This window comes from Aquirufa salirivi (assembly GCF_045310485.1).
GTDB classification, from domain to species: domain Bacteria; phylum Bacteroidota; class Bacteroidia; order Cytophagales; family Spirosomataceae; genus Aquirufa; species Aquirufa salirivi.
Map to the genome: position 1 here is coordinate 230,686 of NZ_JBEWZH010000005.1, position 42,807 is coordinate 273,492.

At 40.6% G+C, this 42,807-nt stretch carries 31 protein-coding genes (1 of these 31 only partly in view); 23 read left to right on the top strand and 8 right to left on the bottom strand.

What is annotated here, in order from left to right:
* Positions 1-848, top strand: partial view of a hypothetical protein gene (locus tag U0R11_RS08800; RefSeq protein ID WP_406751332.1) — the end only. 1,390 nt of this gene lie to the left of the window's left edge; the window shows 848 of its 2,238 coding nt (coding positions 1,391-2,238); the start codon falls outside the window, past its left edge; the stop codon is at positions 846-848.
* A 54-nt stretch (positions 849-902) separates the two neighbouring features.
* On the opposite strand, the gene U0R11_RS08805 is transcribed toward U0R11_RS08800, so the two are convergent.
* Positions 903-1,739: a glycerophosphodiester phosphodiesterase gene (locus tag U0R11_RS08805; protein WP_406751333.1), complete on the bottom strand. Its 837-nt coding sequence runs from the start codon at positions 1,737-1,739 to the stop codon at positions 903-905.
* A gap of 306 nt (positions 1,740-2,045) precedes the next feature.
* On the opposite strand from U0R11_RS08805, the gene U0R11_RS08810 reads away from it, so the two are divergent.
* A complete protein-coding gene (locus U0R11_RS08810; RefSeq protein ID WP_406751334.1) occupies positions 2,046-3,164 on the top strand; it encodes a DUF6786 family protein in 1,119 nt (372 codons plus the stop codon).
* A 179-nt stretch (positions 3,165-3,343) separates the two neighbouring features.
* Positions 3,344-3,712 (top strand): hypothetical protein, encoded by a 369-nt coding sequence (locus U0R11_RS08815; protein ID WP_406751335.1) that lies wholly within the window; start codon positions 3,344-3,346, stop codon positions 3,710-3,712.
* A gap of 30 nt (positions 3,713-3,742) precedes the next feature.
* Here U0R11_RS08815 and U0R11_RS08820 read toward each other — a convergent pair whose 3' ends face one another.
* On the bottom strand, positions 3,743-6,172 hold the full coding sequence (locus U0R11_RS08820) for a TonB-dependent receptor domain-containing protein (protein ID WP_406751336.1): 2,430 nt from the start codon (positions 6,170-6,172) through the stop codon (positions 3,743-3,745).
* Between the two features lie 244 nt (positions 6,173-6,416).
* Between U0R11_RS08820 and U0R11_RS08825 the strand changes: the two genes are divergently transcribed.
* The 3 genes from U0R11_RS08825 (at position 6,417) to U0R11_RS08835 (ending at position 9,512) form a co-directional block, all read left to right on the top strand.
* A complete protein-coding gene (locus tag U0R11_RS08825; RefSeq protein WP_406751337.1) occupies positions 6,417-7,916 on the top strand; it encodes a DUF2271 domain-containing protein in 1,500 nt (499 codons plus the stop codon).
* A 59-nt stretch (positions 7,917-7,975) separates the two neighbouring features.
* Entirely contained in the window at positions 7,976-8,602 is a 627-nt protein-coding gene (locus tag U0R11_RS08830) for a PepSY-associated TM helix domain-containing protein (protein ID WP_406751338.1), read from the top strand.
* Positions 8,603-8,690: 88 nt separating this feature from the next.
* A complete protein-coding gene (locus U0R11_RS08835; protein WP_406751339.1) occupies positions 8,691-9,512 on the top strand; it encodes a sterol desaturase family protein in 822 nt (273 codons plus the stop codon).
* Here U0R11_RS08835 and U0R11_RS08840 read toward each other — a convergent pair.
* Positions 9,509-11,068, bottom strand: coding sequence for an Atu1372/SO_1960 family protein (locus tag U0R11_RS08840; RefSeq protein WP_406751340.1), 1,560 nt, complete (start codon positions 11,066-11,068; stop codon positions 9,509-9,511). The genes U0R11_RS08835 and U0R11_RS08840 overlap by 4 nt on opposite strands.
* Before the next feature lie 92 nt (positions 11,069-11,160).
* On the opposite strand from U0R11_RS08840, the gene U0R11_RS08845 reads away from it, so the two are divergent.
* From U0R11_RS08845 to U0R11_RS08915, 15 genes are all read left to right on the top strand, one after another.
* Positions 11,161-12,009: a polysaccharide deacetylase family protein gene (locus tag U0R11_RS08845; protein WP_406751341.1), complete on the top strand. Its 849-nt coding sequence runs from the start codon at positions 11,161-11,163 to the stop codon at positions 12,007-12,009.
* Between the two features lie 126 nt (positions 12,010-12,135).
* Positions 12,136-12,918, top strand: coding sequence for a TauD/TfdA family dioxygenase (locus U0R11_RS08850; RefSeq protein ID WP_406751342.1), 783 nt, complete (start codon positions 12,136-12,138; stop codon positions 12,916-12,918).
* Positions 12,919-12,921: 3 nt separating this feature from the next.
* Complete coding sequence (locus U0R11_RS08855) at positions 12,922-13,911, top strand: aldo/keto reductase (protein WP_406751343.1); 990 nt, start codon at positions 12,922-12,924, stop codon at positions 13,909-13,911.
* A 326-nt stretch (positions 13,912-14,237) separates the two neighbouring features.
* A complete protein-coding gene (locus tag U0R11_RS08860) occupies positions 14,238-15,896 on the top strand; it encodes an amidase (protein WP_406751344.1) in 1,659 nt (552 codons plus the stop codon).
* Positions 15,897-16,017: 121 nt separating this feature from the next.
* Positions 16,018-16,833 carry a phytanoyl-CoA dioxygenase family protein gene (locus U0R11_RS08865; protein ID WP_166373444.1) on the top strand — a complete coding sequence of 272 codons (816 nt, stop codon included), beginning with the start codon at positions 16,018-16,020 and terminating at the stop codon, positions 16,831-16,833.
* 1 nt (position 16,834) lies between these two features.
* Positions 16,835-18,031 (top strand): Gfo/Idh/MocA family protein, encoded by a 1,197-nt coding sequence (locus U0R11_RS08870; RefSeq protein ID WP_406751345.1) that lies wholly within the window; start codon positions 16,835-16,837, stop codon positions 18,029-18,031.
* A 2-nt stretch (positions 18,032-18,033) separates the two neighbouring features.
* On the top strand, positions 18,034-18,930 hold the full coding sequence (gene rbsK / locus U0R11_RS08875; protein ID WP_406751346.1) for a ribokinase: 897 nt from the start codon (positions 18,034-18,036) through the stop codon (positions 18,928-18,930).
* Entirely contained in the window at positions 18,927-19,874 is a 948-nt protein-coding gene (locus U0R11_RS08880; RefSeq protein ID WP_406751347.1) for a nucleoside hydrolase, read from the top strand. Before rbsK ends, U0R11_RS08880 begins: the two co-directional genes overlap by 4 nt.
* A 4-nt stretch (positions 19,875-19,878) precedes the next feature.
* Positions 19,879-21,423, top strand: a complete 1,545-nt coding sequence (locus tag U0R11_RS08885) for an ADP-ribosylglycohydrolase family protein (protein ID WP_406751348.1) — start codon at positions 19,879-19,881, stop codon at positions 21,421-21,423.
* A gap of 18 nt (positions 21,424-21,441) precedes the next feature.
* Positions 21,442-22,440 (top strand): GRP family sugar transporter, encoded by a 999-nt coding sequence (locus U0R11_RS08890; RefSeq protein ID WP_406751349.1) that lies wholly within the window; start codon positions 21,442-21,444, stop codon positions 22,438-22,440.
* A gap of 231 nt (positions 22,441-22,671) precedes the next feature.
* Complete coding sequence (locus tag U0R11_RS08895) at positions 22,672-23,454, top strand: hypothetical protein (protein ID WP_406751350.1); 783 nt, start codon at positions 22,672-22,674, stop codon at positions 23,452-23,454.
* Positions 23,444-23,923, top strand: coding sequence for a hypothetical protein (locus U0R11_RS08900; protein ID WP_406751351.1), 480 nt, complete (start codon positions 23,444-23,446; stop codon positions 23,921-23,923). Before U0R11_RS08895 ends, U0R11_RS08900 begins: the two co-directional genes overlap by 11 nt.
* A gap of 71 nt (positions 23,924-23,994) precedes the next feature.
* On the top strand, positions 23,995-24,444 hold the full coding sequence (locus tag U0R11_RS08905) for a hypothetical protein (RefSeq protein ID WP_406751352.1): 450 nt from the start codon (positions 23,995-23,997) through the stop codon (positions 24,442-24,444).
* A 58-nt stretch (positions 24,445-24,502) separates the two neighbouring features.
* Positions 24,503-25,969 (top strand): sulfatase family protein, encoded by a 1,467-nt coding sequence (locus U0R11_RS08910; RefSeq protein WP_406751353.1) that lies wholly within the window; start codon positions 24,503-24,505, stop codon positions 25,967-25,969.
* A 2-nt stretch (positions 25,970-25,971) separates the two neighbouring features.
* Positions 25,972-27,351 carry a sulfatase family protein gene (locus U0R11_RS08915; protein WP_406751354.1) on the top strand — a complete coding sequence of 460 codons (1,380 nt, stop codon included), beginning with the start codon at positions 25,972-25,974 and terminating at the stop codon, positions 27,349-27,351.
* Between the two features lie 54 nt (positions 27,352-27,405).
* Here U0R11_RS08915 and U0R11_RS08920 read toward each other — a convergent pair whose 3' ends face one another.
* The 3 genes from U0R11_RS08920 to U0R11_RS08930 form a co-directional block, all read right to left on the bottom strand.
* The gene (locus U0R11_RS08920) at positions 27,406-29,115 is read right to left on the bottom strand and encodes a hypothetical protein (RefSeq protein ID WP_406751355.1); all 1,710 of its coding nucleotides are present in this window, start codon (positions 29,113-29,115) and stop codon (positions 27,406-27,408) included.
* A 6-nt stretch (positions 29,116-29,121) separates the two neighbouring features.
* A complete protein-coding gene (locus tag U0R11_RS08925; protein WP_406751356.1) occupies positions 29,122-30,264 on the bottom strand; it encodes a glycoside hydrolase family 88/105 protein in 1,143 nt (380 codons plus the stop codon).
* Positions 30,265-30,405: 141 nt separating this feature from the next.
* The gene (locus U0R11_RS08930; protein WP_406751357.1) at positions 30,406-30,906 is read right to left on the bottom strand and encodes a heme-binding domain-containing protein; all 501 of its coding nucleotides are present in this window, start codon (positions 30,904-30,906) and stop codon (positions 30,406-30,408) included.
* Positions 30,907-31,284: 378 nt separating this feature from the next.
* Here U0R11_RS08930 and U0R11_RS08935 point away from each other — a divergent pair, with 378 nt between their 5' ends.
* The gene (locus U0R11_RS08935) at positions 31,285-32,169 is read left to right on the top strand and encodes a YitT family protein (RefSeq protein WP_406751358.1); all 885 of its coding nucleotides are present in this window, start codon (positions 31,285-31,287) and stop codon (positions 32,167-32,169) included.
* A 305-nt stretch (positions 32,170-32,474) separates the two neighbouring features.
* On the opposite strand, the gene U0R11_RS08940 is transcribed toward U0R11_RS08935, so the two are convergent.
* Positions 32,475-32,981 carry a Crp/Fnr family transcriptional regulator gene (locus U0R11_RS08940; protein WP_406751359.1) on the bottom strand — a complete coding sequence of 169 codons (507 nt, stop codon included), beginning with the start codon at positions 32,979-32,981 and terminating at the stop codon, positions 32,475-32,477.
* Between U0R11_RS08940 and U0R11_RS08945 the strand changes: the two genes are divergently transcribed.
* Positions 32,980-33,120 (top strand): hypothetical protein, encoded by a 141-nt coding sequence (locus U0R11_RS08945; RefSeq protein WP_406751360.1) that lies wholly within the window; start codon positions 32,980-32,982, stop codon positions 33,118-33,120. The two genes, U0R11_RS08940 and U0R11_RS08945, sit on opposite strands and share 2 nt — an antisense overlap.
* A gap of 133 nt (positions 33,121-33,253) precedes the next feature.
* Here U0R11_RS08945 and U0R11_RS08950 read toward each other — a convergent pair whose 3' ends face one another.
* Positions 33,254-42,796: an invasin domain 3-containing protein gene (locus U0R11_RS08950; RefSeq protein WP_406751361.1), complete on the bottom strand. Its 9,543-nt coding sequence runs from the start codon at positions 42,794-42,796 to the stop codon at positions 33,254-33,256.
* Between the last annotated feature and the right edge of the window lie 11 nt (positions 42,797-42,807).

Here is a 42,807-nt window from a genome sequence, read left to right on the forward strand (position 1 = left end):
CTATGGCTGAATTGGTGGATGATGCAGATTTAAAGAAGCGTTCTATCGTATTAATTGACACATTGATGTCACATATCTTGAAAAACGATATGTACTTGATCGACTTTGACGGAAAGCCTACTATGTGGGGAAAATGGAATCCTAAATATGTCAATTCCTTTCCTACCAATGTGGGAGATCGTAAATTGAATTCTTCCAATATTACTTCGATGCTTCAAACGGCATATTATTTTACCAAAAAAGAGAAGTATAAGCAAAAGGCCTTGGAGTTATTGACTAAATACGGCTATTATGAAAATTTAATGCGTCCATTTAGTGTGCTAGGAAGAGCAGGAAAGGATGCAGATGCACATGCTCAAAACATGTCTGATGGTTGGAATCACTCGGATGATGAAATGTATTATGTAGGTTATTGGGGATTGTATCGCTATGCGTTTAATGATACCTTAAAAGCTAATTTCAAGAAATCCATTTTAGACCATTGGCAAATGGAGCGACCAGAGAAAGAGGGAGCTTGGAATATTTTTACGGCTTTGACGGGAACCAAACAATTTGATTTAAATGAAGCCGCTTGGTATTTGCGTGAGCATCCTATGGATATGATTGACTGGGCTATTCAAAATAGTCATCGTAAGGATATGATCAAAGTTGCTGAAAACTTCCGTCGTCAAACGACACAGGAAGTGTTGCCACCAGATGAAAAACCCATCATGCGCCATAATGCCAATCAGTTTAATATGGACCGCAATGGGGGCAATGGTTTATCGGAGCACAGTGCTGGAGATATCTGGCTTTTGCCTTATTGGATGGGCCGTTATTTAGGGGTTATATCAGAGCCTAAAAAGTAAATTTTTCTTAACGTTGTCAAGGTTTTAAACCTTGACAACGTTGAATTTTTGAATTTAGTTTCCGAGAAAATATCGATAAACTGATTTTACGTGATCCGTTTGAATTAGATCTACTCCCAGTTCTTTTGCCTTTTTATAATTCGACGGTTGGTCTAATGGACCCAAAACATCAGTATAAACTCGAATGTTTTTTTCATGAATGTCTTTCACTAACTGTGCATTCATCCGAAGCCAATTTACATCAAATGCATAAGGGGCCAAACGTTTTATTTTAGTCTCCATTTCATCTGCTTTGTTTAAGCTCGGCATTCTTTTGCTTAAGGGATCTTCGATCTTTAATTTTTCTAAAAAATCATCATTTCCATAGTAAACGGATTCCTTATCAAGATGATATTGTTTCATTAATTTCAACAAAGGATTGGGCGCCACTTGCTTGCAGTCCACATAAATATAGGTCTTGGTATTTTTCTGTTTATTCCAATTAGCCACCAATTGTAATGTTTCTTCCAAGGTTGGGATTTGTTCATTGGGGAATTGTGCTTCCCAGCCTTTATTGGCCTTTAGTTGCTTAATTTCTGCTAAAGTCAAGTTGGAAATGGGGCCAGTGCCATTCGTAGTTCGGTTTAGCGTTCCGTCGTGTAAAATAACTAATTGATTGTCTTTGGAAGTTCGAACGTCTATCTCAATAAAATCGACCCCCATATCCAATGTTTTTTGAAAGGTGGCAAGAGTGTTTTCAGGAGCTATACCTGAATTTCCACGGTGTGCAGAAATTTTAAGTTTATGTTGGGATTTATAGTTCCAAGCTTCTGTTTGATCGGGGTTATTGGACCGTTGGCAAGACATGATACTAGCTATGGACAAGACCATAAGCCAAATGTTTTTTTTCATAGTAAATAGGTTGTTATTGTGTTAAAAAGGAACTCCTTTTTCCTCTCCAAAATTACGGATCTATTGGCATTAATAAATGGATATATTGTCTATTGGGGTAATATCTACTGAAATTTTTAGAATATTATTTTATTGAATTTTTCTGCCTTTTTTAGGTTAGAAATAGTTGTTAATTGATTATCAATTTATTGGACAATATGAGTGAAAAATTATTCGTTACAACAACGCTGTCAAGGTTTTGAACCTTGACAGCGTTAAGAATTTTAAGTATCTTCATTTCCTATTTACAAGCCCTAAAATACACGTATGAACTCAGAAAATAGCTTTGGATATGATTATGATTTATTAAAAAATGATCCCACAACTGTCTTATTAAAACAAGGAAACCAACAGGTTTTGGTCGTAGGTAAATACCAAGCTAGGGTGATGACCAGTAGCTCCCAAGGAGATGAAGGTTTTAGCTATGGTTGGATTAATCATGAGCTCATTAAGTCGGGGAAATTAGGCCCTCATATGAATGCCTTTGGAGGAGAAGAACGCTTTTGGTTGGGTCCAGAAGGAGGGCAATTTTCGGTATATTTTAAACAAGGAGACCCCTTTATTTTTGAACATTGGCAAACACCTGAAATCATCGATACAGAGACCTATCCTTTAGTAAAATCGGATAAACAAAAAGCCTTATTCCACAAGGATTTTGAAATTACGAATTATTCAGGGACAAAATTTAAGGTCTCTTTGGACCGAGAAGTTGCCTTACTAAATCAAGCTGAAGCTGAAAACCTCCTACAGGTTTCTCTGGATGGAATATCTTGGGTGGGTTATCAAACCGATAATGTATTGAAAAATACTGGAGACGATTGGTCTAAATCCACCGGTGTTTTATCCATCTGGTTGTTGGGGATGATGAAGGCCTCTGACCAAAACACGATTTTAATCCCCTATCAAAAAGGACAAGAGGCGGCCATTAATGCAGCCTATTTTGGTCAAATTCCTGCTGAACGTTTGATCAAGAAGGACGGAATGCTTTATTTTAAAGCGGATGCCAACTCGAGAGGGAAATTAGGTATTCCCCCTAAAGCACTGATTCCTTTGGCGGCAAGTTATGATGCAGCTAATCACATATTGACTATCCTTCAATTTGATTATCAAGGGGAACAAGAATATGTCAATTCCATGTGGGAAATTCAGGAAAATCCTTACCAAGGAGATGCCCTAAATGCCTATAATGATGGCAAAAATGATACAGGAACTCAGATGGGAAAGTTTTATGAATTGGAAAGTTCCTCTCCTGCTATTGCCTTAGCCCATGGGCAGTCGCTGCGTCATGTTCAAAGAACATTTCACTTAGAGGGTTCGGAAGAGCAATTGGATCAGGTTTGTCAAAAACTATTGGGAATCAAATTGGCGGATTTACCTTGGAAATAATGGGGAAAGTAGAGCATTTTATCCCTTGAATAGGCCTAAAATCTTGATAAAACGCAAGAAATTTTCGGGTTTTTGAAAATGAATAATTCATTGGTTTAATTTGCCTTAATTCTTTTGGAAATCATGACGCATTTCGCGTCATAATGAAGGTTTTTTAGGAGGGCAATTATTAAATCAAAATGAATTCGATCGTCTTTAGTTGGCGTGCAAGTGCTTCCGTATTATACATGCACATTTTGTATGTTGCACATTTGATATTAGATGAATATTCATTTTACCATGACCTTGTAAATTACAATCAGATTCTTTTTACTACCTTTTTTGTGATTTTACCCATCTTGATTTACATCAAATGGGTTTTTGGAAAGGAGAATTTTGTTTCAAATCAATGGTCCCTGATTTATGCCATACTACTTTTAATTACATTATTTTCCTTTAAAATATTTATCCCTGAATACTATTTATTTCAGCTAGGATTCAGTTTTGTTAATCTGTTGATTTTAGGGATTTTCAAAAAGTCATTAAATCAATCTAAAATTGAGAATTAAAGAAGCATGTTATGGTGGATGAACGAGATTTTATTCCTCATCCATCATACTTCTACGCTGCTTAGCTGCTTGCTTTGTGGTTTTGATTCGGTAGTTGAAAGTTAAGTTGAATTGCGTCAAACGACCTTGAAATTCGGATTTGGTATAGAATCCTGTACCTCTCGTCTCAGAGCGCATGATTCTAGAACTGAAAACATCTAGGATATTTAAGGTCAAAGTACCATTACCTTTCATGATGTCTTTACTAGCTGATAGGTCCATCCAAGCAATATAACCTCTTGAACCTTGAGGGGTATTTTGCGGAGCCTCATAATTGGCTCTTAATTGAGCATCCACGCCTCCTCCTAGCTTAAAACGGGACGTATGACGTGCAAACCAAGAATAGGTATCACTCACATAATTGGGATCAATGTTGCTGGCATCTGCTTTAGCTCGGAAAATATTGATGCTCAAATCCGCTTTCCAAACTTTACTAAGATTGGAAGATCCAGTAAATTCGGCACCCATGGAAACCTCATTTTTGAAATTTTGTGGCAATGTAATCGAAAAGCCATTGGCATCTACCTGACGGATTCGATCAATTTTTCCATCGGTATTTCGGTAGTAAATGGATGAACTGATACTTCCATTTTCATAGTATTTCACATGTCCCAAATCAAATACATCTGTAAATTGAGGGTTTAGATTAGGGTTTCCCGAGAAAAAATTTCGGTTGTCGGAATAAGTAACAAATGGACTTAATTCATTGTAAGTAGGTCTACGTACTCGTCTAGAATAGCCTAGTTGGAATGAATTGTCTGCCGATAAGGAATAAGTAAAATGGGCACTAGGGAACAAGTTGGCATAGTTCCTTGGATTTTTTTCTTGCGTTTGTAAGAGCTCCGTACGAATGTCCGTCATCTCGCCACGAATACCCACTTGATAGGAAAATTTCTTGATTTTGGTACCCCAAATGGCATAAGCGGCAGTGATATTTTCATGGTAAACAAAATTGTTTTGTAAACCGGGCACCACGGTGAATTCGCCCGTTTCTTGCTTTTGGGTTACGACATAATCGTTGGTCATATCACGAAAGCTCGTACGTAAACCTGTTTCGATTTTACCATCTTTACCCACAGGATTTACATAATCTGCCTGTAAAATCCATTGATGCTCTGCTTCATCATTCAGGGATTTTTGGATTCTAGAATTTTCAGGAAAAGCACTTCCATCGCCCCTTTTCCCCACTTGTGTAAACAATTGATCAGAGCTTTCCCAATAATCTAAATAGCGCAAATCGGCCGTAAATTCTTTACCTTTTCTGGCAAACGACTTTTTGAAGGTCAAGGCATATTCTGAATTTGGTTCTGCTTCTTTTTCGTCTTGTTGACGGTCCGTGATGCTATACAAATTGCTCAAGCTTTTTTGGTAGTCCAAATAATGAAAATCAGAAATACGGCGAACATCCGTTCTTCGGAAAATGTAGGAACCCGTTAACACCGTTTTTTCATTGAAAAAATAATCAGCTCCACCACGGATATTATTTACCATTCCTCGCACATTATTTTGAGAAGTTTGTTGCAAATAATTGGTTTGCCCTGGGGTATAAACTTCCTGGTAAATATTTCCTCTACCAGGGGTTCTGCGGTAAAATAAACCGTAGTTCAAAAAGAAGTTTAGCTTGTCTTTACGGTAATTCACAATGGCCGTAGCGCCAAAATTCTCAGGATAACCTGTCGTGGTTTCTATGGCGCCATTGAAGCCTTGATTCTGATTTTTCTTTAAGACAATGTTGATGATTCCAGCCATACCCTCTGCCTCATAACGCGCTGAAGGATTGGTAATAACTTCAACCTTTTCAATTAGATTTCCCTGCAAAGACTGTAGTCCACCCGCACCACTGATACCCACCAAAGTAGACGGTTTTCCATCGATTAAAATACGGACATTGTCGCTTCCTCGTAGCTTTACTCCACCTTCGCCATCTACTTGAATGGACGGAAGATTACCTAAAATTTCAGAGGCTGTTGCGCCACGATTGGCTAAATCAGTGCCCACATTAAAAATACGTTTATCTAAAGCCAATTCCATGGAAGCTTTTTGGCCTTTAACAGTAACCTCGTCTAAGGTTTTAGAAGAAGATTTGGCTTCCAAAATCCCCAGGTTGATGGTTTGATTCTCTTTATTGATGCTGATTCCTTTTTGTTGGATCGTTTCAAATCCTACACTTTCTATCAACACATCGTATATTCCATACACGACATCGGTAGAAAATTGTCCTTTATCATCCCCTATTCCTCCTGTAATTAATTTTTGAGCTCCTGCTTGAAATATGCGAATGCTGGAAAATGGGACAGGTGCTTTGGATTCTTTTTCAATGATTTGACCTTTGATCTTACCTTTTGGACCCGCTTGGGCCATACTTTGAACACTTAGGATAGAAAGTAAAATGGGTAAGCTAAGGAGGTGTTTAAATTTCATAGTAATTTTATTGACAAGCCAAATATGGGCCTTAGAGGTATTTATTTTAGTAAAAATCGACAAAATGGAGATTAATTACAACGTAAATCCTGTTAGCCGCTTAATAATCAGGGCAGAGCCGCGTTTTAGAAAAGGAATTATTTTTGCTTTGGGTAGACAAAAAAGAGTAGTTTATCTATATTTTGAAAGGCTATCAAAGGAATAAATTTAAATTTCGACCTATAAAACCCTAATGAAATAGCATATGTTAAAATCCCTTGGCCTTGCGGCCCTTTCTGTTACCTCTCCCCAACTCCTTGCCACACAATCTTCTGGTATTTATGTTTCCCAAATGGATCATTTGTTGGGAACATCCTTAGACCTTAAAATAGCTGCATCCCATTTTGGAGCTGCCAAAAAGGCTGAAGCAAGCTTACTAGCAGAAGTAAAGCGTTTAAGTCAAATTTTGGGGACTTATCATCCAAGTACAGAGTTTAATCAATGGATGGCTAGTCAAGGAGAATTTAAGCCTGTATCTCATGATTTATTTCAGGTTCTTCAACAATTTGATACTTGGCAAGAAAAAACAGGTGGTTTGATTAATGCCTCCGCCGAGGAAATTGCTCAAGTTTGGAGAACAGCCAGTGCCCAAAATCAATTACCTAAAGATGAAAATATTCAAGCGGCGGTAAATGTAGCCCAACAAAAGCATTGGGAAATCAATGAGGCAGAACAAAGCATTGCTAGAACCAGTCAAGCGGCCTTACGATTACACTCTTTTGCCAAATCGTATGTGATGCAAAAAGCTGCCGATGTTGCTTTAGCCACCGAAGGGGTTCATGGAATTGTTTTAAATGTAGGTGGAGATATCATCGTTCAAGGCAATGGAATGGATCAAATATCCATTAAAGATCCTAGAAACTTCGCTGAAAATGCCGCTCCACATGCTCAGATATTAGTAGAAAATAAAGCTGTAGCTACCTCAGGTGATTATCAAAGAGGATTTGAAATCAATAAACAATGGTTTTCTCATGTGATGAACCCTTTGACAGGTCAGCCAGCTTCGGAAATTATCAGTGCTACCGTTGTACATCCAGATGCGGTAACAGCTGGGGCTCTTTCTACGGCATTTCAGGTGATGAGTCTAGAACAAAGTCAACAATTAGCGTCTACTATTCCTGATACGGATTATTTGATTTTAACGAAGTCTGGAGAAGAATATACGAGTCCCAATTGGAATAATTTATTAGCCTCCAATGCGCCAAACGTTCGTCCTTCAAGTTTAAGTACCAACATCTTGATGGTCAATCAAAAGGAAAAAATGTGGACAGATAAACAAGAGTTGCAAATCAAATTTGAGCTAGCAAGTTTTGAAGGTCGTTTCCGCCGCCCCTTTGTCGCTGTTTGGGTAGAAGATGAAAATCACAAGCCAGTGAGACGTATCGCTTTATGGTTTAATAAGCCAAGATGGTTACCAGATTTGCGCTCTTGGTATGCAGCCCAAAGAGAGAGCGCCATTGATATTGCTTCCTTAGCGAGTGCTACACGTTCACCTGGAGAATATACCTTGGTTTGGGATGGGAAAGACGATGTAGGCCAATTTGTGAAACAAGGAAAATATACGGTGTACATCGAGGCCGCACGGGAGCATGGTACTTACCAATTGATGAAACAAGAAATGAATTTCAATGGTAAAGACCAAAAGCAAACGCTTTCAGGCAATGAAGAAGTGACAGGTGCTTCTTTAAGTTATGTAGCAAAATAATACATTCTTTTATTCTTAAGAGCCCATGAGCTGTTCATGGGCTTCTTTTAACCAAGCCTATGAGTAACCCTAATTCTAAATTAAAACCTAAGCAAAGTAAACTTCGTCGTTCCACTGCGGAAATCTCTCGTTGGCTGCACATTTATTTGTCTATGTTCAGTTTTGCGATTGTCCTATTCTTTTCTGTGACAGGTTTAACCTTGAATCACCAAGAATGGCTTCCAGAGAAATCGGATGTTCAAGAGCAAAAAGCGAAGCTGAATGTGGCTTGGGTGAACCCAACAGATACAGTTAAAATAGCCAAATTGGAAGTTGTCGAACATTTACGAAACGCTCATGGTATAAAAGGGCAATTGAATGATTTTAGAATCGATGACGCGGAAATTTCGGTTTCTTTTCAAGGCCCAGGCTATACAGCCGATGTGTTTATTGACCGTGAGACGGGAGCCTATGATGTAACTGAAACTCGCATGGGTTGGATGGCCGTCATCAATGATTTGCATAAAGGCAGGGATACGGGCAAATCTTGGGCATGGGTGATTGATATTTCTGCCATATTCATGATTTTCATTTCGGCCACAGGTTTAATCCTGCTGTTGTTTTTGAAGAAAAGAAAATCCACAGGTTTAATTTGGGCCTTAATTGGTCTATTACTTTCTTATGGAATCTACCATTTTCTAACCTAGAAAATTACCTAATTGCGTTTGTAGAGGTATTGGAAATGAGGTGCTTTTTACCATTATTTGTCATTGATTTGAGCAAACCCCCATCCCTATGTTAGAGAGCCTTATTTCCTATTTTGATCATATTCCGAGTAGTCACCGTGCACTTATTTTAGCCGGGGGTATCAGTTTTTTTTGGTTGCTGGAATATGCGATCCCTTTGGTATCCTTTCGCTATAATAAGTGGAAGCATGCGGGTATAAACCTCTTATTTACCTTCACCACCATTGTTGTCAATTTCGGTTTTGCGCTTTGGATTGTTCAACTGAGCGACTGGGCCATAGCAAATCAAATAGGTTTTTTGCAATGGTTCCCAATGGGAAATTGGGGACAATTGATTGCGGGATTATTGTTATTGGATTTAGTGGGGGCCTATTTTGTGCATTGGGTAGAACATAAAGTAAAGGTCATGTGGAAGTTTCACATGGTACATCATGCAGATACCATGGTGGATACTACAACTGCGAATCGACATCATCCAGGAGAAAGTGTTTTTAGAGCCTTATTCACCATGTTGGGCTTGCTGGTTTGTGGTGCTCCTATGTGGTTGGTTATGATTTATCAAAGTATCTCGGTAGTGCTTTCTCAGTTCAACCATGCCAATATCCGTTTACCTTTATGGTTAGATACTGCTATCAGTTACCTAATTGTTTCTCCAAACATGCATAAGGTACACCATCACCTTAGTCGCCCACAAACGGATTCCAATTATGGAAATATTTTCTCCATTTGGGATCGCATATTTGGGACCTTCAATAGCACCCCTGTGAGCCAATTACAATATGGATTGGACGTTTTGGATAATCAACGAGACGGGGATTTGGGCTACCAAATAAAAGCCCCATTCGATACCAATATCAAAACAGATTATTAGTAAAGCTCTACGACCATTTCTACCTCAATAGCCGCGTTATTTGGCAAGACATTGACGCCTATTGCCGAGCGAGCATGCTTTCCCTTATCGCCAAATACCGCCACCATCAGATCAGAAAAGCCATTCATGACCTGAGGCTGTTGAGTAAAGCTAGGATCCGAGTTAACAAAACCTGTTACTTTTAAAATTCTTTTGATTCTTCTTAGATCACCCAATTGGCCTTTTAATGTAGAAATTAAAGCAATTCCTGCCAATTTGGCTGCTGCTTGACCCTCTTCCACACTCAGTTTATTGCCTACTTTTCCAAGCACAAAGCCACCCTCTGCCTTTTCTGGTAAATGCCCCGACAAGTAGGCAATATTTCCTGCTCGAGTAAACTTGACATAATTGGCTAAAGGAGTGCTAGGTTTGAGTAAAGTGATTCCTAAAGCCTGTAGGCGCTCTTCTGGGCTATTGGGTTTTTTGATAAACAATAGGCAAACAGGAGCCGCTACAGAGATATCTTGATTACTGTCGGTCAATAAACCTGTTTGTTGATTGACCGAGAAAACTTGAATTCTATTCTCGGTTTGGCTCGCCACAAATAACCATTTACCGCTGGGATCATAGCTGAAATTTCTGGGCATTTTGGCTACAGCTTGGTAACCTATTGACTTTAAGGTACCATCAGCTTGAATAGCAAAAAGAGCAAGGTTGTCACTAGTAATTCGATTGGAACTAATGAGCCATTTCCCATTCGGAGAAATATGAATATCGGCACTGGCTTTTACTGCGACTTTGGTACTCGTGTCGGAAACGATGTTTTGAATTTTGTCCAATCCTTGAGAAGTAATCTTAAAGACATCCACGGTTCCATTCAATTCATTGATGACATAGGCCAAATTTCCATTGGGATGAAAAATCATATGACGAGGACCGTTACCTGGACTCACGGATATGGATTGATAATTTTCAGCTAAGGTTCCATCCGCTAATATGGGATGCCAATGGATTTTATCAGCACCTAAATCGGGCACATATAAGCTTTTTTGATCGGGAGCTATGGCCACCATGTGAGCATGTGGGGCATCTTGTCGACCGGTCACCACACTAGAGCCTTTATAAATAAAGGATTGGGAAGCAGGAAGCAGTCGACCATTCTCTTCTGTTTTAAATACATTGAGAGAGCCACTTCCATAATTAGCCACATATACGGTTTTACTGGCTTCATGATATCTGACAAAACAGGGTCCATCACCTAGAGTAGGGCTGGAATTTAATTTGGTATAAGTGCCATTTGCATTTCGGGCATAGGCACTTATGGCAGATTTACCCCCTCCTTCTTCCGATACAGAATAAAGTAAATTTCCATCTGCTGAAAGTGCTTGATAGGATGCATTCGGGTTTTCTCTATGGTAGTTGGGCTTGCTTTTGGCAGTAGCTAAATCTAGGTCAAACACTTCGATACCCGGGTTTTTGGCTTTGGTATAGGAACCTACCATTAATTGATATTGTGTAGAATCGGCGTTAGCAAAAGTGAATATGGTACTAACCAATAAGAAGATGGAACTTAACATAGGGAATAGGTTTTCGTGCAACAAGATACGAATGTCCGTAAATTTTGGGTATTTTTCCCGGAACAATTTTCCTATATCTAATTTCAAACACGATGAAGAAGGTTTTGCTGATGCTCTTATGTACGTTTCAGGTTTGGGCTCAAAACCTCCCTGCTCCTCGACTCATCGTTCGTGGAGATGATATGGGTTATAGTCATTCGGGAAATTTGGCCTTGATGCAGTCCTCTTTGAACGGGATCCAGTCGTCCATTGAGGTCATTGTTCCTTCCCCTTGGTTTCCAGAGGCTGTTCAGATGCTTCAAGCGCATCCCAATATAGACGTGGGAATACATTTAGCATTAACCAGTGAGTGGGATAAACTGAAATGGAGACCATTAACGGAGGCAAAAAGTTTACGTGATCCCGATGGTTATTTTTTCCCTATGGTGTATGCCAATAAGAATTATCCAGACATGTCCATCGTAGAAAATAAATTTACGCTGGCCGATATTGAAGCAGAATTTAGAGCTCAGATAGAATTGGCCATCAAAAAAATACCAAGGATTAGTCACGTTTCGTCACACATGGGTTGTTCTAGAATAAATGAACAAGTGATCGAGCTGACTAAGAAATTGGCCAAGGAATATCATTTGATCTATGATAATACAACATATCCTTTTGAACGAGCCACTTATGCTGGTCCAAGTCAAACATCAGCCCAAAAGATTACTAGTTTTATCCAAATGCTGCGAAACCTTCAAGCAGGCAAAACCTACTGTTTCGTAGATCATCCAGGATTAGATGATGCAGAATTGAAAGCTGTTTCACACATTGGTTATGAGGGTGTGGCAGCGGACCGACAAGGCGTTACGGATGTATTTACTAGTCAGCAAGTAAAAGAGGCTATTCGAGTATTGGGAATACAAGTGATTGCCTACCGAGACTTAGGGCCTAATCCTTAAGCGCTTCCTTTTGACCGATTAATAATTTATTCATAGTTACAAGAAAAGTCACTTAACAAATTTTTGTACCTTTGAAATTGGAATAATTAAAATGTTCTGATTGTATCAAATTTGAAAAATGTACGTATGGAATTCTTTAAGAAAATTTATTTTACGACCGAACAAGAAACCATTGCTGAATTAACAGAAGCGGTTAAACAATATAAAGTTATCCATTTGGCAGGCTATAATTTGCCTATTCCTTTGGAGCAGTTTTACATCAATTTTGCAGATTCTATCGGTACTCCTTTCAATGAGGATGAAGATTTGATTACAGGAGAAAGAAAAGAAAATCGTTGGATTGACATCAGTTATGATCCAGCTATACCGGATCGTTATAGAAGTAGTAATACCCGTCAACCATTGCATACGGATGATTCTTATGTGGAATTAGGGGACGAAAAATCCTTGCAGTTTTTTTATTGTACTTCTCGTGCTGCTCGAGGTGGGGCTACTACATTTTTTGATTTACCAGATTTGGTAGACTGCTTAAAAATAGATGGTCAAGATGCTTTATTGGAGCGTTTGATGACTATTACAGTGAATTTTGATAAGGCAGGTCATAAGAAAGTTCGTAAGATTTTAGACCAAGATGAATTGGGTTGGTTGGCCAACTGGAATTATTTCTGTGTTGATAAAGACAATACAGCTGAGGCCCTTCAATTAGTAGAAGATTTCCATCAATTTTTAGAGACTCGTGTTATCAATGCGGGCTTGGTTTTACCGATACAATTAGAACGAGGAGAGGCTGCATTTTTTCACGATGATCGTATTTTACATGGAAGAAACGCCTATTTTGCGACAAAGAAAGGCGAACGTTGCTTGATCAAAGGTAAGATTATTTTAGAGTCAGATTTTCAATTGTCCTAGGACATGACGAAAGCTAGCATTCCTCGTTTTTCAGGCCGATTACATCAGAAATTAGGTCTCGGTACTTGGCAATTGGGAGGTCCAAATATCGTTCAAGGAAAGGCCATGGGATGGGGTGAAATCAGCGAAGATGAATCCTTAGCCATTTTGACTGAAGCTTTAAAATCGGGGATTCAATTCATTGATACCGCGGATTCTTATGGCAAAGGCTTGTCCGAAAAAATAGTTGGCAAAGCCCTTCTGGCAGCTACTTATTCTCAAGATATTATTGTTTGTACCAAATTTGGGAACGTTTATCTAGCAGATGGTTCCACTGGGCAGGATTTTTCTTCTACTCATATTCATGCCAGTGTAAAAGCCAGTTTGCAGCGCTTACAGCGTGAGCATATCGATGTCTTGTTGATGCATTCTCCTCCTGATAATTTTGATTGGGAGAACTACGATCGTGCTCCATTGGAAGATTTGATAAGTCAAGGGCTTATTCGTCAGTATGGGGTAAGTTCTAAAAGTGTGTATGGGGCAAAGCGGGTGATGGACGCAGGATTTGGATCCGTGATTGAGGTGATTTATAATGCGCTAGACAGAAGAGTAGATGAAATTTTAGTCCAACATCCTAATGGATTGCAGTATGATATCATTGGTCGGGTACCCTTAGGTTCTGGATTTCTGAGTGATCGATTATTGACTGAAAACCCGCATTTTGGTGAGGGTGATTACCGTTCTCACATGGCAGATCGAGATAAAAATTGGATGCTGGAACATGCCAGGAAGCTGGCCTTTTTAGCGGACTTGAAGGGTGGATTATCTGCTAATGCATTGCGTTTTACACTTCAAAATCCCCATATTTCTGTCGTGATTCCTGGTGCTAGATCAGTGGTTCAGGTTCAGTCGAACGTCATGGCTGCCAACTTGCCATTACTAAGTGATGAGCAAATCCATCGTATAGAACAATCCGTTCCTTCCGTTCCTGATTGGTGGAAGCCTAGCAATTAGATTTATCTATTGGCCGAGTCACTTGGACTTATCGCTTAATTGTCACCTTAGATTTGTCACCTTAGATTTGTCAACTTTTTGAAAGTTGACAAATCTTAACTGCCAACTAACCACCAACTAACCACCAACTACCAATTAACTGTCAATTTCCTACCCATCCACCAACCAATATCTTTTACCTACCCTAATTCCCAAGCTACTCTCAAAGCTACAAGGGAAACTTCAACTATTCCAAGCACAGTTCAATCAGCTTTCTGATAATTTTTATTTCAATAAATGAGCTTATTCGCTTATTTTGATTTATTTCATGGTAAAAAATTTGAACTATGAGAAAATGTATACTTTGGCTCAACTTGTTTTTACTTGTTTCTAACAGCTTTGCCCAATCTTCTAAAATACAAAAGAAGGATGTAGAAGGTGCCGCTAAGATTTTTGATCTCAATTTTACCAGTACAGAAATAGACACACTTTTGTCAGATGTTCAAGATAACCTTTCGGTGTATCAAAAACAGCATCAAGTTCATTTGCCTAATTCCGTTCCATTAAGTCTATGGCAAACTGTACTTATTCCAGGAGTAAGCCTCAATAAAAATCAACATCCCATCGCTTGGACCAAAGTTCCAGGTACGGAATTGCCCAGTAAAAAATCATCATTGGCTTTTTATTCTATTCCTCAATTAGCCGAATTAATCAAAACCAAAAAGATCAGTTCCGTCCAATTGACCCAATTTTATATTGACCGTATTAAGAAATATGGAGATACTTTACAATGTCTCATTTCTTTGACTGAATCCATCGCATTAGAGCAAGCCAAACAGGCCGACGAAGAGATTGCTCACGGAAAATACCGAGGTATGTTGCACGGAATCCCCTACGGACTTAAAGATCTTTTTGCCGTCAAAGGAACTAAAACCACCTGGGGTGCTGCTCCCTATAAAGAACAGGTGATCGAGGAAGATGCCTTTGTCTATCAACAATTGCGTCAAGCAGGTGCCGTATTAGTGGCAAAATTTACCTTGGGGGCCTTGGCTATGGGCGACTATTGGTATGGTGGAAGGACAAAAAATCCGTGGAACCTAGCCTTAGGTTCATCCGGGTCTTCAGCTGGATCAGCTTCCGCTACAGTTGCGGGATTAGTGCCTTTTGCTATTGGTACTGAAACCTGGGGAAGCATTGTTTCTCCTTCCACTACCTGCGGTGCTCTGGGGCTTCGCCCCACCTTTGGAAGGGTTAGCCGTACAGGTGCTATGGCGCTAAGTTATAGTCTGGATAAAATCGGACCGATTTGTCGGAATGCCGAAGATGCCGCTATCGTTTTTAATGCTATTCGAGGAACGGATGGGCTCGACTTATCGGCCCATGAAGCCGCATTCAACTATAGCAATCAGGTGGATGTTAAAAAGTTGAGAATTGGATATGCCAAAAATTATTTTGATAAATTGAAAGATACCACAGCCAACGAATGGCAGGTGCTGAAGGTGCTCCAACAAGCGGGAGCTAAAATTGTTCCTTTGGAATTCTCGGAAAATCAGTTTTATCCTTTTCAAATGATGGATGTAATCATTAGTGCAGAGTGTGCCGCCCAATTTGATGAATTAACCCGATTCAATGTGGATGATGAGTTGACCATGCAAAGAAAGGGCGACTGGCCTAATCAGTTTAGAACAGCTAGATTTATCCCAGCTGTGGAATACATCAATGCCCAGCGTCATCGTTATTTATTGATGCAACAAGTCAATTACCTTTTCAAAGATTTTGATGTCATCATTTGCCCAAGCCTATATTCTGGGAACCAGCTGGCTATTACCAATTTAACAGGCCATCCCGTGGTTTGCATTCCGAATGGATTTGATAAAAAAACGAATAAACCAACGAGCATAAGTTTTTTGGGGAACCTGTTCGACGAAGCTACTATTTTAGCTCTAGCCAAAATTTACCAAGATGCCACACCTTGGGATGAAATGCATCCAGAGTTGTTTAAATAAGTAAATTCATATAAACCTGTTTTTGACCTTCAAATAAAATCCATCTGTTTTCTAGTAATCAGGGTAGATAAAATAAGATTTTTTTAAGAAATACTTATATTAGCTTTATCTATTCTAAACTATGATAAATACTACACAAAAAGAGGCATACCATCGAGACGGTTACTTGATTATGCCCCAACTTTTCTCCCAAGAAGAGATTGATTTACTTTATTCGGTGGCGACGGACCAGTCGGTGGTCAACCAAGCCTTTGATTTAAATGACCAGTCAGGTAAAAAAACGAAATTAACCTTATGGTTTACCGCAGGAGATGATTCCTTTGGATTGATGTCGCGGAGTAAGCGACTAGTAGAAGGCGTACAAACCTTATTAGGCGAAGGGGAAGTGTGTCATTTTCATTCCAAAGTCATGCAAAAAGAACCTCGAGTAGGCGGTTCTTGGGAATGGCATCAAGATTATGGTTATTGGTATAAAAATGGTTTTCTATTTCCAGAAGCCATGATTTCTGTCATGGTAGCTTTGACGGATGCCACCATAGAAAATGGCTGTTTGCAAGTTCTGAAAGGAACGCACAAAATGCAGCGATTCGAACATCTATTCGCAGGAGAGCAGCAAGGTGCCGATATGGATTTTGTGACCGAAGCAGAAAAGGTTTCAGAGCTGGTTTATTGCGAGCTAAAGGCGGGGGATGTGCTATTTTTTCATAGCAATATTTTACATCGATCCGAGGCCAATTTGTCCGAATATGCACGTTGGTCAGTGATTTCGGCCTATAACCTGTCCTATAATAAACCTTTTAGAGAAAAACATACTTCCTGCATTGAGCCGGTTCAAGTGGTAGATGATCAAGCACTATTGGCCAGTGGTCAGCGAGTGGTGAATCAAGCGGATTTTTTAAGTAAAGACAAAGAAATAACCTTACAAGATTTAAAATAAGATGGCACAAGTTTGTATACTGGGTGGGGGATTCATTGGACGATTTTATGCGGATTCATTAACAGGCCGTAGGGGCAAAGATCAGGTCAGTGTGGTTTATGCACGCAAGGAAGAAACCGCGATTCGGTTTGCCAAAGATTATCAAGTAACACATTATACCACCAATATGGAGGAGGCTATTGCCCATTCGGCTACGGAGTTTGTTGTGATTGCTTTACCCAATTTCCTACACGAAGAAGCCGTGATGCTCTGTGTGAAACATAAAAAAGCGGTTTTATGTACCAAGCCCTTAGGTAGAACAGCCGAAGAAGCATGGCGCATGACTCAGGCCTGCGAAAATGCTGGCATATTTGCGGGATACCTAGAAGACCTTTGTTACACACCAAAATTTTTGAAGTCTTTAAAATCGATTCAATCGGGTGCTTTAGGACGTATTTTATGGGCCAAATCCCGAGAAACACATCCTGGGCCTCATGCCGATTGGTTCTGGGATATTCAAAAAGCAGGAGGAGGCGCTGTGCTTGATTTAGGCTGTCATTGCATCGAAATAGCCCGAAATTTCATTGGAAAAGATGTTAGGCCTGTGGAAGTGATGTGTTGGGCGGATACCCAAGTGAAACCCATTGATGCCGAAGATCATGCCATTGGATTAGTGAAATATCAAAACGGAGCTATAGGACAGTTTGAGGTTTCTTGGACCTTTCGCGGTGGTATGGATTTACGCGATGAGGTGATGGGGACCGAGGGAACTATTTGGATCAATTCATTTTTGAGAACAGGTTTTGAAATGTTTACCTCAGGTGCGGGTAAATCCTATGTGGCAGAAAAGGCAGAAAGCGATTCAGGTTGGCAGTTTCCCGTTGGAGATGAGGCGCATGAATTGGGATATACAAATATGTTTACCGATATGTTTGATGCCTATGAAAAAGGCGAAAAACCCATGGAAACTTTCTATGATGGCTATGTGGTAAACGCCATCATTGATGCGGCTTATCGTTCTGCTAAAACGAAATTGTGGGAACCTGTTCAGCTTCCCGAATGGCGAGGCCAAGAGGGCCTCAGCAAACCTTCCGTGTACCAAGAGTTTGATGCCGATCATTGGTTTATCAAAGAAGAAATATTGCCCAATGGTGATAAGAAAGTCATCTTAAAAGTGAAAGCCACTGGGGAGATCATTGAAAAAGAAACCTGGGTGTAATCATGGCAAAAATCATCGTCATAGGCAGTTCCAATACCGACATGGTCATCCAGTCGGATAGACTCCCTGCACCTGGAGAAACTGTTTTAGGAGGAACGTTTTTTATGAATCCTGGTGGTAAAGGGGCTAATCAAGCAGTGGCCGCTGCCCGTTTGGGAGGAGAGACTTATTTTATTGCCAAAGTGGGAAAAGATGTGTTTGGAGAAAGTGCTCTTCAGCAATTTGCCTTGGAAGGGATACATGGTCAATACATTTGCCAAGACGATAAACAACCCTCTGGTATTGCATTAATCAATGTAGATGCCCATGGAGAAAATTGCATTACGGTGGCCTCTGGGGCAAATGCCCACTTAATGCCTCCAGATATTGAAGTGGCCAATTCGCTTTTTCAACAAGGGAATTGGCTTTTGTTGCAGCTCGAAATTCCAATAGAAACGGTTATTTTTTCGCTTGAAAAAGCACATCATGCTGGCTTATCCGTGGTGTTGAATCCTGCACCAGCCTGTGCTTTACCCGAATCTATTTATGCCCATATTGATATCATCAGTCCAAATGAAACGGAAACGGAATTTTTGACGGGTATCCGACCCGTGGATGAAGCTAGTTTATCGCTGGCTTGCGACTATTTTCTTTCACTTGGTGTAAAAAGCGTGGTGATTACTAGAGGAGCGAAAGGGGCTTATTGGAAAACTCATGAGGCTTTTGGCCATGTTCCTGCTCAGCAGGTAGTAGCGGTGGATAGTACCGCCGCTGGAGATTGTTTCAATGGGGCTTTGGTCGTGGCTCTGTCTGAAGGAATGGCTTTCCAACAAGCTATCGCTTTTGCTTGTAAGGCTGCTGCCTTATCTGTCACACAATTAGGGGCTCAATCCTCTATGCCAAGACGTAAACAACTATGAAAAAACTACTAGTTCTATTTTTGCTTATCCCACTTTTTCTTACTGCGCAAAGCAAGAAACAAAAGGTCATTTTCGATTGTGATTTAGGAGATGATATTGATGATGCCTACGCTTTGGCCTATTTACTAACCCAACAAGATAAGTTGGATATATTGGGAATCACTACCTGTTATGGAAGGACAGACGATAGAGCCCGCTTAGCCTTAAAGATGTTGCATGAAACGGGTCAAGGACATATACCTGTTTTTATGGGGAGAAATACCTCCCATGTAGACAAAAGGGCCAATTGGTATGCCGACCAATTTTCTTGGGCCAAAGGATTTGACAAAATAAAACCTCAGTCAAAACCAGCCGCTGATTTTATCATGGAGCAAATCAAAAAATACCCCAATGAAGTGGTCATATTTTCCGTAGGGCCAGTCACTAATATCTCGGACATTATCCAAAAAGACCCGCAGATTTTAAAAAAAGCGAAACATATTTATGCCATGTTCGGCTCTTTTGAAGTAGGCTATAATCAAAAGAAACCCATCAATGCAGAATGGAATGTGAAGGTGGATGTTCCTGCTTCACAGAAATTCGTACAATCAGGGGCAAAGATTACCTATGCAGGGACCGATGTGACCTCCCAAGTGAAACTTTCTGCTGAAAACCGTCGGATATTGAAGGAGAAAAATACGCCATTAACCAATGCCCTAACAGACTTGTATCAACTTTGGGGGCAAGAAACGCCAACCCTTTTTGATCCTGTGGCCATTACCATGTTACTACATCCTGATTTATTTCAAACAGAAAAGCGGCATATATCGGTAGATCAACAAGGATTTACTAGAACTTCAGAAGGAAAACCCAATGCCATCATTGGGCTTAAAATCCAGGAAACTCAGGTGCTGGAGATTTTGATGAGCCATTATTTGAATCAAAAATTTGCTTTAAAACCCTAACATGATGAAAAATTATTGGATTGCATTACTCTTTTTACCCTTAGTGGGATGGTCACAAACCAAGACCATCACCCTTTCTAAACAGACTCTACAGGATAAAATCAAAGGAGGATGGGCTGGACAGACCATCGGCGTGACCTTTGGCGGCCCTATGGAATTCCGCTACAATGGCACTATGATTGATGCCTACCAACCTGTTCCTTGGTACGACGGCTATTTGAAAAAAACCATGGTGGAAAATGCCGGTCTCTACGATGATTTGTACATGGATTTAACCTTTGTGGAGGTTTTTGAAAGAGAAGGATTGGACGCTCCTATTGCGTCTCATGCCAAAGCTTATGCGGAGGCAGGCTACGCCCTTTGGCATGCTAACCAAGCGGGTAGGTATAATATTTTGCATGGAATAGGTGCTCCAGCTTCAGGGCATTGGAAAAATAACCCACATGCGGATTGCATCGACTACCAAATTGAATGCGACTTTGCAGGATTGATGTCGCCCGGAATGCCCAATGTAGCGTCTAAAATTTCAGATAAAATAGGCCATATCATGAATTATGGTGACGGCTATTATGGCGGAGTATTTTTGGGGGCTTGCTATACTTTGGCTTTTGTATCCAAGGATATTCCTCACATTATTCAAGAGGCTTTAAAGACCATTCCTAAGCAAAGTGCCTATTACCAATGTATTTCAGATGTGGTCCGTTGGCATAAACAATATCCTAACGATTGGACCAAAACTTGGTTAGAAGTGCAGAAGAAATGGGCCCAGGATATTGGTTGTCCAGACGGGGTTTTTGCGCCATTTAATATTGATGCCACCGTGAATTCCGCTTATGTGGTCATAGGTTTATTGTATGGCCAAGGAGATTTTACCAAAACCATGGAAATCACGACCCGCTGTGGGCAAGATGCCGACTGTAACCCTTCTTCTGCGGGAGGAATTTTGGGAACCATGTTGGGCTATGATAAAATTCCTACTTACTGGAAACAGGGCTTAAAAGAAGCAGAGGGTATCGATTTCAAATATACGAGCACTTCATTGTCTGATGTTTATAGCATAGGACTCAAGCATGCTTTGCAAAACATTGAAAGAAACGGGGGTAAAATTGTTGGAGACAAGGTATATATCCCTTTGGAGGCTCCTAAAGCCGTGGCCTTTGAAAAGAGTTTTGAAGGGGTGTATCCTACCCAAAAAATTGGAGTGGGAAAAGTATTGAAAGACGAATACCAATTTGAGTTTACGGGAAAAGGATTTGTATTGAGAGGTGAGACGGCCAAATGGGCATCAACATCCAATCATAATTTTGACATGGAAGTGTATGTAGATGGGAAATTGATGGAAAAAGCGCAATTACCCACCGCTTTTACAACCCGTCGACATGAACTAACTTGGAATTATGATTTGGCACCAGGTAAGCACCAAGTTCGCTTGAAACTATTGAACCCCGTAGAAGGCCAAGAAGTGCGCATGATGGACGTGATTGTCTATGATGCTCCGGGGAAAAAATCCACCGATACTCAGTTTTACCGATTGGGTAATTTGCATTAAACCTCTAAATAGGATGCTATGTTCATCATTGAAAATTATTTGACAGCCGTTTTGTTGTGCATCGTCACCATGCTGTGTTGGGGTTCTTGGGCAAATACCCAAAAGTTGACCAGTAGCCGTTGGAGATTTGAATTGTTTTATTGGGATTATGTCTTAGGGATATTGATTTCTTCCATCTTGTTTGCCTTGACTCTGGGCAGCGTGGGTGAAGAAGGGCGCAGTTTTATTCCTGATTTGAACCAAGCTAGCCAAGAGAATTTATTTTCAGCCTTTCTGGGCGGGGTGATTTTCAATGGGGCCAATATTTTATTGGTGGCTGCTATTTCCATAGCAGGTATGTCGGTGGCTTTTCCTGTAGGTATTGGTATAGCCTTGGTTTTAGGTGTATTGGTGAATTATCTGGCGGCCCCACAGGGAAGCCCCATCTTGATTTTTGGTGGAGTTGCCTTGATTTCTTTGGCCATTATGTTAAATGCCCGCGCCTATAAACAATTGAATGAGGGAGGTGCCGAAAAACTATCCAGTAAAGGCTTATTCTTATCTGTCATCAGTGGTTGCTTGATGGGTTTGTTTTATAAGTACGTGGCAGCTTCCATGGCGACTAATTTTGTGGAGCCCGAAGTAGGTAAATTAAGTCCGTATACGGCCTTGGTCTTATTTTCCATCGGAGTTTTGCTGAGTTCATTTTTGTTCAATACTTGGCAAATGAAAAAGCCATTTTCAGGAACTTCGGTAAGTTTTGGGGATTATTTCCAAGGGAATTTTCAAGACCACGTCATGGGTGTTTTAGGTGGAGGCATTTGGTTCATAGGAATGGCTTTGAGTATTTTGGCTTCCGAAAAAGCGGGGCCTGCGGTTTCCTATGGTTTGGGTCAAGGAGCTACGGTGGTAGCGGCTATTTGGGGGATATTTATTTGGAAGGAGTTTGCCAAAGCCAAGAGCTCCACGAAAAGGATGCTTAATTGGATGCTATTACTATATATTGTTGGTTTGGCTTTATTGATTGGGGCGAAGTAGGTAGCCAGCTCAATTAGACCTTGATAAAAGATATTATAAAGTTTTTTGGCGAGAGTATTTTATAAGTAAAATCTTTGAGATATATTAAAATCTAGCTTAACTTTTGCTTTTCAACGTTAATTTGGTGTAACCCGAGGGGGTTCTTGTTTTTGGTTCGCTAGAAGAATATTGTAGGATGAAACATCAATTAATGCATAGGTAATCAAGGGTTTAAATTATTACATTTGTTCTGTGGAAAACATTGGGTATATAGAAATAAAAATTGTAGGAGCTAAAGGCAACCTCAATTTGTCACCTGAGAATTACGATATTCGGGAAGTGATTTCTATGCTTGAAACGGCAGAAAACTTATTATATTCTGGTGAAAAAAAAGACAGGCCTATAATAAGTTATCAAATTGAAGATGGTTCTGTTAGGCACATTTTTAAGACATCGATACAATACATTATTGGTTTTAATGCGATTTTAGGTCAGATTTCGCAGGTTCAACATATTGATTTTCTTGATTTAGGTACAGCAAAGGCTTTTGAAAATATTCAAGAAATTGCTGTAAATCGTAATTATGATTTTAGTATCAAAACATCTCTTGATAATTCCAATGAAGTTAAAGTAGATAGAACTACTAAATTTTTTAGGTCTGAAGTAATTTGGGCTAATGCGGAATTCTATTTTTATGGAAAAGTGACCAATGCAGGGGGAAAAGATAAGGCAAATATTCATATAGTAACAGAGGAACTAGGGACTTTACGAATTCAAACCCCAATAAGCTTTTTAGAAAAATATGATGACAACCTATTGTATAAATCTTATGGAATAAGAGTAAGTGGAAAACAAAACTCAGAAACAGGTGAAATTGACACTTCTACTTTACGGTTTGTGGAATTAGTGGATTACCAACCTAAATATGACGAACAATATTTAAAAGGATTAAGGGATAAAGCCACAGAATCATGGATTGGTAGTATTAACTCAGAAAATTGGTTGAGAGAAATTAGAGGAGGTTATGATGCATAAAGCTGTATTGCTTGATACTAGCTTTTTTCTTCGTTTTTTGAACGAAAAAGATCCTCTTTTTAACAATGCAGATGCCTATTTTCGATATTTTTTGGAGGTAGAAATTCCCATGATGATTTCCACAATTAGTATTGCAGAGTACTGTGTAGGAGGAGATTTTCGGGAACTTCCATTGAGGAATTTGCAAATCGTTCCATTTAACCTAGAGCATTCTAAACGAAGTGGGGAATTTGCAAGAATTATATTTCAGAATAAAGGAAAACTTAAATTAAATGAGCGAAATATAATTCCAAACGATACTAAACTTTTTGCACAAGCAGACTGTGAAAAGGCTGTAGCATTTTATTTAACCTCAGATGCTGAAAGTCAGAAAGTATATCAAATATTAGATCAAGAATCTTCTCCTAAGTTTCAATTTATCAATTTAGCTGTGCCATACCAAGAAGTGTTTGGGGTACTTGATTTTTAGAATCAATTAGTATATTAAGATATACTGATTTTAATTTTTCAAAATCTTGGTATACACCTTATTTCAATTTCATGAAAAACCTCGTCTTACTCGTATGTATATGCCTTGGAATCTTTTCTTGTAAGAATTCCACACCAGACCCTTTGAATGAATCAAATTTCAAGATCAAAGCAGGCTATATCTGTGGCTGGGGTGCTGGAATAGACACCTTGGAAATCGTAAATCAGACGGTGCGCTATGTGTATTATGTACCACGTAATTCACTGAAACCTCAATTAACGAAGTCGAGGAAATTATCTGATCTAGAATGGGCAGAAATCAGAAATGTGGTGAATTGGTCACAGTTTAAACTATTGAAATATAAAACTTGTAATGTCTGTTTTGATGGCTGTGATGAGTGGATTGCCATACAAAATGGGGATTTATCGCACCAAATCACCTTTACGAAAGGACTAAAAATAGACACCATAAGTCCTTTGCAAAGTAAACTTGCCCAATTAAAAACGGAGTTGGCCCAATAGGCTTGAGCTTATTTCCATTTGGAAACAAAAATTTATCGATACACCAGATATCCAAGGCATGAAAAAACAGCTACTCCTTTTCCTTTCTTTGCTTGGATATTTTTCCCTGCAAGCTCAGCCTAAAAAACCGAATGTTCTGTACATTTTAGTGGATCAGTGGCGCGCTCAATCCATCGGTTATGCGGGGGATCAAGTGGTGAAAACACCTCATTTGGATCGATTAGAAAAGGAAAGCCTTAATTTACGGAAAACAGTTTCTGGCATGCCCGTTTGTTCTCCTCATCGCGCCTCTTTAATCACGGGCCAATACCCACTTACACATGGGGTTTTTATGAATGATGTCTTACTCGATTCCAATCGAACAAGCATCGCTAAAGTATACAAGCAAGCAGGATACCAAACAGCATATATCGGTAAATGGCACATGGATGGGCATGGTCGGAGTTCCTATATTCCAGTTACGCGCCGACAAGGCTTTGATTATTGGAAAGCTTTGGAATGTACCCATGATTATAACCATTCGGAGTATTATTCGGGAGATTCTCCAGTCAAAAAAACCTGGGAAACTTATGATGCCATCGCCCAGTCAGAAGATGTCGTGTCATATTTAAAAGCACAGTCGCATTCGTCACAGCCTTTCATGCTGTTTATCTCCATTGGTTCACCTCATGATCCCTATCAAGCGGCTCCTGAAAAGTACCGTAAGATGTATGAACATGTAGCCATTAAGCTGCGAGATAATGTACCCCTAGAAAACAGAGATAAGGCGATTAAAGATGCACGTGGTTATTATGCGCACATGACGGCCATTGATGATTGTGTAGGTCAAATGTGGCAAACGCTGAAAGATCAAGGTCTAGACGATAACACCATTCTTGTGTTCTCCTCCGATCACGGGGATTTATTAGGTTCACACGGCGCATGGAACAAGCAACAACCTTATGAAGAAAGTATCCGAGTACCATTTTTATTGCATTACCCTAAGGCCTTTGGGAAGAAAGGAAAAAAGGTGGATGTTCTATTAAATACACCCGATATCATGCCTACACTCTTGGGCTTGAGCCACTTGAAGGTGCCTAAAACGGTAGAAGGGCGGGATTTTTCTTCCGTACTGAAAGGAAAGAAAAAAGACGATGTGGCTTATACCCTGATTTCTTGTGTACAGCCTTTTGGTCAATGGCCTCGTGCCAAAGGGGGAAGGGAATACCGAGGTTTGGTTTCTGATCGGTATACCTATGTCAAAGATTTACAAGGTCCATGGCTTCTGTTTGACAATAGAAATGATCCCTTTCAAATGACAAATCTGGTCAATCAAGCCTCCTTCAAATGGATTCAAAACCAGATGGACAAGGCACTACACATGGAATTGAAAAAGAGAAAAGACGAGTTTAAGCCGGGTCTTTATTATGTCAAACAATGGAATTATTTGATTGATGAAACCGAGACCGTTCCTTACCAAAAAGTCAATTATCAAGGAATTCCGATTAAGGATTTGTCCACAGGTTATCCTCAAAACTCCCAATAAACATGAAAAATTGGATCATTTTTGTCTTGTTATTACTTCCATTTTGGGGAATATCTCAAACCCAAAAGCCAAATATCATTTTCATTTTGACAGATGATCATCGTTGGAATGCCTTGGGATATGCTGGAAATAAAATCATTCAAACGCCTGTGATGGATGATTTGGCAAAGAAGGGAATTTATTTTAAAAATGCGTTTGTAACTACACCTATTTGTGCGGCTAGTCGGGCGAGTATCATCACAGGAATGTATGAAAGAACGCATCAATATACCTTTGGACAAGGCGACATCAAGCCAGCTTATGTGGCTCAATCTTACCCAGCTTTGTTGAAACAGGCGGGTTATTATACCGGCTTTTATGGCAAGTTTGGTATACAATATGCCTCATTTTCTTCCTTATTTGATCAGGGAGAAAGCTATGATCGGAATGATAAGTTGAAGGATTATCGTGGCTATTTTTATAAGACATTGGGAAAAGACTCGGTGCACTTGAGTCGGTATACTGGCCAGAAAGCTATGGATTTTATAGCTCAAGCCCCCAAAGATAAACCATTTTGTTTATCACTTAGTTTCTCTGCTCCTCATGCACATGACCCTTCTGAACAGCAATATTTTTGGCAGCCGGAAGTAGATCATTTGTATCAAAATGTCACCATAGCTCCACCTATCATGGCCACCGAGGCGGACTTTTTAGCGCAACCGGAATATGTTAGAACAGGGGAAAACAGAACGCGCTGGCATTGGCGATTTGATACTCCAGAGAAATACCAAAGAAGTGTAAAAGGCTATTACCGCATGATTTCCGGAGTTGATTTGGAGATTGGCAAGATTCGGAAAATGCTGGAGGAAAAGGGTTTGGATAAAAATACCATCATCATCGTGATGGGAGATAATGGTTATTTTTTGGGAGAACGGCAGTTGGCCGGGAAATGGTTGATGTACGACAATTCTCTCCGCGTGCCTTTGATTGTCTATGACCCAAGAAAATCGATTCACCGAGACATTCAAGATGATGTGTTAAATATTGATATAGCTCCTACCATTTTTGGCTTTGCGGGTGTACCGATTCCGAGTACTTGGCAAGGACAAAATTTAGCCTCCTATGTACAGGGCAAAAGTCCTGCTAAATCCAGAAATGAGTTTTTGGTGGAGCACCTTTGGAAGGTAAAAATCATTGCCTCCAGTGAAGGGATCCGATCCAAATATTGGAAGTATTTCCGTTATCGGGATCACTTGGATCGGGAAGAATTGTATGATTTGAGACAAGATCCCTTGGAGAAAAAGAACTTAGCAGGTGTGGCTAAGTACCAACATGTTTTGACTCAAATGCGTCAGAAACTGGAGCAAAAAGTGGCGACATTGGAGGGGCAGCGATTACCCTAAAATCGAGCCAAACGGACTTAACCAAAAGAAGGATAAATTTTTAAATCATTTTTATCATTGCCGAATGAAAAGCTGGTGTGAAAAAGGGGTAAATCCTGTAATATACACCGATGGCGCTTGGGCAAAAGGTAAAGCTCCCCTTAAATGGATAGCTTTATGCTCTGCTTTACCAGGGCCAAAACGGATGGAATCTTCGCCAAGGCTATATTTCCCTTCTGATTCTTTCAATAAATAAGCATTACCTTCTTTTCCACTAGGGACAATTCCTTCCAATTTTCCCTCTCCTCGAAAAATAAGTTCCAAGCTGACCGGGACGCCATCGGTTCCCTTCATGTCGATGTCGACCATTAATCCCCCTGAAATTTCTTTCACTTGGACAGTCGTTTCTAGGTATTGAATTTCACTTTGTTTCCGATTACTTCGAGGCATTTTTTCCCAATCTCCACTAGGATCAATCTGGTCTTTTGTGTGCGGTTGGAAATAGGGGCCGTCTAGTTTTTGCTGAAGTATCCAAGTATTTCCCACTTGTTTGATTTCATTGGATTGAAACTGCCCTTTGCCAAAAAAGGAAGCAGCTAGTCGGAGCCCTTGTAAAATGGCATTCCCATGATGAAAAGTCAGGAAATTAGGATTATTGACCAGTAAGGTAGCATCCCAATTTTCTCGTCTAATACGGATCAAGCCTGAATATGGGAACGATTTGACATAGTTGGTGGGAATACTATTTCCTGAAGGAAGCTCTTGCCATAAAAATGGTTCATCTAAAAAGTTTTCTATATGCGTAGCAATCCTAGGGAAATAAGCTTTTTCAATGAGTCGGCACATGGCCGCAAATCGCGGGTTTTTATCCAAGAGGGCTAAGTAACGATAGCCATAATAGTAATTTTCAAACATGTTAATGCCACCTTTATCCTGTCGGTTTGAGGCATCCGTGACAACCTCCATATTGGGGTGGACGTAGAATAAAGTCATTTCCAAGTTTTTACGAACCACGTCTAGTAGAGCGGGTTTGTTAAAAACTTGGTGGACGGAAATGAGCGCTTTATTGATGATGGCAGAATATATACCGGCACTTTTTTCGGTGTATTGTCCATCTGGATCTTGATCTATATTTTCTTGCAGCCATTGCTCCGCTCGGGCTTTATACCTGGGGTCTGGCCAAATTTGATAGAGTTTTGCCAAGGCCCCTGACACGACCCAGCGGTGATTGGGGGTGTGGATGCCTCCTACTACTAACGATTCCCCACATCGTTTTAAAAAAGTTTCCAAAGGACTCATCAAAGTGGAATAGCGATTCCCTTGGTTGTTTTTCTGCAACAAAGTATAGGCCATACACAGTTTTTCCACACTAAATGCCGTATCCGGAGGAGAGTGAAAGTTGGTACTTAATAAGTCGATGGTGCCATCAGCATGCTGCATGTTTAATAGGCATTTACATGCCTGGATGGCCTTTTCAACATGAGCTGTAGATTGGTAAAAACTGGATTCTGGACTGATGACAGCGCAGGCAACTTTTAACACATAATAACCCGTTGTTTGTGGATTGGGGATGTCATCTCCATCACGGAAACCACCCACAAAGGGATGCTTTTGATCTGTTATTCTGAGTGCTTCATAGCGGGGAAAATCTTGGTCATTTTGTAAGATAATTTGATGCAACCAGACAGGCTTTTCTTCTTTGATTTTAGCCGCATAGCTGGTATTCCAATGTGCCAAAGTACCTATTCCCAGGGCTCCCATATGAACAAATTTTCTTCTTTTCATACGGCTTTAGGGTTTAGGTATTTTTTGATATTCAAGAGCAAACATGATGTAGGAGCCTATGCCAAATCCTTGCCCTTCCACGATGGGTCTTCCATAGTAATAATCTTTCATCCCGACACATGTTCCTCCAGATACTCGACTTGGACATAAATAGGGACCTTTGGGCTGGATCAAACTATGTTTTTTCAAGCCTTGATAAGCTAAGTGAATGGAGGGTAAATAGTCCTTGGAGTTTAAGAGACCTAGTTCTATGCCTTTGGCCATGGCGTAGGCAAACATGGCAGTGCAGGAACTTTCCTCCCAGTTTTTCGCATCTTGTGGATATAATAAAAGCTGGTACCAATGCCCACTTTGTTTGTTTTGCAAAGAAGGTAAAGTCCGCATGATGGCTAGAAATTCCTTTTTTAAGGGTTCATAGTAATTGGATTTTGGGCTGATGTTACTTAATACATCCGCTAAGGTCATGGTGACCCAGCCATTCGCGCGTCCCCAATATTCACTACTTTTTCGAGTCTTTTTGTCGGGCCAGCCCACCACACTGCAGCCATCATCAAAATCTTGATCATCATCATCCCAGGCGTGTACCCAAAGACCCGATTCGGGGTTTGAGAGGGATTGACTGTGCGCTTTAATTTGGGTGTACATATGAGCCAAATATTTTTCATCACCAGATCCACGGTACATTTCCATTAGAAACATATTGAGCATATACACGGTATCATCCCAAAGTTCCACGGTTTCTGTTCGATGAGAAATTCCACCGTTTTTGGATCTTGGTGCGTTCAGGTAATCTTGGTAAATGGCTTGAGCTTTTGATTTGTATTTTTCTTCCTTGGTGACGCGAGCTAAAAAAGCCATTCCTATCCCAGAAGCGATGGCATTAGGGTGTTTTCCATTGGCGACATCAAATGTTTTATCCATGGCTGTCCGAATGTATTGCAGGTAGGGAGACTTTTCAGAAGCAGGTTTTGTCTGGTATATATGGATTAATGAATTCAGAAATGTCGCTTGTCCCCAATCCCAGACGTATTTGTCGGCGGGCATATAAACTTCTCGTCCATACCGATCTAAGGAATCAATCCAGGTTTGAGCACGAACAGTGGCCAGAGAGAAACACAAGAGTATGCAGAGGAATAAACTTCTTCTCATCGCTTAATCATCGTTTAAAAGGTCTAGAGCAAAAAAAGGGAAAATGATGGTGCTGAAACCATGCATTTTCCCTTCAATATAGAAATTTATATCCTTTATTCTGTGCTAAAATTCATATAAATAGTTATACGAAATGCCAGATTAAGATTGCTTTCTTTTTTTCATGACTAAGCTATCCGCAGGATAATGTGCCTTTAAGCTGTCCATTTGTGCTTTAGCCCAAGTGATTAATATTTCTCTCTGTTCTTGGCTTAAGTTAGCTTCTTTATGTAGTCCTAAATACGTGTAGGATTCCAATGGCATTTCTTTTTTTTCCACGGTTTCTGCAATTTCTTCTAATTTATGGTTTTGAACCGCGATAGGTAATTTGGTAAAAGTGGAGAGATTTAAATGCTTCTTCCCATCATTGATATGATGTGTTAAGAAAAATCCCACTGGCTGAATATTATTATACCAAGGATAAGTACTTTTATTGGAATGGCAGTCGTTACACGCCACTTGTAAAATATGATTGACGTTTTCAGGGACTAAGTATTTCGTAGAGATTGCATAGGTCTCGTCGTTGGATTCATTTTTTTCTTGGTGGATCAATTGTATACCGACCAAAAGGATGATGATAGCAATTAAAATTTTCTTTTTCATTTGATTTTAGGGATTAGTATTGGGTTCTTATTTCTCCAATTTAGAGAAAATTAGGAATATTTTCACTTATTTACAGGTAAAATAGACCTATTTTATGCGGAGAATTTGTTGGTATGCTTTAGAATAATAGTCTCGAATGGACGTTGTTTGAGAAGATTTACCAGAGGTTGACGTCGTAAATTTAAATGATTAGCATATTGTCTAATTATCTGAATTGCTTTGTCAGGATTTGAGGATAGATGTTCATTGTCTTTTTCAAATAATGTTGATTTGTATATGAATCATGGAACAGAGAATGGATTTCTTCTGTTCAAATGAGTGAGAGATTCTACTAATGTAGTGTAGTTCGCTATTGTTCAACCTATAAAAACACAGCCTATGCCAAATAAACATACAAACATCAAAAATCGGAACCTGTCTTTTTTAAAAGATCTGGTTTTGATTATTCTGGGAATATTTTCAGCTTCATTTGGTTTTAAAGGCTTTTTGTTGACGAATCATTTTATTGATGGTGGTGCTACAGGTATATCGCTGTTACTGACCAATGTCACCAAATTACCCTTGTCATTTTTGTTGATTATCATCAATATTCCTTTTGTCCTGTTGGGCTTACGTGTCATGGGGAGGACTTTTGCCATTAAAACGGCTTTTGCTATTTCTGGTTTAGCGGCGGTGGTGGCATTTGTCCCATTTCCTGATGTGACCAGTGATAATTTATTGGTAGCTTTATTTGGGGGATTTTTCCTAGGAGCAGGGATCGGATTGACCATCCGCGGTGGGGCAGTGATTGACGGAACAGAAGTATTGGCTATCTATTTAAGTAAGCGATTGGGGACTACCATTGGAGATATCATTATCGTTTTAAATGCTTTTATCTTTTTAGCGGCCATTTATTTTCTTTCCGTGGAAATAGCCTTGTATTCGATGGTAACCTATCTATCGGCTTCCAAAACCTTAGACTTTTTCTTAGAGGGTTTTGAGGAATATATGGGCGTGACCATCATTTCTACCGAGCACGAAGCCATCAAGGAAATGATTCAAAAGGATTTGGGTAGAGGTTTTACGGTGTATTCTGGGAAAAAGGGTTTTGGTAAAAAAGGAGAATCAGAACATGTGGATATCGTATATACCATAGTAACCAGATTGGAATTAAACCGCTTGAATAATGCTATTGAACTAATTGATAAGGACGCTTTTGTAGTTATGTCCAGCGTGAAAGACACCAAAGGAGGTATGATCAAACAGAGGCCTTTGAAGCATTAATAGTGCAATAAACAAAATTGTTTCTTGGAAGTGTATCTTCAAATTGGAGTGAAAAATTGTTGCTTATGGAGCAATTTGAACCCGAAGGGACATAAAAAAAGGAATGAACTTTACAAGCTAGACGACTAAGTCAGTTTGAAAGATATTCCTTTTTTGTTTATTTATTAAGAACACGGAGCAACTAGCTTTTAGGATAGTTGTTGTTATTTGTTCTTCAAAAGTATATCATATGATTTGAATCACATTCAATTAATTTTAAAATTCATAGGTCCGCTTGACAATTGTCAACTTTCAATAGATTTGACTTATTTCGTGATTGCTGGAAAATCTTGGGCAAGTCGGCTTAAGGTTTCAGGTCTAATTCCTAGAAATTCAGCGATGTATTTATTGGGAATTCTTGAAATACTTTCCGCATATCCAGAGGCTAAAAATGCGTCATAACGGTCTTTAGCGCTTGGAATCCGCGAAATATAGACTCTTTCTTCGGCCGATACTAAATAGAATTCAAAAAGGGCCCGATAGATGGTGGACATATCTGGGAAGTGTTTTAAACAATATTGTAAATCATCAAAATGTAAGGATTCCGTTTGCGTGTATTCAATGGCTTGAATGTTTTCTTTACAAGGAGTCCTCATGAAGAATCCTCCGACAGAAGTAAAAATGTGATTTTCCCAATCGACCCATTGGGTGATTTCTTTGGTTCCGTGTTGGTAAAAACCCCGAACCAAGCCTTTTTTTATTAAATGCAAATGGCTAAATGTTTCTCCAGCTTTGCAAATTAACTCTCCTTTTTTGAAACTATGACTTTTCATGTTAGCAGATAAGTATTCTTTTAAATCCTTAGAAATAGGAGTTATGGAATTAAAAAATATCAGACTATATAGGTTTTTAGGAGTTTGGGAAATCATAGTAGAAGGAGAGAAACAAGCTATTGATTACCATTTAAATTAAAAGGGAACCCGCAAATTATCTTAAATGTAAGTTCTTAATCCTTTATTTAAAAAGGAATTGCTAGACAATTTTTGGTTGAGCAAAAAAAAACGAGGACTTTATGTCCTCGTTTTAAAAATAATCTGGGAGTATGTTACCTATCTGAAGCAGTACGATTGATGAATACATACGATGAGATATTTGGTTTTACACCAAAGAAATCAACAATGTAATAGTAAACGCCATCGGGTAATTTTTTATCTATGGTGATTACATTGTTTGGAGCACTTTCTCCACCCCAGTCATTTTTATAATTATCTGTTTCAAATACTAAATCTCCCCAACGGTTATAGATGCTTAATCGATTACGGAAGTTTAGGATACCTGGAATGACTAATTTATCATTGAATCCATCATTATTAGGCGAGATTCCTTGAGGAACAAAAGTATCGCAAGTATCAGGATCTAAGCGGTTTGGAATACCATCTTTATCGCAATCTGGCATAGCTCCAAAATTCAAATCATCTTCCAATAAATCAGGGATGCCATCATTGTCATCATCTGGATCTAAGTAATCATAAATGCCATCCTTATCCGTGTCTAATGGTGTATTTAGGTTGGACCCAGCACCGATGCTATCTGGTGTTCCGTCATTATCACTATCAGTATCACGGAAATCAGGGATACCATCTCTGTCCGTATCCACTGGAATGTTAGGATTTTTACCTACTTCTATTTTATCAGGAATGCCGTCGTTGTCACTGTCAACATCTCGGTAATCTGGTAAGCCATCTTTGTCGGAATCCACAGGTCTATTCGGATCAGAACCCGCTTCTACTTTATCTGATAAGCCATCATTATCTGAATCGGTATCACGGAAATCAGGGATACCATCTCTGTCCGTATCCAAAGGAGCGGCTGGGTTTGGACCAACTTCTACTTTATCTGGGATAGTATCGTTATCAGAATCACTGTCCATATAGTCAGGATTTCCATCTTGATCGAAATCAGAAGGGATTAATGCATCTGGTCCTACTTCAAAGTTATCCAAGATGGTGTCATTATCTGAATCAATATCTCGGAAGTTTGCTAGGCCATCTCCATCGGTATCTACCGGTTTGTTAGGGTCTGATCCCACTTCTAATCGATCCGGAATACTATCATTATCTGAGTCTGTGTCTATGTAATCTGCCTTCGTATCTTTGTCAGTGTCTACCGGATTGTTCACATCGGATCCTACTTCTACTTTATCAGGTATACCATCGGCATCTGAATCTGTATCTCTGAAGTTATAATTTCCGTCTTGATCGGTATCTATGGGAGCCATTGGACTAGAACCCGTTTCTACTTTATCTGGGATTGTATCATTATCCGAATCTAAGTCGCGATAGTCATCGATGCCATCATTATCACTATCCAATGGTTTGAATCCATTACCACCCCCTTCGATTTGGTCAGGAATTCCATCTCCATCAGAATCTAGATCTAAGTAATCTACTTGACTATCTTTATCCGTATCCACTGGAGCTTTTGGATTTATTCCCGCTTCATAGATATCTAATATGCCGTCACCTTCGGAGTCTGTATCACGGTAATCCGCTAATCGATCTTTATCCGAATCGATCGGTGTACTTGGATTAGATCCTGCTTCAAGCGAATCAAGCATGCCGTCGCCATCGGAGTCTAGATCTTCAAAATCTTTGGTACCATCTTTATCTGTATCCACTGGATTTTCACAAATCACGCTTTCTACTTTATCAGGAATGCCATCGCCATCAGAATCCAAATCACGGAAATTAGCAATTTCATCCCCATCAGAGTCGCCACCTAATTCAATTCGATCAGGAATACAGTCGTTATCTGAATCTAAATCAAAGAAGTCAGGAGAACCATCTTTGTCCGTATCAATCAAGGCTTTGTATTGCCCACGATCATCCCATCCATCATCGTTGTCATCGTTTCGGTTATCACAGGTTGCACACTTGTTTTTACCTTCCCAAGCATCTGGAATTCCATCACCATCCGAATCAAGATCCAAGTAATTAGGAATACCATCACTATCATTGTCCTGAATACGTTCATCGCTATCACCTAACCAGTCACCATCAGAATCTTTATCACGGTAATTTGGTTTTCCATCTTTATCACTATCTCCAGTAGATTCAATTTTATCATTGATAGCATCACCGTCCGAATCAAGATCTAAATAATCGGGCGTACCGTCTTTGTCAGTATCTGGTACTGGAGCAGGATTAGTTTCTAGGAAGTCAACCAAACCGTTTCCATTAACATCTGGTGCAGCACCGTTAATATCCACACGTCCATCGTAGTTGGTATCAATGACTCCACGGCTACTGTTAGTCGCTTCCCAAGCATCCATGATGCCATCATTATCAGAGTCGGTATCAAGGTAATTAGGAATAGCATCTCCATCTGTATCTAGGGTTCTTTCCATGGTATCCAAAATACCATCATTGTCAGAATCTAAGTCAAGGTAATTAGCATCTCCATCCCCATCACTATCAATATTCTTTTCAATGATGTCTAAAATTCCATCATTATCAGAATCTGGGTCTTGGGAGTTTGGAATACCATCACTATCAAAGTCTTGGCAAACAGTTCCTCCTATATATCCACCGTAGCATTCCATGTCGTTGGTTATACCATCGCCGTCACAGTCACCTAAGAAGTAACGTTGGTATCCTAAGGATCCTTTCACTGGAATATATCCTGGTATACCACCGATACAAGAGTTCAAAGGAGCAGCGTCTGTTCCGTTGGTAGTTCCGTCACCGTCGCAGTCTGCTGATTTCCAGGTTAAGCTTGTTTTAGAGAAATCTTGGCTAGCGACTAAATAAGAGCAAGGGTCATTTTTATCCGTGCCATCGCTTGTTTCTTTTTCATCTGAAACGCCATCTCCGTCTACATCATCGGCGACTACCACGATGTTTTCTGCTTGAACACCTGCACCAGTTGTTGGTGTAAATGTAAATCCACCATTTCCAGATCCTCCTTGGTATTTGATTCCTAATAAGGAGAAGTCAGCTAGACCATTAACAAAGTCACTTGGACTCGTCAATTTAATTGTTCCAGAAAGACCGGTTACATTTCCGGTTAAATTAGTAACAACAACAGTGATATTATTTTGAGAAGCATCAAAGTTTTTCACTACGTTACCATATTGATCAAGAGCTTTCAGTGATCCAACCAATGGTTGACCAACTGTTTGCTGAGGAGCAAGTGTAACTTCTAATTTAACAAATGTAGAGTTAACGACTTCCACCTGCAATTCACCTTCTTTCGGCGTGTTCGTGATACCGTCCGTTGCAGAAATGGTAGCAATCTCCGCTTTGTATAAGATAATCACTGCATTAGCAAGACCATTGGTAAAGGTTAAGTTAACCGTGCTTCCAAATTCAGCTAGCGTACCAACAGTTGAGTTTAGGCTGATGATGTTAGAGCCTGGGTTTTGAACAACTGTATTCCCTGCTGCTGTGGCATTGATATTTACAATGGTAGTTGAGGTGGTTGAATTCGTCTTTTTAACTGTTTGGTTCAATGTTCCTGTTCCGCCTCCAATCGAAGTTGGGTTACTAGTAGGCGCTCCTGCACTAGGTTTATAGATTTCCGAAGCGGCTGTTGCCCCAGTGAATGTGATAGGTTTATTTCCAATATAAGTTGAAACAACGTTATCATATTTATCGAGAGCTCTAATGGTAACAGTTTGTGTTGTTCCAGCTTCTTGTTTAGTTAATCCTGAAATGAAATATCGATACAATGGACCATGGGTCACAGTAAATGCATTACTATCACCAACTTTCCCATTCACATTTGATCCTGCTCCTGAACCTGTAGCACGAAGTACGATGCTTGTTTCAGCTTTATTGTACTCAACTCCTGTAATAGTTACAGAACTAGTTCCTGCAAGAATGATACCCGTGTACGTGCCAGAAAGAGTACCTGTTCCAGTTTTAACACTTAATGTAATCGTACTATTAGCTGTCGCTAAAACGGTGTTGTCATTCTCATCAGTTAAGGTAGCGGTTATCGTTTGACTCGTACCTGCTACATAATTACTAATTGGACTTAACTTGATTTTTGAACCAATACCAGCACTCACGGCAAAGGCATTTGAATTACCAACTTTACCATTTGTATTTCCAGCGCTAGTAGCTGTAGCTTTTAATTCTACGCCTGACTCTACTTTATCGTAGGTAATGCCAGAAATAGTGACGCTAGAACTACCACTAAGTAGTGATCCTGTCAGTGTTCCACCCAAAGTACCTGTACCAGTTTTTATACCGACCGTTACCGTGGTGTTTACATCGGCATTCACAAGATTGTCATTAGCATCTACTAAAGTTGCAGTTAATGAGAAGGTATTTAAAGCAATCTTGTCTGTAATGGTAGAGATGATAAATCGATTGGCTCCACCAGCTGTGACATTGAATGTATTGGAATCTCCAGATTTGCCAGCTACATTACCAGCACCTGAACCAGTTGCGGTTAATACTACACCTGATTCTAATTTGGTATAGGTAATTCCTGAAATCGTTACAGCACTAGATCCAGCATTGATGGTACCTGTAAGCGTTCCTGCTAAAGTTCCTGTACCCGTTTTTAAGGTTAATGTAACGGTTCCATTGGCAGTAGCATTTACTGGATTACCATTCACATCTGTAAGCGTGATTGTTACAGGGAAGGCTGTTCCAGCTGATTGGCCAGAGATGGTACCTACCACCAATTTGGAAGCTGCTCCAGCAGTAGAACTGAATCCTGCAGAAGTACCTGTTAGGTTATTATTATCTGTCGCCGTAATGGTCGTTGAGGTTCCTGAAACCGTATGCGTGGTATAGGAAACGGTGGCAATACCACTGGCATCTGTGCTACTTGTTGTCGATGAGAATGAACCATTGGCATTGCTCTTCGACCATGTGATGGTTTTACCTGAAGTGGTAACAGGATTATTGTTGGCATCTACCAATTGAGCCGTTATGGTTACTGTTCCTCCTGCAGTTGGAGAGGTGTTGCTACTGGTCACGATGTATTTAGCTCCAGCACCTGCAACTACATTGAACGAGTAAGAATCTCCTGTTTTACCTGAGACATTACCAGCACCTGAACCAGTAGCTGTTAAAACTACTCCTGTTTCTGCTTTTGTATATGTTACTCCTGTAATGGTAACAGCACTAGAACCACTTGTTATGGTTCCCGTAAGTGTTCCACCTAAAGTCCCCGTACCCGTTTTTAAGGTTAATGTGACAGTTCCATTGGTAGAAGCATTGACAGCATTGCCATTGTCATCTGTTAATGTTACCGTTACCGCAAAGGCTGTTCCAGCTGTTTGACCAGCAATCGTGGAAACCACCAATTTGGTAGCACCACCTGAGCCAGATGTAATCGTTGGCGTGGTACCCGTTAGGTTGTTATTGTCTGTTGCTGTAATAGTAGTGGCCGTACCCGCAACGGAATGTGAGGTGAAAGTTACCGTAGCTATTCCATTCGCATCTGTGGTGCTCGTTGCTGATGAGAATGAACCATTGGCATTACTTTTAGTCCAAGTGATTGTTTGATTTGCTGTGCTAACAGGGTTATTGTAAGCATCCACTAATTGTGCGGTAATAGTTACTGTTCCACCAGCAGCTGGGGAAGAAGAACTACTTGTTACCAAGTATTTTGAGGCAGCACCAGGAACTACATTAAAGGTATTAGAATCTCCTGTTTTGCCAGAAACATTTCCTGAGCCACTACCTGTAGCAGTTAAAGAAATACCTGTTTCTGCTTTGGTATAGGTTACTCCCGAGATGGTAACAGCACTAGAACCACTGGTCATGGTACCTGTTAGAGTTCCGCCCAAAGTACTTGTTCCCGTTTTTAAACTTAAAGTAATAGTTCCATTAGCCGTTGCATTGACAGGGTTACCATTTACGTCAGTTAAAGTAACTGTTACAGCGAATGCAGTACCAGCAGTTTGCTGAGGGATCGAAGAAACCACTAATTTGCTAGCTGTACCTGCAACATAGCTAACTGTTGATTGGGTTTGTGAACCTGTTCCACTTTTCACTTGAGATCCACCTAAGGTAGCCACAAAGACACCCGAGCCAACGGCAGTTGGTGAAGTAAGGGTAGCCGAATAGGTAGCATTCCCGTTATCCGTTACAGACCCAATGGAACCCGTACCCGACGATTTGGTGATGGTCACCGTAGCACCACCTGCAGTTAAGTTATTACCATTAGCATCTTTGGCAGTAACTACTAAAACTTGAGTAGTAGAACCATCTGCCACAATATTTGCTGAGGTAGGAGTTAAGGTAGAAGCGGTAGCGTCAGCTGCACCAGGCACTACGTTAAAGGCATTAGAGTCACCTAATTTACTTGCAACGTTTCCTGAGCCTGAACCAGTAGCTGTTAAAACTACTCCTGTTTCTGCTTTGGTATATGTTACTCCTGTAATGGTAACAGCACTAGAACCACTGGTAATCGTTCCAGTTAAAGTACCACCTAAGGTGCCCGTACCTGTTTTACGAGTTAATGTCACGGTACCATCTGTCGTTGCATTAACAGCATTGCCATTGTCATCTGTTAATGTTACCGTTACCGCAAAGGCTGTTCCAGCTGTTTGACCAGCAATCGTGGAAACCACCAATTTGGTAGCACCACCTGAGCCAGATGTAATCGTTGGCGTGGTACCAGTTAGGTTGTTATTGTCTGTTGCTGTAATAGTAGTGGCCGTACCCGCAACGGAATGTGAGGTGAAAGTTACCGTAGCTATTCCATTCGCATCTGTGGTGCTCGTTGCTGATGAGAATGAACCATTGGCATTACTTTTCGACCAAGTAATTGTTTTACCTAGTGTAGTAACGGGGTTATTATTATCATCGACTAATTGGGCTGTGATTGTCACGGTGCCTCCAGCGGTTGGAGAGGCAGAAGAACTAGTAACTAAGTATTTAGAACCTACGCCAGCAACCACGTTGAAGGCATTGGAATCACCAGTTTTACCATTGACATTACCAGCAACTGAACCCGTAGCTGTTAAGACAACCCCTGTTTCTGCTTTCGTGTAGGTTACTCCAGAAATGGTTACTGCGCTTGTACCAGAAGTGATAGTTCCTGTTAGAGTACCACCTAAGGTACCTGTACCTGTTTTTAAAGTTAATGTTACGGTACCATTAGCCGATGCATTGACGGCATTTCCATTGACATCTGTTAATGTAACAGTTACAGCAAAAGCAGTACCAGCCGTTTGACCTGCAATATTGGATACCACTAGTTTTGTTGCTCCACTTGCATCGGATGTAATCGTTGGAGTAGTACCTGTTAAAGTGTTATTATCTGTTGCCGTAATAGTTGTAGAGGTATTCGCGACTGTATGTGCGGTAAATGTCACAGTTGCTATACCACTTCCATTCGTCGTGCTAGTAGCTGATGAGAATGAACCATTGGCATTACTTTTTGACCAAGTAATCGTTTGATTTGCTGTGCTAACTGGGTTATTATTGGCATCCACTAATTGTGCGGTAATGGTGGCTGTTCCACCAACAACGGGAGCATAATTACTACTTGTCACCAAGTATTTAGAAGCAGCCCCTACAACGGTGTTAATAGTTCCTGAAGTTCCTGAAATAGCCGAAGTAGTAGCTGTCACAGTAGTGGCAGTACCTGCAACGGTATGCGAAGTGAACACAACAGTAGCAATACCACTTCCATTAGTTGTTGAAGTAGCCGAAGCAAAACTACCGTTGGCATTGGACTTGGTCCAAGTAACGGTTTGTCCTGAGGTAGCAACTGGATTGTCATTGGCATCGGCTAACTGAGCCGAGATGGTTACAGTAGCACCCGCCACAGGAGACGAAGACGAAGAAGTAACGAGGTACTTACTAGCAGTCCCCGCCACGGTGGTGATGGTAGAAGATGTTCCAGAAATAGCCGAAGTAGTAGCTGTCACGGTAGTGGCAGTACCTGCAACGGTATGCGAAGTGAACACAACAGTAGCAATACCACTTCCATTAGTTGTTGAAGTAGCAGAAGCAAAACTACCGTTGGCATTGGACTTGGTCCAAGTCACGGTTTGTCCTGAGGTAGCAACTGGATTGTCATTGGCATCGGCTAACTGAGCCGAGATGGTTACAGTAGCACCTGCCACAGGAGAAGAAGACGAAGAAGTAACGAGGTACTTACTCGCAGTCCCCGCCACGGTGGTGATGGTAGAAGATGTTCCAGAAATAGCCGAAGTAGTAGCTGTCACAGTAGTGGCAGTACCTGCAACGGTATGCGAAGTGAACACAACGGTAGCAATACCACTTCCATTGGTGGTTGAGGTAGCCGAAGCAAAACTACCGTTGGCATTGGACTTGGTCCAAGTAACGGTTTGTCCTGAAGTAGCAACTGGATTGTCATTGGCATCGGCTAACTGAGCCGAGATGGTTACGGTAGCCCCCGCCACAGGAGAAGAAGACGAAGAAGTAACGAGGTACTTACTAGCAGTCCCCGCCACAGTGGTGATGGTAGAAGATGTTCCAGAAATAGCCGAAGTAGTAGCTGTCACAGTCGTGGCAGTACCTGCAACAGTATGCGAAGTGAACACAACGGTAGCAATACCACTTCCATTAGTTGTTGAGGTAGCCGAAGCAAAACTACCGTTGGCGTTGGACTTGGTCCAAGTCACGGTTTGTCCTGAAGTAGCAACTGGATTGTCATTGGCATCGGCTAACTGAGCCGAGATGGTTACAGTAGCCCCAGCCACAGGAGAAGAAGATGTAGAAGTAACGAGGTACTTACTAGCAGCCCCCGCCACGGAGGTGATGGTAGAAGATGTTCCTGAAATAGCCGAAGTAGTAGCTGTCACGGTAGTGGCAGTACCTGCAACGGTATGCGAAGTGAACACAACAGTAGCAATACCACTTCCATTGGTGGTTGAAGTAGCCGAAGCAAAACTACCGTTGGCGTTGGACTTGGTCCAAGTCACGGTTTGTCCTGAAGTAGCAACTGGATTGTCATTGGCATCGGCTAACTGAGCCGAGATGGTTACAGTAGCACCTGCCACAGGAGAAGAAGACGAAGAAGTAACGAGGTACTTACTAGCAGTCCCCGCCACGGTGGTGATGGTAGAAGATGTTCCAGAAATAGCCGAAGTAGTAGCTGTCACAGTAGTGGCAGTACCTGCAACGGTATGCGAAGTGAACACAACGGTAGCAATACCACTTCCATTGGTGGTTGAGGTAGCCGAAGCAAAACTACCGTTGGCATTGGACTTGGTCCAAGTAACGGTTTGTCCTGAGGTAGCAACTGGATTGTCATTGGCATCGGCTAACTGAGCCGAGATGGTTACAGTAGCCCCCGCCACAGGAGAAGAAGACGAAGAAGTAACGAGGTACTTACTAGCAGTCCCCGCCACGGTGGTGATGGTAGAAGATGTTCCAGAAATAGCCGAAGTAGTAGCTGTCACGGTAGTGGCAGTACCTGCAACGGTATGCGAAGTGAACACAACAGTAGCAATACCACTTCCATTAGTTGTTGAAGTAGCAGAAGCAAAACTACCGTTGGCATTGGACTTGGTCCAAGTCACGGTTTGTCCTGAGGTAGCAACTGGATTGTCATTGGCATCGGCTAACTGAGCCGAGATGGTTACAGTAGCACCCGCCACAGGAGAAGAAGACGAAGAAGTAACGAGGTACTTACTCGCAGCCCCCGCCACGGTGGTGATGG

Bases quoted from the DNA above. Each gene is read 5' to 3' on its own strand.
- U0R11_RS08860 (WP_406751344.1), top strand. From the start codon at position 14,238: ATGAGAAAATGTATACTTTGGCTCAACTTGTTTTTACTTGTTTCTAAC.
- U0R11_RS08890 (WP_406751349.1), top strand. From the start codon at position 21,442: ATGTTCATCATTGAAAATTATTTGACAGCCGTTTTGTTGTGCATCGTC.
- U0R11_RS08805 (WP_406751333.1), bottom strand. From the start codon at position 1,739: ATGAAAAAAAACATTTGGCTTATGGTCTTGTCCATAGCTAGTATCATG.
- U0R11_RS08945 (WP_406751360.1), top strand. From the start codon at position 32,980: ATGTTAGCAGATAAGTATTCTTTTAAATCCTTAGAAATAGGAGTTATG.
- U0R11_RS08870 (WP_406751345.1), top strand. From the start codon at position 16,835: ATGGCACAAGTTTGTATACTGGGTGGGGGATTCATTGGACGATTTTAT.
- U0R11_RS08815 (WP_406751335.1), top strand. From the start codon at position 3,344: ATGAATTCGATCGTCTTTAGTTGGCGTGCAAGTGCTTCCGTATTATAC.
- U0R11_RS08845 (WP_406751341.1), top strand. From the start codon at position 11,161: ATGAAGAAGGTTTTGCTGATGCTCTTATGTACGTTTCAGGTTTGGGCT.
- U0R11_RS08910 (WP_406751353.1), top strand. From the start codon at position 24,503: ATGAAAAAACAGCTACTCCTTTTCCTTTCTTTGCTTGGATATTTTTCC.
- U0R11_RS08850 (WP_406751342.1), top strand. From the start codon at position 12,136: ATGGAATTCTTTAAGAAAATTTATTTTACGACCGAACAAGAAACCATT.
- U0R11_RS08905 (WP_406751352.1), top strand. From the start codon at position 23,995: ATGAAAAACCTCGTCTTACTCGTATGTATATGCCTTGGAATCTTTTCT.
- U0R11_RS08900 (WP_406751351.1), top strand. From the start codon at position 23,444: ATGATGCATAAAGCTGTATTGCTTGATACTAGCTTTTTTCTTCGTTTT.
- U0R11_RS08935 (WP_406751358.1), top strand. From the start codon at position 31,285: ATGCCAAATAAACATACAAACATCAAAAATCGGAACCTGTCTTTTTTA.
- U0R11_RS08880 (WP_406751347.1), top strand. From the start codon at position 18,927: ATGAAAAAACTACTAGTTCTATTTTTGCTTATCCCACTTTTTCTTACT.
- U0R11_RS08810 (WP_406751334.1), top strand. From the start codon at position 2,046: ATGAACTCAGAAAATAGCTTTGGATATGATTATGATTTATTAAAAAAT.
- U0R11_RS08925 (WP_406751356.1), bottom strand. From the start codon at position 30,264: ATGAGAAGAAGTTTATTCCTCTGCATACTCTTGTGTTTCTCTCTGGCC.
- U0R11_RS08915 (WP_406751354.1), top strand. From the start codon at position 25,972: ATGAAAAATTGGATCATTTTTGTCTTGTTATTACTTCCATTTTGGGGA.
- U0R11_RS08835 (WP_406751339.1), top strand. From the start codon at position 8,691: ATGTTAGAGAGCCTTATTTCCTATTTTGATCATATTCCGAGTAGTCAC.
- U0R11_RS08930 (WP_406751357.1), bottom strand. From the start codon at position 30,906: ATGAAAAAGAAAATTTTAATTGCTATCATCATCCTTTTGGTCGGTATA.
- U0R11_RS08840 (WP_406751340.1), bottom strand. From the start codon at position 11,068: ATGTTAAGTTCCATCTTCTTATTGGTTAGTACCATATTCACTTTTGCT.
- rbsK (WP_406751346.1), top strand. From the start codon at position 18,034: ATGGCAAAAATCATCGTCATAGGCAGTTCCAATACCGACATGGTCATC.
- U0R11_RS08855 (WP_406751343.1), top strand. From the start codon at position 12,922: ATGACGAAAGCTAGCATTCCTCGTTTTTCAGGCCGATTACATCAGAAA.
- U0R11_RS08830 (WP_406751338.1), top strand. From the start codon at position 7,976: ATGAGTAACCCTAATTCTAAATTAAAACCTAAGCAAAGTAAACTTCGT.
- U0R11_RS08825 (WP_406751337.1), top strand. From the start codon at position 6,417: ATGTTAAAATCCCTTGGCCTTGCGGCCCTTTCTGTTACCTCTCCCCAA.
- U0R11_RS08820 (WP_406751336.1), bottom strand. From the start codon at position 6,172: ATGAAATTTAAACACCTCCTTAGCTTACCCATTTTACTTTCTATCCTA.
- U0R11_RS08865 (WP_166373444.1), top strand. From the start codon at position 16,018: ATGATAAATACTACACAAAAAGAGGCATACCATCGAGACGGTTACTTG.
- U0R11_RS08920 (WP_406751355.1), bottom strand. From the start codon at position 29,115: ATGAAAAGAAGAAAATTTGTTCATATGGGAGCCCTGGGAATAGGTACT.
- U0R11_RS08885 (WP_406751348.1), top strand. From the start codon at position 19,879: ATGAAAAATTATTGGATTGCATTACTCTTTTTACCCTTAGTGGGATGG.
- U0R11_RS08940 (WP_406751359.1), bottom strand. From the start codon at position 32,981: ATGAAAAGTCATAGTTTCAAAAAAGGAGAGTTAATTTGCAAAGCTGGA.